At 45.8% G+C, this 50,592-nt stretch carries 47 protein-coding genes (1 of these 47 cut by a window edge); 23 read left to right on the top strand and 24 right to left on the bottom strand.

Features of this window, described 5'->3' with window-relative positions; translation table 11 throughout:
- Window positions 1–78: 78 nt before the first annotated feature.
- The 8 genes from QUA83_RS07880 (at window position 79) to QUA83_RS07845 (ending at window position 8,867) form a co-directional block, all read left to right on the top strand.
- Window positions 79–573 (top strand): polysaccharide deacetylase family protein, encoded by a 495-nt coding sequence (locus QUA83_RS07880; RefSeq protein WP_333292435.1) that lies wholly within the window; start codon window positions 79–81, stop codon window positions 571–573.
- Between the two features lie 123 nt (window positions 574–696).
- Complete coding sequence (locus QUA83_RS07875) at window positions 697–1,320, top strand: restriction endonuclease subunit R (RefSeq protein ID WP_333292434.1); 624 nt, start codon at window positions 697–699, stop codon at window positions 1,318–1,320.
- A gap of 73 nt (window positions 1,321–1,393) precedes the next feature.
- Entirely contained in the window at window positions 1,394–2,671 is a 1,278-nt protein-coding gene (locus QUA83_RS07870) for a bifunctional sterol desaturase/short chain dehydrogenase (protein WP_333292433.1), read from the top strand.
- A gap of 655 nt (window positions 2,672–3,326) precedes the next feature.
- On the top strand, window positions 3,327–4,226 hold the full coding sequence (locus tag QUA83_RS07865) for a glycoside hydrolase family protein (protein ID WP_333292432.1): 900 nt from the start codon (window positions 3,327–3,329) through the stop codon (window positions 4,224–4,226).
- Window positions 4,227–4,267: 41 nt separating this feature from the next.
- Window positions 4,268–5,170 (top strand): peptidoglycan-binding protein, encoded by a 903-nt coding sequence (locus tag QUA83_RS07860; protein WP_333292431.1) that lies wholly within the window; start codon window positions 4,268–4,270, stop codon window positions 5,168–5,170.
- Between the two features lie 148 nt (window positions 5,171–5,318).
- Entirely contained in the window at window positions 5,319–7,478 is a 2,160-nt protein-coding gene (locus QUA83_RS07855) for a caspase family protein (RefSeq protein ID WP_333292430.1), read from the top strand.
- A 42-nt stretch (window positions 7,479–7,520) separates the two neighbouring features.
- Window positions 7,521–8,156 carry a CHAT domain-containing protein gene (locus QUA83_RS07850; RefSeq protein WP_333292429.1) on the top strand — a complete coding sequence of 212 codons (636 nt, stop codon included), beginning with the start codon at window positions 7,521–7,523 and terminating at the stop codon, window positions 8,154–8,156.
- Window positions 8,157–8,195: 39 nt separating this feature from the next.
- Window positions 8,196–8,867, top strand: coding sequence for a CHAT domain-containing protein (locus QUA83_RS07845; RefSeq protein WP_333292428.1), 672 nt, complete (start codon window positions 8,196–8,198; stop codon window positions 8,865–8,867).
- A gap of 120 nt (window positions 8,868–8,987) precedes the next feature.
- On the opposite strand, the gene QUA83_RS07840 is transcribed toward QUA83_RS07845, so the two are convergent.
- The gene (locus QUA83_RS07840; RefSeq protein WP_333292427.1) at window positions 8,988–10,910 is read right to left on the bottom strand and encodes a serine protease; all 1,923 of its coding nucleotides are present in this window, start codon (window positions 10,908–10,910) and stop codon (window positions 8,988–8,990) included.
- A 48-nt stretch (window positions 10,911–10,958) separates the two neighbouring features.
- On the opposite strand from QUA83_RS07840, the gene QUA83_RS07835 reads away from it, so the two are divergent.
- Window positions 10,959–12,887, top strand: coding sequence for a pentapeptide repeat-containing protein (locus QUA83_RS07835; protein ID WP_333292426.1), 1,929 nt, complete (start codon window positions 10,959–10,961; stop codon window positions 12,885–12,887).
- A 54-nt stretch (window positions 12,888–12,941) separates the two neighbouring features.
- On the opposite strand, the gene QUA83_RS07830 is transcribed toward QUA83_RS07835, so the two are convergent.
- Both QUA83_RS07830 and QUA83_RS07825 read right to left on the bottom strand, forming a co-directional pair.
- On the bottom strand, window positions 12,942–13,421 hold the full coding sequence (locus QUA83_RS07830) for a hypothetical protein (protein WP_333292425.1): 480 nt from the start codon (window positions 13,419–13,421) through the stop codon (window positions 12,942–12,944).
- A gap of 278 nt (window positions 13,422–13,699) precedes the next feature.
- Window positions 13,700–14,299 carry a glyoxalase-like domain protein gene (locus QUA83_RS07825; RefSeq protein ID WP_333274514.1) on the bottom strand — a complete coding sequence of 200 codons (600 nt, stop codon included), beginning with the start codon at window positions 14,297–14,299 and terminating at the stop codon, window positions 13,700–13,702.
- 120 nt (window positions 14,300–14,419) lie between these two features.
- On the opposite strand from QUA83_RS07825, the gene QUA83_RS07820 reads away from it, so the two are divergent.
- Window positions 14,420–14,824: a gamma-glutamylcyclotransferase gene (locus QUA83_RS07820; protein ID WP_333292424.1), complete on the top strand. Its 405-nt coding sequence runs from the start codon at window positions 14,420–14,422 to the stop codon at window positions 14,822–14,824.
- 14 nt (window positions 14,825–14,838) lie between these two features.
- Window positions 14,839–15,114, top strand: a complete 276-nt coding sequence (locus tag QUA83_RS07815) for a hypothetical protein (protein WP_333292423.1) — start codon at window positions 14,839–14,841, stop codon at window positions 15,112–15,114.
- Between the two features lie 39 nt (window positions 15,115–15,153).
- Here QUA83_RS07815 and QUA83_RS07810 read toward each other — a convergent pair whose 3' ends face one another.
- The 3 genes from QUA83_RS07810 to QUA83_RS07800 form a co-directional block, all read right to left on the bottom strand.
- Complete coding sequence (locus QUA83_RS07810) at window positions 15,154–15,759, bottom strand: zf-HC2 domain-containing protein (RefSeq protein ID WP_333292422.1); 606 nt, start codon at window positions 15,757–15,759, stop codon at window positions 15,154–15,156.
- Window positions 15,760–15,899: 140 nt separating this feature from the next.
- Window positions 15,900–16,559, bottom strand: a complete 660-nt coding sequence (locus tag QUA83_RS07805; RefSeq protein WP_041622468.1) for a sigma-70 family RNA polymerase sigma factor — start codon at window positions 16,557–16,559, stop codon at window positions 15,900–15,902.
- 114 nt (window positions 16,560–16,673) lie between these two features.
- On the bottom strand, window positions 16,674–17,165 hold the full coding sequence (locus QUA83_RS07800) for a molybdenum cofactor biosynthesis protein MoaE (RefSeq protein ID WP_333292421.1): 492 nt from the start codon (window positions 17,163–17,165) through the stop codon (window positions 16,674–16,676).
- Between the two features lie 636 nt (window positions 17,166–17,801).
- On the opposite strand from QUA83_RS07800, the gene QUA83_RS07795 reads away from it, so the two are divergent.
- The gene (locus tag QUA83_RS07795; RefSeq protein ID WP_333292420.1) at window positions 17,802–18,206 is read left to right on the top strand and encodes an SH3 domain-containing protein; all 405 of its coding nucleotides are present in this window, start codon (window positions 17,802–17,804) and stop codon (window positions 18,204–18,206) included.
- Window positions 18,207–18,343: 137 nt separating this feature from the next.
- Here QUA83_RS07795 and QUA83_RS07790 read toward each other — a convergent pair whose 3' ends face one another.
- Complete coding sequence (locus QUA83_RS07790; protein ID WP_333292418.1) at window positions 18,344–19,324, bottom strand: aspartate carbamoyltransferase catalytic subunit; 981 nt, start codon at window positions 19,322–19,324, stop codon at window positions 18,344–18,346.
- 649 nt (window positions 19,325–19,973) lie between these two features.
- Here QUA83_RS07790 and QUA83_RS07785 point away from each other — a divergent pair.
- Window positions 19,974–20,192, top strand: a complete 219-nt coding sequence (locus tag QUA83_RS07785) for a DUF4327 family protein (protein ID WP_193973492.1) — start codon at window positions 19,974–19,976, stop codon at window positions 20,190–20,192.
- A gap of 151 nt (window positions 20,193–20,343) precedes the next feature.
- Here the strand turns inward: QUA83_RS07785 and QUA83_RS07780 are convergent, their stop codons facing one another.
- The 10 genes from QUA83_RS07780 to QUA83_RS07735 all read right to left on the bottom strand — a co-directional run bounded on the left by QUA83_RS07780 (window position 20,344) and on the right by QUA83_RS07735 (window position 33,354).
- A complete protein-coding gene (locus tag QUA83_RS07780; RefSeq protein ID WP_333292417.1) occupies window positions 20,344–21,585 on the bottom strand; it encodes a protein kinase domain-containing protein in 1,242 nt (413 codons plus the stop codon).
- An 812-nt stretch (window positions 21,586–22,397) separates the two neighbouring features.
- A complete protein-coding gene (locus tag QUA83_RS07775; protein ID WP_333292416.1) occupies window positions 22,398–24,701 on the bottom strand; it encodes a serine/threonine phosphatase in 2,304 nt (767 codons plus the stop codon).
- 349 nt (window positions 24,702–25,050) lie between these two features.
- The gene (locus QUA83_RS07770) at window positions 25,051–27,606 is read right to left on the bottom strand and encodes a DHH family phosphoesterase (RefSeq protein ID WP_333292415.1); all 2,556 of its coding nucleotides are present in this window, start codon (window positions 27,604–27,606) and stop codon (window positions 25,051–25,053) included.
- 296 nt (window positions 27,607–27,902) lie between these two features.
- Window positions 27,903–28,718 carry a PD-(D/E)XK nuclease family protein gene (locus QUA83_RS07765; protein WP_333292414.1) on the bottom strand — a complete coding sequence of 272 codons (816 nt, stop codon included), beginning with the start codon at window positions 28,716–28,718 and terminating at the stop codon, window positions 27,903–27,905.
- Between the two features lie 188 nt (window positions 28,719–28,906).
- Entirely contained in the window at window positions 28,907–29,212 is a 306-nt protein-coding gene (locus tag QUA83_RS07760; protein ID WP_172190573.1) for a type II toxin-antitoxin system RelE/ParE family toxin, read from the bottom strand.
- Window positions 29,209–29,463 (bottom strand): type II toxin-antitoxin system ParD family antitoxin, encoded by a 255-nt coding sequence (locus QUA83_RS07755; RefSeq protein WP_333292413.1) that lies wholly within the window; start codon window positions 29,461–29,463, stop codon window positions 29,209–29,211. The genes QUA83_RS07760 and QUA83_RS07755 overlap by 4 nt, the downstream gene beginning before the upstream one ends.
- Window positions 29,464–29,648: 185 nt before the next feature.
- A complete protein-coding gene (locus QUA83_RS07750; protein ID WP_333292412.1) occupies window positions 29,649–30,317 on the bottom strand; it encodes a Uma2 family endonuclease in 669 nt (222 codons plus the stop codon).
- A 130-nt stretch (window positions 30,318–30,447) separates the two neighbouring features.
- Window positions 30,448–30,708 (bottom strand): hypothetical protein, encoded by a 261-nt coding sequence (locus QUA83_RS07745; RefSeq protein WP_333292411.1) that lies wholly within the window; start codon window positions 30,706–30,708, stop codon window positions 30,448–30,450.
- 321 nt (window positions 30,709–31,029) lie between these two features.
- Window positions 31,030–31,614 (bottom strand): PAP/fibrillin family protein, encoded by a 585-nt coding sequence (locus tag QUA83_RS07740; RefSeq protein WP_333292410.1) that lies wholly within the window; start codon window positions 31,612–31,614, stop codon window positions 31,030–31,032.
- A gap of 63 nt (window positions 31,615–31,677) precedes the next feature.
- Complete coding sequence (locus QUA83_RS07735; protein WP_333292409.1) at window positions 31,678–33,354, bottom strand: glycosyltransferase family 4 protein; 1,677 nt, start codon at window positions 33,352–33,354, stop codon at window positions 31,678–31,680.
- A gap of 399 nt (window positions 33,355–33,753) precedes the next feature.
- Between QUA83_RS07735 and QUA83_RS07730 the strand changes: the two genes are divergently transcribed.
- The 8 genes from QUA83_RS07730 (at window position 33,754) to QUA83_RS07695 (ending at window position 43,318) form a co-directional block, all read left to right on the top strand.
- Complete coding sequence (locus QUA83_RS07730; protein WP_006631296.1) at window positions 33,754–33,993, top strand: DUF3134 domain-containing protein; 240 nt, start codon at window positions 33,754–33,756, stop codon at window positions 33,991–33,993.
- 129 nt (window positions 33,994–34,122) lie between these two features.
- Window positions 34,123–35,238, top strand: coding sequence for a phospho-N-acetylmuramoyl-pentapeptide-transferase (gene mraY, locus QUA83_RS07725; protein WP_333292408.1), 1,116 nt, complete (start codon window positions 34,123–34,125; stop codon window positions 35,236–35,238).
- Between the two features lie 344 nt (window positions 35,239–35,582).
- Window positions 35,583–36,524 carry a glycosyltransferase gene (locus QUA83_RS07720; protein ID WP_333292407.1) on the top strand — a complete coding sequence of 314 codons (942 nt, stop codon included), beginning with the start codon at window positions 35,583–35,585 and terminating at the stop codon, window positions 36,522–36,524.
- A 471-nt stretch (window positions 36,525–36,995) separates the two neighbouring features.
- Window positions 36,996–38,855, top strand: coding sequence for an NAD(P)H-quinone oxidoreductase subunit F (locus QUA83_RS07715; RefSeq protein WP_333292406.1), 1,860 nt, complete (start codon window positions 36,996–36,998; stop codon window positions 38,853–38,855).
- 104 nt (window positions 38,856–38,959) lie between these two features.
- Complete coding sequence (locus QUA83_RS07710) at window positions 38,960–39,679, top strand: carbonic anhydrase (protein ID WP_333292405.1); 720 nt, start codon at window positions 38,960–38,962, stop codon at window positions 39,677–39,679.
- A gap of 112 nt (window positions 39,680–39,791) precedes the next feature.
- Complete coding sequence (locus tag QUA83_RS07705; RefSeq protein WP_333292404.1) at window positions 39,792–41,345, top strand: NADH-quinone oxidoreductase subunit M; 1,554 nt, start codon at window positions 39,792–39,794, stop codon at window positions 41,343–41,345.
- 175 nt (window positions 41,346–41,520) lie between these two features.
- Complete coding sequence (locus tag QUA83_RS07700; RefSeq protein ID WP_333292403.1) at window positions 41,521–42,843, top strand: CO2 hydration protein; 1,323 nt, start codon at window positions 41,521–41,523, stop codon at window positions 42,841–42,843.
- 268 nt (window positions 42,844–43,111) lie between these two features.
- Window positions 43,112–43,318 (top strand): hypothetical protein, encoded by a 207-nt coding sequence (locus tag QUA83_RS07695; RefSeq protein WP_190739154.1) that lies wholly within the window; start codon window positions 43,112–43,114, stop codon window positions 43,316–43,318.
- Here QUA83_RS07695 and QUA83_RS07690 read toward each other — a convergent pair.
- Window positions 43,315–43,533 carry a type II toxin-antitoxin system HicB family antitoxin gene (locus QUA83_RS07690; protein WP_190739155.1) on the bottom strand — a complete coding sequence of 73 codons (219 nt, stop codon included), beginning with the start codon at window positions 43,531–43,533 and terminating at the stop codon, window positions 43,315–43,317. The genes QUA83_RS07695 and QUA83_RS07690 overlap by 4 nt on opposite strands.
- 62 nt (window positions 43,534–43,595) lie before the next feature.
- A complete protein-coding gene (locus QUA83_RS07685; RefSeq protein ID WP_333292402.1) occupies window positions 43,596–44,066 on the bottom strand; it encodes a hypothetical protein in 471 nt (156 codons plus the stop codon).
- 131 nt (window positions 44,067–44,197) lie between these two features.
- Between QUA83_RS07685 and QUA83_RS07680 the strand changes: the two genes are divergently transcribed.
- Both QUA83_RS07680 and QUA83_RS07675 read left to right on the top strand, forming a co-directional pair.
- A complete protein-coding gene (locus QUA83_RS07680) occupies window positions 44,198–44,416 on the top strand; it encodes a helix-turn-helix transcriptional regulator (RefSeq protein ID WP_333158825.1) in 219 nt (72 codons plus the stop codon).
- A 142-nt stretch (window positions 44,417–44,558) separates the two neighbouring features.
- On the top strand, window positions 44,559–44,753 hold the full coding sequence (locus tag QUA83_RS07675; RefSeq protein WP_333178469.1) for a hypothetical protein: 195 nt from the start codon (window positions 44,559–44,561) through the stop codon (window positions 44,751–44,753).
- A gap of 76 nt (window positions 44,754–44,829) precedes the next feature.
- Here QUA83_RS07675 and QUA83_RS07670 read toward each other — a convergent pair whose 3' ends face one another.
- The 5 genes from QUA83_RS07670 to psaA all read right to left on the bottom strand — a co-directional run.
- Window positions 44,830–45,366: a hypothetical protein gene (locus tag QUA83_RS07670; RefSeq protein WP_333292401.1), complete on the bottom strand. Its 537-nt coding sequence runs from the start codon at window positions 45,364–45,366 to the stop codon at window positions 44,830–44,832.
- A 1-nt stretch (window position 45,367) separates the two neighbouring features.
- Entirely contained in the window at window positions 45,368–46,726 is a 1,359-nt protein-coding gene (locus tag QUA83_RS07665) for an AAA family ATPase (protein ID WP_333292400.1), read from the bottom strand.
- A gap of 246 nt (window positions 46,727–46,972) precedes the next feature.
- Window positions 46,973–48,058, bottom strand: a complete 1,086-nt coding sequence (locus tag QUA83_RS07660) for a DMT family transporter (RefSeq protein WP_333292399.1) — start codon at window positions 48,056–48,058, stop codon at window positions 46,973–46,975.
- A gap of 86 nt (window positions 48,059–48,144) precedes the next feature.
- Entirely contained in the window at window positions 48,145–50,373 is a 2,229-nt protein-coding gene (gene psaB, locus QUA83_RS07655) for a photosystem I core protein PsaB (RefSeq protein ID WP_333292398.1), read from the bottom strand.
- 110 nt (window positions 50,374–50,483) lie between these two features.
- Window positions 50,484–50,592 carry the 3' portion of a photosystem I core protein PsaA gene (gene psaA, locus QUA83_RS07650; RefSeq protein ID WP_333057330.1) on the bottom strand. Its footprint extends 2,186 nt past the window's final position, so the window shows 109 of its 2,295 coding nt (coding positions 2,187–2,295); the start codon falls outside the window, past its right edge; the stop codon is at window positions 50,484–50,486.

Here is a 50,592-nt window from a genome sequence, read left to right as displayed (position 1 = left end):
AGAGAAATAAGTTTATTGGCTAGCGTTCTGGGACTACTTAGCTCAGATACCCCAAGCAGCGGTTATTGAGCAGTTACTTTGCGGGAGTATCCAGAAATTGCGAAAAGAGTTGTGCAAACGGGAAATGCGATCGGCAATCATACTTGGCATCACTATTCTCACAATGTTACCGAAAAAACAGCATCGGATGAAATTGATAATACTGGCGTTCATATTTATCGATCTACTGGGGCAAAAAGTTTCTTGTTTCGCCCTCCCGGCGGCCGCTTAAATAACGGTTTGGCAAATTACGCTAAAAAGAAAAATTACGTAGTGGTGATGTGGTCGATCGAGCCTAAAGACTTTCTGCAACCTCCGGTCGCTGCGATCGCCCGTAGCGTGCTATCCCAAGCTTCAACGGGGGCGATCGTATTGTTGCACGACGGCGGCGGCAATCGCCAGCAAACAGTCGAGGCGCTATCTGCAATTATTCCCAAACTCAAACAGCAGGGATATCGTTTTGTCACCGTACCGCAATTGCTGCAAATGCAAGCTGGACAAAAACAGCGAATTGCCGATCGCAAATCCCAATGAACAGACATCTGGGCCAAATTAACTTACTCAAAATTTCATCGGCGTTCATTTGCGTTCATCTGCGGTTAAAAATCTCAATCATGCTAAACTTATTAATAACCATAAAACCCTTTATTAATCATCATGCAAAAACTACAAACAAGAGATATCAACCTCCGCTATTTAATCGATAACTTCGGCTTGCAGCGAGTTCGCAACAGCGAATTTTTCCGAGAATGGCAAGAAAACTTACCAGAAGTAACAGACTCAGAAAAACAATTACTCGATCGCGTCCAAGACATATACTTCAACTTGGTAGACACCCCGCCTGTATTGGAAAATGCAGTCAAGCTAACAATCATCAGCCCCATTTTGTTTATTGCCGGTCTGTATGAGTCTCCTTTTCAAGTCAAAGCCGAAAAGTCTATCGCCATTCAAGAGGAAGACGAAGGCAGAATCATCGAAGGCAGAATAGATATCCTAATTATGAAAGCAAACTTGTGGGTGACAGTAATTGAATCCAAACAACTTTCGTTTTCAACTGACGAAGCACTTGCCCAACTCCTGACATATATGCTGGCAGATCCCAATCCTGAAACTCCTACTTTTGGGATGATTTCTACAGGTGCTAACTTCTCTTTTGTGAAGTTAGTTAGAGGCGAAAATCCCCAGTATGCCCGATCGGCAGAATTTGTTATTTCCAATCCCGGCAATGAATTGTACCGCGTTTTGCAGATTTTAAAACGCCTGAGTCAACTTCCAGACTAGCAATAAAAGCCATTTTGAGTTATCTTTCAAAACAGACAATCTCTAATATCTCAAATTTCAAACTAATGTGAGCATGGTAAATTACTGGATAGTCGGCGCTGTGGCAATAGCTTCTGTCTGCTGGGCAGAAATAATACGAGACTTTTATCACGTCGTCTCCCATTATTGGGCACCCCTGCAAAAGCTGCACACTTGGCATCACCGCGTTTTCCGCCCGAATTTGACCCCCGTCAGCGAGACAATTTACAAGCAAGCACACTGGCGTCACGATGTGCCCGAAGCTGCGGCGATGATGGTTTTGGGCTTGTTGCTGTGGGTTGTAGCTTATTTTGGGCTACCGGAATATCACTGGGGTGCAGCAGCCGGTTGTATTTATACTTTAGGCTTTTTGTTGAGCGCGATCGCCCGCGCGTGTGGCATCAAAGGTGCAGACGAATTAACCGACATCACCCACCAACCGGGAGATTTCCTTACTCCCCCTGGCAAGTGGTTAGTTAATAAACCTTATCACTGGCGGCATCACTTCGACAATCAAAATGCTTACTATTGCGGTACTTTCACCTTAATAGATAAACTTATGGGTACAGCACTTTCTCTCAAAGGCAAAACTGTAGCCGTCACCGGTGCATCGGGAACTTTAGGACGTTTGCTTCTCAAACACCTGCACAAAGCTGGTGCAAAAGTGATAGCCCTCTCATCGGGAAATCAAACAATTACTTTGAATCTAGACGGCGAAAATTTGCCTGTTAAAACCATAAATTGGCAAATAGGTCAAGAGGCAGATTTAGCAGAATTGTTAGAAAAAGTGGATATTCTCGTCATCAATCACGGGATTAACGTACAGGGATCAAGAACAGGAGAGGCGATCGCCAACTCATACGAAATTAACACTTTTTCCGCGTGGCGGCTGATGGAACTCTTTTTCTTAACAGTCCGTACTAACGAAAACATCGCTTGCAAAGAAGTCTGGATCAACACTTCCGAAGCAGAAGTAATTCCCGCTGTCAGTCCCCTGTACGAACTCAGCAAACGCGCCCTGGGAGATTTAGTCACCCTGCGGCGGCTGGACGCGCCCTGCATCGTTCGCAAACTGATTTTAGGGCCGTTTAAAAGCAACTTAAACCCGATCGGCATCATGTCTCCCGACTGGGTAGCGCAGCAAGTTGTCAAACAAGCTAAAGCTGATGCCCGCAATATCATCGTCACAATTAATCCTTTGACTTTTATCGTTTTTCCAGTCAAAGAGTTTTTTGTTTCTCTCTACTTCCAAATTTTCAGCCGGAAAGCGATTTCCGAGATAAAGGAAGCTGCGGCATCGGAAAAATCTAGCGTTGAATCTAAGATTAATTAATCAACCAAAACCGGGTTTCTGCAGGGGCGGCGGCTGTGACTGTCGCCCTCCGGCTAGATTCCACAAAACTAAAGCCTTTGTCATATCGTCACGAGTAAGCTCACGCCCCCACTCCCAGAGCCGCAAACCCACTCTTCTGACTCATTGGGTCAAAACCTTTGACGGGGAGTGGAATCGAAAGCTGTTTGGCGCCCCATTGCCAACAGGGTTATGCTTACTGATACAAATTATTGAATATTATTACTAACTACTGTCTCTCCTGATTCACTTCTATCCGCACGGGGTACTGTACGCTACCCGTTGCTGGTGCGGAATGTGGGTTTCAACTATGCTCGTTGGTTAGTTGATACGTCCAGGACTCATAAGTGTAATTTGATAGTAGTGGAATTGGGCGATCGCGATCGTTAAATAGAACAAGCAGCACACCGCTCTCGATCGCCAAAAATAAACTTTTGTAAAGGTTAGAGAAAATACCGGAAATTACTTTGGGACAGGCGTAGTCAGTGAAATCACCGATCCAACAAAGACTTTGGATAACAAGTATGAATTGATAAACTCTTTTCAGACGTTGTGAGAGGCAGGCAAAAGTTTGGCGATCGGGATCTTCAGGATGCCTCCTTCGAGTTCATCTACCTTTTCCAAAGGAAAAACTAAAATGCCAAGATCACTTGAAATCTTCGGCGATGGTCGCGTGTACGAAATAAAAGACGACCTAGCCGTTAAAGTCACGGAGACAAATGGACAAGTAAAAGCATTAATCGATGCTTTAAAGTTCAGCGTGGCTAAAACATACAACATTCATCCTCCAGACCAACAACCGCCTGATGTGGCAGAACGCAGAGGTTCAAAGCATATCAATGGAGAAGGCTTTAAGCTTCTCACTACGTTTGAAGGATGTGAGCTAACTGCTTATGATGACGGCGGTGGAGTGTGGACAATTGGTTACGGACACACTGGCGACGATGTTTTTCCAGGGCTGACGATTAGCCAAACACAGGCCGAAGAATTGCTGAGGATAGATTTAGAAAAATTTGAATCCTTTGTTGAGGATGCCGTGGAAGTTCAGCTCAATGACAGTCAGTTTTCTGCACTGGTTTGTTTCTGCTTCAACGTGGGGCCAGGAGGTTTTGGAGATTCAACTCTTCTGAGGCTTTTGAACGAGGGAAATTATCAAGGAGCAGCTAATCAGTTTCCTGTGTGGAATAAGGTAAATGGTGAACCCTGGCTAGGGCTGACACGCCGCCGATTGGCTGAACGATCGCTGTTTTTGGGAAAACCCTGGCAGTCATTCTTAACCTATGAAGGAACAGGTCAAGAAGTAACAGGTGAAACAATCGCAGAAGCACGTCGCACTTTGAAACTCACCGATCCTCTCATGCAAGGTGAGGATGTTCGTCAAGTGCAAGAAGCTTTGAAAGCCGCAGGAATCAATCTTGAACCTGATGGATTCTTTGGCAATGATACTGACAAGGCAGTGCGGCAGTTTCAGAAACAAAAAGGGCTAACGGCGGATGGTGTTGTAGGTGCCCAAACGCGAAAAGAATTGGGACTATAACATCGATTGTGTAACCAAATTCAAACCCATAGGAGAAAACCATGACTGACTCAAGCGATCTTCTCTTTAATCAACCTGTAATTGTCGAGGCCTGTGAAGAATTTGTCGAACGGGATCGGTTGGGCATTAGAGGCAGTTTTCCCGGATTGCTCAAAGATGCACCCATGTCTTCGACTGCGGTGGTCAATGGCTTATCCCAGCAGTTGATATATCAACTCCAACTGATGATGCCCGATGCTTTTGTCAGTTTTGATGACCTCAATGTAGACTTGCTGGATGCAGCCTTTCCCTATGTACAATCCTCAGCAAAACAGGCACTCCAGAAAGCCATTCAAGATCGAGGTCAAACGATGCAGGTGAACTCTGCCTACCGCACGATAGCTCAGCAAATGTTGCTGTATAACGATCGCTTCAACAACCCTAATCCTGTAGCTCCACCGGGAGCCAGCAACCATCAAACTGGGTTAGCGATCGACATTGAAGATGCAACAGGCTGGGAACCTTATTTGATGCAATATGGCTGGAATCCATTACCGGGCGACCCACCTCACTTCGACTACCAGGGCGACGGCACGATCGATCTTCGCAGTCAATCAATACTCGCATTTCAGCAGCTTTGGAATAAAAACCATCCTAATGAAATGATTAGCGAGGATGGCGGCTTTGGCCCTCAAACTGAGGGTGCACTTAATAGCTCTCCTGCTCCTGGATTTCCTAAAGCGCCGTGGGATGACAAACCCAGAACGTTGCGCTTGGCGATGCCCAGAATGGAAGGATCGGATGTACTCAAGCTTCAGGAAGGCTTGAAAAAGGCTGGCATTGTAGTTGGGGCTGATGGTGAATTTGGGCCAGCAACAGATAAAGCCGTTAAGGAATTTCAGCAGAAGAAGGGTTTGAAGCCAGACGGAATTGTCGCTGTCAAAACCCGCGAACACATGGCTTGAGGTGTTCGCGATCGAGTTAACAAAATATTGAGCTGAAGAATAGGTTGCTGAATGGGCAGAGTTTTCTGAAGAGCTATAAGTTACGGCTCTAGAACTCTGCTCTGCAACTCTCTGAATTAGACCAAGACACTGGAGCAATGAATGAAAAATGGCTGACAAACCAGAGCAAACACTAAATATTTACGCACTCTTAATCGGTATTGACTGCTATATGCCGAATTTATTGCCTGATGGTAGTCGTTACAAAAATCTTGGAGGGAGTGTACGAGATGTTAATCATGTAGAAGCTTTCTTAGTTGATGAGCGGAAAGTTCCCAAAACACAAATATTAAAACTGACAGCTTCGGTTAACCCAAATGAACCCACCAAGCCTCTAGAATCACCGGAAAAACTACCAACTCGTCAGAATATGATTGATTCCTTTAGGAAACTGGGGGAAATGGCTACGGAAAAGGCGCAGGTATATATTCATTACTCTGGACATGGTGGACGGGCTAAGACTGTTTTCCCATCTATTAAAGGTGAGGATGAAATTGATGAGGGATTAGTCCCTACAGATATTGGCACTTCAGAAGGACAGTATCTCCGCGATCTCGATCTAGCAACACTGTTGAAGGAATTGGTAGATAAACAACTAACCGTTACGGTGGTGTTGGATTGTTGTAACTCGGGAGGTGCTACGCGAGGGGATGTAGAAATTCGAGGGGGAGAAGGAATTGATGAAAAACCTCTCCAACCTGGTCAAGAACTGGTGGCACCTCTAGAAACTCTAGAAGCAACTTGGCGATCGCTCACTGAAAAAACCCCTCGCGGCCTAAAAGCTTCTGGATTGCGTGCAGCCAAAGATTATGTGCTTCTAGCAGCCTGTCGTCAGAATGAGTTGGCTTACGAGTATGCCTTTAATCGTGAAACTAGAGAGCGAAATGGAGCGCTTACCTATTGGTTGTTGGATACTCTAAGACAGCAAAACCCCGGACAAACTTATCAGGATTTATTCGATCGCATCAATGCCAAAATCCACAGTCAATTCCCGCAACAAACTCCAATCTTGATGGGCGAGAATAACCGAGTTATTTTTGGCAATGAGCTAGCTGAACGAGTACATACAGTACCTGTCTTAAAGGTTGAGAAAAACGCTGAAACAGGTGAAAAGCAAGCTGTTTTAGGGGTTGGGCAGGCAAATGGTATTGGTAAGGGAGCAGAGTTTGCCATCTATCCTCGTACAACAACGGATTTGACCAAAAAAGAGAATCGAGTTGCGATCGCCCGGATTATTCAACGAGGGGCAACAGACTCGTTGTGCAAGCTTGAACCAATTTATGGAGAAGAATTAAACGTTGAAGACGGAGATCGGGCTGTGTTGGTATCTCCGTCCGTCAATCTTGTGCGAAAAGTTTATCTCTTTCCTCAAGAGGCAGCTTCCGCAGAAGATTTAGCTAAGTCCTTATTACCCCCTAACCAGCTTTTACCCAAAATTTTTAAACAGCAGGAGAAAGCCCTAGAGGCTATCAAAAATGCTTTACCTGGAAATGGTTGGGTGGAATTGGCAGAAGAGGTGGTAGCTGCTGATGATGATGAGGGAGTTGTCTATCAAGTTGTTGTCAATAACCAGGAAGAGTATGAAATATGCGATCGCACGGGACATCCATTTCAAGGAATTCCTCCCATAAATGCAAGTGACCGTGATGCGGCTGCTACAGTGGTGAAACGTCTCGTACACCTAGCGAAATATCATGCCACAGCAGAGCTAGACAATATGGACAAAGATGCACCTTTAGCAGGCAAATTAATCGTTGAGTGGCTGGGAACATCAGATATTTTTGACCAGGGTGACAAGATTCCACCAAAATCGCAGTTAAAACCATTTTCCGATCCCAGCAAACCAACTGTAAAACTCGGCGATTACGTATTTTTGTCAATTCGGAATGACTCTTTCCAAGCTGTTAACGTGGCTGTTCTAGATCTGGCATCTGACTGGTCAATTCAACAGATTGCTCCAGGTAAACAAGAAAATTTCATTACTATTGAGGCGGGTAGGAAGGAATCGATTGCGATATCCGCAACATCCGAAGGAGAAGACATTGTTAAAATCCTTGCTACAGTTGGTCCGATCGACTACCGCTGGTTAGAACTGCCATCTCTTGACGAGGATATTCAACCTAAAGGATTGTTTCGATTGGGCAATCCTCTAGAAGAACTGCTAGTAGCGATTGAGGACGAGCAACCACCAACTAGAAGGTTGTCTGTTGCCAGATCTCCAAGCCGTGAGTGGACAACAAAACAAATCAGCCTCACCATCACAAAATAATCAAAGGATATCTCAACCCTGTTAGTTATTCCAGCAAGATTGATGAAAAAAATTCTGATTTTAGCAGCGAATCCTCAAGGTACCTCACACTTACGCCTAGACAAGGAAGTGCGGGAGATAGAAGACGGGTTGAGACGATCGCACCTTGGCGATCGCTTTCAAATAGAGCAGCGATGGGCATCCCGTCCGCGAGATGTACAGCGATCGCTACTGGATGTAGAACCGCAGATTGTACATTTTTGCGGACACGGGCAAGGGCAAATAGGATTGGTGCTGGAAGATCAGACAGGGCGGGTAAAGTTAGTCAGTACGGAAGCACTCTCAAAGCTATTTGAGCTGTTTGCTGATAAAATAGAATGTGTCTTGTTAAATGCCTGTTACAGTGAAGTGCAGGCGGATGCGATCTCTGAGCACATTAACTATGCGATCGGGATGCGTCAAGAGATTCTGGATGATTTGGCGATCGCTTTTGCCGTTGGTTTTTACAAGGGATTAGCAGAAGGTCAATTAATTGACATAGCATTTGAGTCTGGATGTCGTGCCATCCAGTTTGAGGGTGATCGCAATGCAAATACTACTCGGAAACTGGGTTCGGTAGACTGGACTAAGAAGGGTGATGATTCAGTTTTTCAGGATTACCAGATCCCGGTGCTGAAGAAAAGAGCGAATTCCATATAATGCTAAAAAGGCAGTCAGCAATGTCTGTGATTCAATTCTATGTCTGAGCCAACATCTAAAACTTTCAATATTTCAGGTAGCACAATTAATAATCTGGCTGGCGACAACATTTATTACAATGAAGCGCCTCAGATACAATCGAATCTAATATCCGAGGATGCAGTAAAGACTATCCTGTTTTTGGCAGCAAATCCTCAAGGAATGCAGCCGCGATCGCTAGAGGAAGAAGCACGGGAGATTAGTGAAGGTTTGCGGCGATCGCAGCATCGCGATCGGTTTTTGCTGAAGCAATGTTGGGCAGTCCGACACAGAGATATGCACAGAGCCTTACTGGAGTATCAGCCTCACATTGTTCACTTTGCCGGACAAGGTAGTAGCGAGGAAGGATTGTTTTTAGAAGATGATACTGGACGAAGCAAGCCTGTTAGTGCTGAGGCGATCGCCAATCTATTTAAACTTTTTCCTAAGATTGAATGTGCGCTTCTTAACGCCTGCTACTCGGCAGTTCAGGCTAAAGCAATTGCTGACTACATTCCCTATGTCATCGGTATGCAGCAGGCGATTGGGAATAAAGCGGCGATCGAATTTGCCGTCGCTTTTTATGATGCACTGGAAACCGGACAAACCATTGAATTTGCTTACAAGCTTGGCTGTGTTGCTATTCAAATGGCAGGCATTCCACAACATTCAATACCAATTCTCTTACACTGATATAGCGATCGTAAATGATTTGTAAATTTCTTACTCCCTCCCCTTAATAAGGGGAGGGTTGGGGTGGGGTAAAAAACTTTACAAATGATTTAGGACTGCTATAGTATAGATTGCTAATTGTCAACCAGCAGCCCAGAAGCCGATCGGACTAAGGACTTTAACCCAGTTCTCTAGCCCATCCCAAATCCCTTGAGCAGGGTGCAGCCGTTGTTCAAAGCGTGAAGGGTTCAGTTCAGGCATAACCCGATCGTAATTCTTATATGAAACATCTAAACTCAAGACTAAGGATGGCATATTTATGCCTCGACAGAATTGCAAATCCATTGCTTTTTCGGCTTTATCTGACTGCACAACATTAGAGAACTGAGGAAACTTACTCAAAAAGGCTTGTAAAACAATGTTTGCGTAAGCTTTATAGTCAGATTTATCATCTGCATAGTAAATAGTTACTCCCGTTTCTACCCCTAAAACATCAGGATCGAATTTTGTACGGATACGAATTTCAAGCGCCACATCACCGCTCTGATAATCTTGCTGATTGATATAGTCAATCCCAGCTTCATATTTGCCATCACATTCTTGCAAAATATCCCTCACTTCAAAACCGGGCTTTGAACATGGAAAGATATTTTCCAGTAATGTTTTAGCTATAGTGACTTCTTGCTCTAAATGTTCGGGACTGGGAGCATCTCCTCGTTGATGACCAACTAAAATATAAATCCTTCCCTTCAGTGGTTGTTCTGTTTGTTTAACCACATACCTTTTATTATCTAAGAACTCTGCAATTCCAGGTTGGCTTCTACGTGTTTCTAAATGCTTCACAATCTCGCATATCCTTGCCCCTAAATTGCCTTGAATTTCCAATTTGTGTTTATCCGACAATTTTTGTTCATTCCATTTTACTAAAGCAGCATGATGTAGACCTACAAGTTGCCATTGAGAGTTGAGGATAGGGCTACCCGAAGAGCCAAAATCAGCATCAGCTTGGTATTGCAGAAAATTTTGATAAATATTTTGTACCTGATTATTGAAAAGAACAATTCTCCTTTGTACGCCTCGCGGATGCTGAATAATAAAAGCTGGTTCGCCAGACAAATCAGCATCAGGTATCTTTTCGCTATCAATTCCTTTAATATCTTCGATCTGCTCGCGAGTAACAGGTGGGGCAATCAGTGTTGAGTCCATTAACATTGGCAACCAACCAAAATTTTCACCAGCTTCAGGAAATGCTAGTCCGATATCCTTGTAATCCTCTCGTGGTTTGACTCGAATCAGGGTATAGTCAAGCTGCTCATCGCTGACACAAAAATTATCGGGGTCTAGCTGATATTTAACAGTTTCAGCATTCTGCCCTAAAGCACTTTGCTCGTATCTGAATTGAGCCACAAAGTTTTTGATATTGTCTTTATCCTTTTCATTAAAGACATGGAAATTAGTTAATAAGTAATTTTTGCCAACTAGGAAGCCTGTAGCAAATGGAATCAGAACAGTACCTTTCCGCTGTTTCTCTTCACCAGAAGCTTCCTTCAATTCATCTCTGAGTTTACCCAGAAGTTCTTTAATTCTTTCATTTTCCAGCGCATCGGCAACTTGTTTATAATCTTTCCAAATATCCCGACTTTCACCAGGAAATTTTGCAGAAAAAAGATCGATTTTCTCCGACAAGCGCTTGAGAATCTCAGTCACATCTTTTACCAAACGGTCTTTGATTATCTCAATTATATCTTCTATCCAAAAATATCGTTCAAGCAAACATACAGCCGCACTGCATCTTAAGCCACGTTCTAAGAAAGCAGATGATAAATAATCTGGTTCATCAAAAAATATAGAATTAGATGAGCGGGCTTTATCTAATCTGTCTAAGCGTGCGTTAATAATATCAGTCAAATCGATCGGGCTTTGTTCTAAAAAGTCTCTTACCTCTGTTGCATCAGGAATATTATCAGTTATCCATTCACAAACTCTTTGGTTTTCAACAACCTTACAGATTAGGCCCGCAACACTCCCGTTTATTATTGCTGTTTGTAAACTATAAAAGCTCATTGTCAAAATCTCCTGTAATATCTAGTTAAGGATTCGATATTTAATCTCATGAATAGATACAACCGACAAGCTTATGGTCAAAAATTCTCGCAAGCATCACTAAATTTTGATTTGCAAGAAGTTACTGGTGGACAGCCTCGTTTTTTCAGATTCCTCGCTTTGTTATGCACTTTGAGCCTTGCACTTTTTGCTGGTAGCTTTGCCGGACTACTGGGCGGCTATCTCAGCAGGACACTGTTCTACTCATCTCAGCCAGTAGAGGGAGCTTGGCTGACAGCGAGTGTTGTCTTGGTTATTTGCGTATGGTCGATCGAGACAAAGCAATCTAGCATAGCTAGTGGCTTGTGGAAAGCTGGTTTAACAGTAGTTTTCACCTCTATTGCAGCAATAATGATACTGCAAGACCCTGAGTTTTTCTGGGTGACTCTTTTAGCTACATCAGCTTTTCTCGGATGCTATTGCTTAGTTTTTACAGCAAGTAGTTTTTCCCTGTGGCTTTTCCTGGTTTTACTAAAGCACAGCTTCCACAATAATGTCAAGACTTTACACAAAATCTTAATAATTATTTGCTCAACGCTTATTTCCTATATGGTTGGTAACGAGCCTCCTGTCAAATCTGCAATTGCATCGCAATATTTTGCAGAAATCAAGCTGTTAGCTGGCTTTGCGATCGGAGTCTTGACTGTCCAACTAAGTTTTGACGTTATTGATGTTAATGGAAAACCTAAGAAAAATTTTGAATTTTTCAGGAATTGGGCGATCGCTTTCAGTACCTTAAGAAGTACCTCTTTTTATAGCTTGGATCTCAGTGGTATTAATTTTACAGGTGCTAAGCTTGCCAACACTGATTTAAGAGCGCGAAAACTTTACAGAACACGGTTCAAAAATGTAGAAGGTTTGGAACGAGCCAGAGTCGATAATCGTTATCTTGACTTAGATGAGCCAAAAGTTCAAATGCTCCTCACTCGTGGAGATTCTGAAGAAAAGGATTTTAGGGGCATCAATTTGCAAGGGGCATATCTACAAGATGCTACGATGCGCGAGTATGATTTCACAAATGCTAACTTAAGTGGAGCAGATTTAAACGGAGCTGATTTAAGAGATAGTATTTTTGTGCAAACTGATGTAACTGGCGTAGACTTTACAGAAGCTACTTTGACCGGAATCTGTATTGAAAATTGGAATATCAACAGTCAGACTTGCTTCACCAACGTCAAATGTGACTATATTTTACGCAAGCTAGATAGTAAAGGAAAGCCGACCGATCGCCACCCCACCGATCGCAATTTTAACCCTAGAGAGTTTGAATCTATCTATCAGGAAGTTGGCAACATTGTGGAATTGGTCTTTAAGGAGGGAGTGAACTGGCGAGCATTTGCCTTTACCTTACAAAAACTCCAACTCGAAGATGAAGGCATGGGTTTGGAGTTGCGCGGGATTGAAAAGCGTGGCGATCTATGGATTGTGAAAGTGGCTCATAACGAGATGCTTCCTAATACTGAGGTTGAGCGAAACTTGTATGGCAGATATGAGGAGATGCAAACACTCCTAGTAACGAAAGAGCAGCAGATCAATCAGCTACTAGGGATTGTAGCCGATCAAGCAGTCGCTCTCAAAGGTTATAGTCAAAAACCTTTCGGTCAGAATTTCTTCATCTCGGGCAGTACCATAACTAACTTAGCAGGTGAGGCGATCGAATATTGCGAAGCAGCAGGTCAAGTACGGAGTATTATCGCCAGCCCCAATCTCGGAGAAATTGTCACCACCACTCAAAGCTTTCTCACGCAACTATCTGGACAAAAGGTAGCTGCTACGGCTGAAACTCAGGTAGACTTGATCCTGCAGGTAATGCTAGCGGAGGCAGAGAAAGATCCAATTTTTAAGCAATTTTTGCGGCAGCAAGGACAACAGATTTTGGCAACCATTCCAGAGGGAGCTATTGCCACAGCGCTACGAGGAGCGATCGCTCAACTCTAGTAAGCAGGCGATCGCCTCCTCACATAATTTTTATCACTAATCTTTGTATAAAGATCAGCTTGCAGGTTTTGCTAAACTTTTCTCCCAAGTCTCGCAAATTGCATTAGCACCTGTCTTTGCAATCTTTTTAATAATTAGAGTTGCCACGAGAGTAGCAACAGCAGGAGCTAACCCAACTCCACTGACTAAAACAGGAGCCAACATCCCAGCCGCTTTGGTATAGTTCTGATTTATTGTTTCATCTAAAATCTTCTGAGTCTCTGCATCGTCTCCGAGAGGTTTGCACATAAGTTCGTAAACTAACGGGTTTACCCGATCGAAAAGCTGCCGACCAGCATCTAAAAATCTTGGATCGATCGATGCTCTAGCCGCAACGTTCACATCAATAGATTCCAACGATGCTGGGTCTACCCCTCTTGCTCCACGTCCAGCAACATCATCCCCTATGGCTTGTATGCGAGACCCTAGCTGAGCTTCCAATACATCATCATCCAGCTCCCACAAACTTGCCACAATGGCTTCAACTTCTGTCATTTCTACTTATCTCCAGGCTTTAGTTAACAAGAGAGTTACTGATTATTTTTGGGATATAAAAAAATCTCCCGAAACCAATCAAGGTAGTTTAACCAAAATATAGTGATATTTCAAAAATCTCAACTATTCTTATCATTTTTTGATTGAGCGACTATCTCTCAGCAGATGAGCCGTGTTCGCGACTAAGATCATTCCGGCACAGCCGGAATGATTTTACTTAACAAAAGAAGTCTGGGATAGGGCGCGAGATCGTTTTACGTTTAATTAGAACGACCTACTTAATTACTAACCTCAGCCATTTCAATCACGCGGCCGTCATAATCCTTGACCAAAAAATTCAGCGGCTTTTCCCGGCGAATTTTATAACTAATCCCGCGAGTTTGTACCCTCATCAATAGCTGATCCAAACAATCGCGATCGAAACAAACGTGACGCGGGCGATTTTTTTCCCCTGCACCGGCCCCGCTAATAATGTGCAGTTGCGTATTTTTCATCAACTGATACCACAAACCATCGGGACTCCCCATCGTTTGAGAGCTCGTTGCCCTCCCGACATTCGGCGACAAATACAGCGGATCGATACCAGTTGTCCCCAAAGTTTGCTCGTAATTGTAGTAGTAGTGCAGCGGCACTTCTGCTACTGGCAGGTTTAGCATACCTTCATAGAACTCCCTCGCTTGTCCGAGATCCGATACCATCACTGTGTGTACCTTCGGAGCACTGGTGAGAAACATCCACATCGCCCCCGCATAGGCGGCCAGCAGCATCACCATAATCCCTTGAGTCGAAAACAAGCTGTCAAGGGGCAGGAACGGCAAAAAAGAGCTCAGGTACAAAGGCCGAAGTCCAAAAGCAATAAAACTAACTGCTAGAGTCATGAATTATAAGAAAGGGTAAACAACGAAATTTATCAAGATTGCAGTCGCGATCGCCCGCGAGACTTAAACTATTAGCTTAGCCATCTATGTTAGCAAAAACTAGCGGTTAGGCCCTACCCGATGAAAGTCTTTGTCTACGGCACTCTCAAACCGGGGGAGTGCAACTACCTCCGCTACTGCGAAGGAAAAGTTGTGGATGCTTACCCCGCGATCGCCCGCGGTCAACTTTTTGCCCTGCCGATCGGCTATCCTGCGATGATGGCCGGAGATGGCACAGTCTGCGGTTTTCTCCTCTGTTTCGCAAATTCGGCTATTTTGGACGATTTAGACCGATTGGAAGACTATCATCCGCTGCGGGAACCGACACAAAACGAATATCAGCGGCAGGAAATCAAAATCTTCGATCGACACCTCAAACCTTTAGGCACGGCTTGGGCTTACTTCATGTTACCCGATCGCGTTCGTTCCCTAGGAGGCATCTGGCTGCCCCACGGCACGTGGGAAAATAGGTTTTTCGCCAAATAAGGTGGTTAATGCCGATGAGCTTAGGAAATTGCCATTTTAGTGCGATTCGGCGGCTCGAACCTGTAAGCCTACTACTGTGCGGCAGGAAATTGAGGAGACATTGCTATTACCGATCGCAAATATCCAAAAAAACGGTAACAAGTGCGATCGCCCGGTCTAATTCCACTCGCTACCTACTCCGATATCAAGATGCGATCGCCCCACAATTCGTCATTCAAAGCCAGGAAATTGTCAAAGGATCTATCCACCTTAAAAAACTGGAAAAAACAGCAAAAAGCCCCCTTTTTTAGGGAGCTTAGCAACTTCCGTTATTGCTCAAAACAGAAATTTTACTGTGCCTTTGGCAATAACTTTTGAGGGGTTGTTACACCAACTTTGGGAATATCCATGATCGGTGCATTCACCCCAAGCATCAAATCGTTGGGATTAACCATCTCCACCAGAGGCTCGTTTAAAGCCATAATCAAACCGTCAGATTCAGCAGGAACGGGCGATCGAGCAAACTGAGGAGCAAACAATTGGCGATCGCTACCGACACCGGACACCACCGCAACCAACAAAGCTGCGATCGCACCTCCACCCAAAATCCAAGTTTTTTTCGGCTTGCGTTCCACCCGCTGCAAAACCTTCGTCGCCAACTCCTCGGCAGATTGTTGTGCCGCAGGCACCGGCATTGCCTGAAAACTCTGCTGCATCATCAGCAGTCGCGAGTACAAACGCTTCGTAGTAGGGTCATTTGTCAGCCACTCCTCAACTTGCCGGCGTTCTGTCGCCGTCACTTCACCGTCGAGGTAGGCACTTAGCAATTCAAAGCGATCGCGCATCATAGTAGTTACATTGCCCTGGGCATAATTGTTGTTAACTTGAGTTTCAGCGAGTGAATCCCCGACACCTTGCTGATTCTGATTTTTATCGGATTCAAAGTTTCCATTCATAATTTCCGACTTTCTCTAATTGGGGAATCACGCACTCGCTATTAGAAGGATTTACTGCTTATTTATATTTTAAAAGAGAAGTTTTGATGTCACAGCAAACATCACCAAATCTTCTTAACCCGCCTCTGAAATTACTCTTGCTAATTACCATCAAGATACTTTTGCAATTCCAACTGCAATCTTTGGCGAGCTCTAGCAATTCTCGACTTGACAGTTCCCAGAGAAACTCCGGTCATTTCGGCTATTTCCTCATAGGCTAAACCTTCTATTTCTCTCAAAACAATCGTCGTGCGGAATACTTCCGGCAAATCTGCGATCGCCACCCGCAACTGGTCGTAAAATTCTCTAGTCGTCAAATCTTCATCAGGCCCCGGACTGTCTGCCGGAATTTCCCAATCAACCTCGCCATCTTCCAGAGTACGGGGTACGTCCAGCGACAACGGAGTTCGCACCCGTTTGCGCTTACGCAACTCATCGTAAAACAAATTAGTGGCGATGCGGCTCAGCCAGCCCCGAAATTTAACAGGCTCTTGCAAACGGTTAATATTGCGGTAGACCCGAATCCACACTTCCTGAGCCAAGTCTGCTCGGTCTTGCCAGTCAGGGGCCAAGTGATAGAGAACCCTGTCTACGTGGGACTGATACCGCTTCAACAGTTCTGAAAAGGCCGTGGTCTCAGGTCGATTTCCTTCCTGACACCGCAACACCAAGTCATAATTAGAGAGTTTTTCGGCTGGCAATTGCACTCTTTGAACGGTCGCCACAACCGCAGACCAGGACACGGAAATAAAGTCGCTCATCGGTGGAATTGGCTCATCGAACATTCCACAATTTTTGACGTTAGGAGATTGTAACAAGTTCCCCTCTGAAATCTCAAATCTCAAATCTCAAATCTCAAATCTCCCATCGATTGACTAATGCCCGACAACCTCGCACGCTCCAATACTAACCCAACTGCTAGAACCGTCAGCCCAATGTTCCTTTTTCCAAATCGGTACATTGTGTTTGAGCGTATCTATGGCGTACTGGCAAGCTGCAAAGGCTGAGTCCCGGTGGGGACAGCCAACAGCCACCAGTACGCTGATTTCGCCCACCTGCAAGTGTCCGACGCGGTGGTGAATGGCGACCCGATTGACATCGGCCCACTGGCGGCGGATTTCAGTAGCAATTTGCTGGAATACTCGCACGGCCATCGGTTCGTAGGCTTGATATTCTAGGGAAACTACAGCTTGACCGTCAGTTTGGTTGCGGACTGTACCGCTCATCATTACCACGGCTCCGTTCGCGGGGTCATCTGCCAAAGCGTATATTTCCTCTACAGACAACCGCGCTAAGGTAATGGCGAAGCTGTCGGATTCATGGCGTTGAGGAATTGTGCCGATCGAAAGTGCAGCGAAGGAGTTCATTGCGAAAGAAGTGGTGCTGGAGAACTTGATCGATCTTGACACAAATCAAGTCGCGATGGATTTGTCTTGGATTCTTGTGGGGGACATAGGGCGACTAATCTTGAGACCCATCTTGTAGCACGGGCGAGGGCCCGACGCCATCGCCCCGAACTTCTGCACCAGTGCGATCGGCTACACTATGACTGACCAGAAGCAAATTAAGATCGTGCTTGAAGACGATCCGGATGCTTGTTCGATCGAATTAACTGCCGATATTGCTGTAGCAATTCAATAAATCCGCACCCAAATAAGTAGTGTCATTCGCAACTCAGTACAAGCAATTTCCCACCCCAATCGATAACTTCGTTCCCTTTTGAATGACACAGTTAAGTTTAATTCTGCCGGGAGTTCTGATCCGCGTCGGCAAAATTTTGAGCAGTCGATGTAAACTTTATTTATTTTTTTGTTCCGGAAAGCTACATCAATGACATGATATACCTGTGCAGGGTTCAGGAAAATTAGCCAATACTCGGCAACAGCAAGACCTTAACGCCCTTTTGTGGCTTTTATGAAACATAAGTTAATAATTTGGGCTGTTAATTGAGGTTTTGACCTGAGTCTGCACCAAGAAAGGTTAACAACAATCACGAGGAAACTATGGAAGCACTAGCATTGAGCCACTCTTTTGTTGCTTATGAATCTCCAGAGTCCGAACTCCAAGTCAAGTCGTTAGACCAACTGGGCTTGAAAATTCCTAATTCTGCATGGATAGGCGTTGCAGGTATGGCAGTAGCCCTATCTGTTCTGAGTGTCGGTGGCGAAGCCCAGGCAGCCGGTTGCTACCGCAAACACTGTGGCCATCGCGCTCATCACAGCCATCACAGCTACGCCAAAGTTGTCACGAATGGCAGCCGACTGAATATCCGCCACCGCCCCAGTAGCTGTTCTGGTGTAATCGGCAAGTTATATTATGGAGACCACGTAAAATTGACCGGTCGTTACAAACACGGCTGGGCCCAACTCAAAGGTGGTGGCTGGGTGTCTGCGTCCTGGCTCTCCTAACTCTTAACTAGAACACTTGACATTTCTAGAAAGAGTTTTAATCGTTACTCGGTCTGACCGGGTAACGATTATTGTAAAGAGGCGATCGCTCCTGAAAATAATCGAATATCCGAAATTCATGACTAACAACTAACAGCCTAAGCTTTACCCCCGCCGATTAGATAAAGTAATGCCATCCGCACCGCCACGCCGCTGGTAACTTGCTGAGAAATCAGGCTAAACTGGGCATCGTCCATCAAATCCGAACTAATTTCCACGCCGCGGTTAACCGGGCCAGGGTGCAACACCTTCACCTCCGACTTGCAGAGTTTGAGCCGATCGCGCGTAATCCCGTACAAAGAATGGTACTCTCGTAAACTCGGCAGCAAATGGTCGCTCATCCGTTCCTTTTGCAGCCGCAAAGTCATCACAAAATCAGCATCGGCCAAAGCAGGTTCCAGATGCCAGTGCAAAAATAACTTGCCTTCCCTACCATCGCCACACTCAGCAAACAACAGCGGTAGCAAAGTCGGCGGCCCGGCCAAATGAACCTCTGCCCCAGAAGCCGTTAGACTCCAAATATTAGACCTAGCCACCCGCGAATGTAAGATATCCCCCACCACAGCAATTTTTTTACCCGCTAAAAGTTCCAGCCGCGGATTTTCGTTATCTAACAGAACACAAATAGTAAATAAGTCTAGCAAACCTTGCGATGGGTGTTCGTGCTGGCCGTCTCCAGCATTGAGAACGCTGACTCTTGACCCCAAGCGATCCATTTCCGAAGCAATCGTGCTGGGAACTCCAGCTTGTTCGTGCCGGATTACCATCAAATCCGTTCCCATCGCCAGATAAGTCTTAGCCGTATCCAGAATAGTCTCCCCCTTCGTTAGAGAAGAACTTCCAGGGGTAAAATTTAGCGTATCCGCTGACAGCCGCTTCGCCGCCAACTCAAAACTATTGCGAGTCCGGGTAGAAGGTTCAAAAAACAAATTCGCGACTACTTGACCCTGCAGGGCCGGCACTTTCTTCGTGCGGCGGCCGAGCACCTCCCGAAAACTGGCTGCTGTTTGCAGCACCGTATCGTATTCCTCCGAGGTAAAATCAGCCAGAGTGAGAATGTGTCGCCTTGTCCAAGTCATACAATTTTAGATTTTAGATTTGAGATTTTAGATTGACTCAATCAGGACGGACGATGGGTTTGGAACTTGCTTGTACGCCCGCCCTGCTGTCGCCTTTGAATGTTCGATCGACATTTAGGGGTGGCGATCAACAGTATCCAACAATTTTTGATCGCTTTTGCGGTCAGTAGAGTTATAATCAGTTTATGTAGCTCAGACCCCACTCTCACAGCGAACCCAGCGTCGAAGGTGAAACAGGTGTGGTTTACCCGCAGGAAAGCGGAAATTACGCTGTAGCAGCCAAAGCGCAGTAGTTGCAGTTTCTCCTACGCAAACTCAGCCTTGTCAAGAACAAGCCGAACGCAGCCCTTGCATCTACCACTATGTGGAAACTATGTGGAAACAATCGAGGCGGCAAACCTCCCACTGTCGATCGACAGCATATAGCGGGACATTTCAAAGATGATTAATTCTTTGAAGTCGGTCTTGACTCTTCAGTCCTGCTTATAGGGCCTTGTCAAAACGAACTCTGTTAAGATACAAGTTGAATATGTAGCTTCCCGACAAAAATCTACACGTATCTTGGCGAGACTGTTCTTGGCGAAACTGCGGTAAAAAGTGAGAGCTCGGAAGTGATAATTCACAAAATTTAAACAATTCAAGAGGTATTATGAGCCAGAAGGTTATACAGCCGATGGTTAAGTTCCAGCGTCAGGTGCATTCTCTCGTCACGTCTGACATTATCAAGCCGACAGACAGTATTTGGAAAATTGCTCTTCTTTACGGCGACGAATGGCCGTACTGGAAACAGCAATTGCTAGAGTTTGATTTTTCTATGCAAGACCCCGTGAGCGAGTTGATAGCTGTAGAAGCTTGGGACGAAGAATAACAGAGGAGACGGAGGACTGGGGTGTCGGAGAGAAATTTCGAGGCGATCGGGAAAATTTTCTTTCATAAATTTCCGTTGCTAAATTCTTCCCTCTTCCCTCTTCCTAATAAATTCTGACTTTTGGCTTTTGAGTTTTGAGTTTTGACTTCTATTAAAGGGAAGCTGCTAAAGCTCGAGCTAATTGTTGAGCAGTTTGAAAGCGATCCCCAGGCTTAGCTGCCGTGGTTCGCAAAATGGTGTCCCGCAGCTTGGGGGCGATCGTCGGAATATTTTCGAGCTTAAACCCGTAACCTCCAGCTATTTTCCCGTAAAAGTTTTGAGGGCTTTGGGCCGTCAGCAAAAAAATTAAAGTAGGCCCAATAGCATATAAATCCGACTGAGGGAGAGGCTGTCCCCGGTCTTGTTCTGGTGCGGTGTAGCCTTCAACGCCGATGCGAGTCCCTGGAGGAGTGCCGATTTCTTTAACGGCGCCAAAATCCAGCACTGTAATGCAATTGTCGCGGTGGCGCACCAGCAAATTAGCAGGTTTAATATCCCGGTGGACGATCGGGGGTTTTTGAGAGTGAATGTAGTCCAAAACCTCACAGGTTTGGATCATCCACTCTATTGCTTGTTGGGGAGCAACAGGCCCGCGGTTGTAGATGCGTTTTTCTAAATCCTCACCGTGGAGCATTTCCATCACCAAGTATTTTTTGCCCCCTTCCACAAAAAAGTCAAAAAACTGAGGAATTCCCGGATGGTGGAGGGCCTTGAGAGTTTTAGCTTCACGTTCAAAGAGTTCTTGAGCTTTGACTATTTGAGCCATATCAGCATTCATTTCCTTGAGGACTACCAGAGAAGCTGCGGGGGAACTTCCGGGTTGTTGAGCTTTCGCTTTATCTCGATCCCAGGCTAAAGTCGTTGTCCCCATACCGCCTTGGCCCAAAGTTCGCAGCACTTGGTAGTGTCGCACCGTGCGATCGACTTTAATCGGTTCGCCGCAGTGGATGCAGAATAAATTCCCCTGCGGGTTTCCCGCGTGGGTACACCTCGGTGTCACGAGATTGACGTTGGGGTTCGCCTTAATTTTGCCGCCGAGTTCAATAGTAATTACTTGGAAATGCAGAATTGGGCCGCCCCGCGCCAACTGGATCAGAGCACCGTCAGATATCCAACCCTGAGACATGAGAATACCGTTAACCAAAGTGCCATTTGTCCCCGAATTGACTAAGTACCACTGGCTGGATCTCCCGCTATTAACTCTTTGCAATTCCAGATGCTGCCGTGACACTAGAGCATTGGGGATCACAACGTGATTGTCTGGAGAGCGGCCGATGCGAATAATGGATTCGCTCTCGAAACTCCACTGTTGCAGAGGGGTCTGTGTTTCTGGATCTAAAAGAGTCAGCAGCATTTTCGATTGATGTGGTTGAACTCCCTGATGTGGCAGTGAGAGTTGGCAGGAATTTACAGATTAGAGACGTAGGGCTTTGAAAAATTAGAAATTAAAAATTAATTATGAGCTTCACAGGTGAGTTTCACTAAAACTTTATAATATCCTGATTGTGATTAAAGATTCCATAAACCATTAAATTATAAATAGTTTTTTTGGAACAATTATCCGTCAAAATTTATAGGTCGCTCGCTCCTTAAAACACAGTTTATCAATTTAACAATTGCAACAACAAAAATTAGGTAAACAATCGCTAAACTTTTACGTAAATTTGATGTAGCCGCAGATTGTGATGTCAGCCCCACATATATATGTGTAGGGCGGACACTTCCCACCTATGCCCACCTTGCCCTGATAGCGATCGAGTATAAAACTGATTTCGCATCAGCCCGCCTGCAGACTCACTTCATTTTAGTTGATTTTTTTCATTAGACTAACTATTTTTGTAAGTGAAAGCTCTTTCAAGTATGATGAATCCACTTACTATCAAGGAACTTTTTCCGGTAGATTCCCTGAACAGAGTCTCAAAATTAAAGCTACGGATAAATGGTCGGTACTCTACAGCTTTTCTGCAATTGTATGGGTCTGTAATCAGTTTTTTAGCACTCAAACCCAAGCTGTTTCAACACCGGATACCTAAGAACAGAGCCAGCAGTAAAGCCTTGCCAGGAAACGGCAGAAGCTGTTTTTTTGCTCTGCAACAATTGCAGGTTTAACCCAGGCAGTCACGGGGGAAAGGCGCCACCTTTGAAAAAGTTGGCAGCATCCAAATTCTAAAATCGAAATGCGCCTACCTGCGCCCGAATGATAATTGCCGTGATATTGTCATGACCGTTGCGTTTGTTGCCGAGTTCAATCAACTGGGCAACTCCCTGGTCGAGATCAGCTTGGGGATTGAACAGGGGTTCGAGAGTGTTTTGCCAGTGAGTTTCCAACAAATCATTATCTGTCAGGCCGTCGGAAGCCAAAATCAACAAAGTATCTTCGCACAAGTCTAAAAACTGCACGTCAGGCTTGAGAAAATTACTGTCTCGCGGGCCGATGGCTTGAGTTAGTTGATAGGCGTCGGGACGGGCATAAGCAGTTTCCGGGTCAATCCCGCGCTTAATTTCGCGCTGCCCTACTTCGTGGTCTGAGGTGATTTTTTCTAGGGTTTGTCCCTTTCTCAGTCGGTAGAGGCGGCTGTCACCGACGTGGGCAACGGCGAATTGGGTGTCTTGAACTAAGACTGCGACTAGAGTTGTACCCATGCGGGCGCTGCCGGAGCGTCCGTCCTTTTGATTGATTTCAAAGATGGCTTTGTTGGCTAGCAGCACTCCCTCGCGGATGGTGTCTGCCGGAGGTAGTTGATTTTCCCAACGGGTTTGAAAGAATTCTCTGAGGGTTTCAGCCGCTAGTTGACTGGCTACTTCTCCGCTGTCGTGTCCGCCCATGCCGTCGCAGAGAATGTAAAGCCCTTTGGTTTGAAAGATGCGACCGAAGGAGCTTTCGAGTTTGTTGAGCTGAGTCCAGATGCTGAAGAAGTCTTCGTTGTGGTCGCGCGTGCGGCCAACATCGGTGAGGCCTGCGTCTTCTAAGCTGTAAATCTGGAGTGGCATTGGCTGGGTTAAGACCTCGCCAACGTCGGGGGGCGACTCGTCGGTGCTGCGGTAATTCCTGCGTGTCGGGGTTGAGCTTGGTGAAGGTGCGGGTTGGAGTTCGAGGGGAACTGTTTCTAGGCGCGATCGCAATTCTTCGATTGTGTTAATCTCGCCTCTGTACATTTGTTGCAGCAGTTCGAGCAAGGCGCCAAACTGAGTACGATGCTCGGACTGGCTAAATATCACCTGCCACAATTGCCCCAAATCTACCAGTTGCAGGTTGGAGCCGGCGGGTTCGGGATAGAGGTATTGCAGTCGCAAAGAAGCCAAGGAAAAGGAAGAGTCGGGGTTGACTCGCAAATTTGTCAGTTCCAACAAGCTTTGCCGACAGCGCCAGGGTTCTAGGGCAGCCCACAGTTCTGTCATTTCGTGCAGCCAGTATAAAATTTGCTGGGTGGAAGTTTCGGGTTGATTCCACCGTTCTACCAGCAGCGGCCATTGGGAGCAGTCTTCTAGCAGCAGCACTGCCTGTTCGTTGTCTGACCAGCTATCGTGAATGACTGGCAGGTTTTGAGAGAATTGCCACCGCAGTGCCAGATAAGGTTCAGCTATGCCTTGGCAAAGCTCTGCTAAGGCGGAATTGGTTGAATTTTCTCCGCCTTTGATTGCTGCGGTATAGGGGGATGTTCGTCGGGCGACGCTGGCAGAGTTGGCTGCTAGCATGGCTTTGAGGGGTGACATTTCCAGCGGCTGACAGTCCAATACTGTTACTGCTACTGTGTCTGAGCGTTTTCTCGGCGGCACGGTTTCTAGGAGTTGGTAGCGCTGCTGAGTGTCTAAATAAGCTCCGGCTGGCTGGGAAGGGATTAAATATTCTGAATTGGGGATGGGGAATTCTGGAGATGGAGGGGAGGTGTCAGCTATGTTTGGGCTGTCGGGGTTCTCGGTTGCTTCCTGGATTTGTTGAGGCTGTGGTGCGGTTGTAAAATTGCGTTCAGATGGGGTTATTTCGCGCTCTGGTGCTGTAGTAGAGCTTTTTTCTGTTGTTTGAAAGGATGCTGGTGCGATCGCCCCCACGGCTACCACAGGGTCAATTTGTGTGCTGCTGAATTCGCCGTCGCTTGGCTGTGGAGAAGTTGGTTCGACGGCTATTGGGGGTTCGGCTGGGGTGGTTATTTCTGTTTTAATGGCGTCTGTGATTGGTTCAGCAGAGTTTTGGCGCGATGCGGTTTCTGGAACCATCTCTGGTGTTTGGGGAAACTCGGCTGGGGGTAGGGTGGACTCGTCTGGTTCGACTGCTGGAAAATTCGATCGACCGCAGATAATGGCCCGCCACACTTGACCTGTTGCGACGCCGCAATTCTGACATTCTTTGGCGCTAAAAGCGACTTGGGCACCGCATTCGTGGCAAGGTTTGTAAATTAGGGAATTTCCGCACTGTTGACAAAACTTGTTTGGATTGGGATTTTCAAATTGGCAGCGGGGACAGAGAAGCATAGGGGTTTTAAATTGGAGATGGGCGATCGAGTTTGGCGGTGGGGAGTTTTGGGTTTTGGCCTGTGAGTTAGGAGTTATGAGTTCTGGGCCTGACTCGCAACGGATAACTCTCATTGTCCTATGCCTTATTTTATCGGGAGGAATTCAGAAGTAAGATATTTCTTAGAACTGAGATGTTGCATCCGTGTCAGGAATAGGCCTCTTAAGCCAGATCCACAAAAACCTCTCTCGCTTCACAGGCGAGAAAGCCAGCTCCACCGGCGCGAGCGAGCGCGGGCCCCACAAGAAAAGTTATCTCATGAGTGGAACTCTCATCCTGCCTATGCTTAACAATGGTGGCAGATATCAGTTAGAAAAGATTTGCTGTAGAATCTTCTTGGAAAACGGTCTCTCGGGCGATCGATTGAATTGTTGAGAGGGGTACTTCACAGAAATATTTCCGCCGGAATTGTTCTTCGGAGACTGCTGCTAGGAATTGCGCTGCAAAACGTGCGGCGATCGGGGAATTTGGCACTGAGGATTGGATGGATTGGCTATGTAATAACTGTTGGGGGATTTGATCTGGCGCGTCTTCCTGCTGTGCGGTTTCGGGTTGTCTCGTGATGTGGAAAGCTCGATCGCGATAATTGATTTTGAAACCGAGATAGGTTAGGGTTTTGAACCCCAGTTGCAGGGAGGTGTCGCTGATGCCGAGTTTTTGGCGGAGTTGCTGTCTGGTGACGGGTTTTTTGGTGCGGCTGAGGTATTTGGCGATGCCGATTAGCTGTTGGCAGATTTGCTGTGGGGGTACGAGTGGGGGTAATGTGTAGGCGATCGCGAGTTTTTTCTGAGTGTGCTGTGCTTGCCGAAACCAGATCCGCAGTTCGTCCCAGCTTGCGGGGCATTCTTTGAGGACGATCGAGTTTTCGCGATCGACCTTTTCGGAATTGTCAACTAGATTGTCGATCGGCATGGGAGATTCTAAGTTTGTGCTGGCTGCTAACAACTCTTCATCATTATTTCTATTGCGCCAGTCTACGATCCAATCTATTTTAGTCGGGGAATTGATTTGGTTGTCTTCCGTGCGTTCCCGGACTGCTACGAGGCGCACTTCATACCGCGATTTGTAAGTATTAAAATCGAGTTCTACCGTAACATCGCAGCGGCCTTGGGGAACTTCGTTTTGATTATGCCCCCACCAAATGCCGGGAAATCCCATATCGCTAGATTCATCCCGGATTGTAAATTCTGTTTTGATATATTCTACTTTTTGCCCTTTCAAATCCTTAATTTTTTGATTCCACAGATTGTCAAACCAGCAGTTTTCAATCAGCAATTTGGGTGCGGGGTTTCCCATCCCGCACGGTTCGAGCAATTTTAGTTCTTGAAATAAGTCTTTGCCTAATTCGGAGACAGTAATTTTTAGGTCGGCTTGAACGGGGACGGCTGTTAAACTATCTGTGCTGTATTGTTGCCGCAGTTGCTGATTTACCGCATCGGTAAATAGGGGGATATTTTCAACCGGGAGACTTAATCCGGCGGCGAAGGGATGACCACCAAATCTGTGCAATAAATGCGCTTGGTCTTTGACTAATTGGTAAAGGTCAATTTGATTGGCGGAACGCGCCGAACCCCTGGCAATTTTGGATGGGGAAAGTGTTGGCGATTCTGAATCTAAGAAAGAGGTAAATTGGATTTCCGGGGAATTTTCATTAATTTCTTCGCTTCCTTCTGTGCTGAATAAAATCACGGGGCGGCCGTATTCTTGGGCGATTTGTCCCGCTACTAATCCTAATACTCCTACGGGCCATTGGGGGTCGCTGAGGACGATGACGCTAGTAGTTGAGAGGTCGAGTTTGGCTAATTTGGCGGCGGCATCTTTGGCAACATCTTTTTGTAAAGATTTGCGCCGGGAGTTGGCAATTTCGGTTAAATTTGCTAGTTCTTCGCAGCGTTTTTTGTCGCGGCTGGTGAGGAGTTCTACGCAGAAGCTGGCGTCACCTTGAATGCGGCTGACGGCGTTGATTCGGGGGCCGATCCCGAAGGAAATGTCGGTTGGGCGATCGCCCGATCTTTTGCACAGTTCGAGCAATTTTGCAACTCCGGGGCGGGTGGGATTTGTGAGTTGTTTTTGCAGTTGTTCGATTCCGAGTTGTGCTAGGTAGCGGCAGTCTCCTGTGAGTTGGACTAAATCGGCAATTAAGCCGATCGCTACTAATTCTAATAAATCTGCGAGCGGGCGCTGCGGAATATCTGGTAATGTGTGATATAATGCTTCAATTAATTTGTAAGCCACTCCCACTCCTGAAAGGTTAAATAGTTGGTGGTTTGGGGGAAAGTAGCGGGGATTGATAATGGCTGTAGCTGGGGGGCGATCGTCCGGTAATGTATGATGGTCGGTGACAATTGTATCGATGTTTAAGCTGGTGGCGTATTCGATTTCGGCGATATTTGTACTGCCGGTATCGCAGGTAATAATTAAGCTGATTCCCGCTTTTGCTAAGGCATCTATTCCTGGAATATTGAGTCCGTGAGATTCGGTTAAGCGGTTGGGAATGTAATAAGTTAATTGGTCGTTTTGAGCAAAAAATTCTCCCAGTCCATCCCAAAGTACCGAGGTTGAGGTAATGCCGTCGGCGTCAAAATCTCCCCAAATTGCGACTTTTTCGCCGTTGTTTCGTGCTTGCTGGATTCTTTCTATCGCCCAGTTCATTTCTAGCCCGAACTCAAAGGGACTTGCGGGTTGATAAAGTTGGGGATTTAAGAAACCGGGTATTTGTTCGGGGTTGTGAATTCCTCTATACCAGAGAAGTGCGGCGGCATAGTTTCCGGGGAGTTCTGGTGCATGGTTTCTGACAGCTTGGATCAGCCAATCTGGGGGTTGGGATAGGGGTTGAGTTGGCAAATTTTGAAGTAGTTCTGTCATTCGATTTTAGATTTTAGATTTTAGATTTTAGATTTTAGATTTTAGATTGTGACCACAGATGAAGCCAGTAACTGGTTCCCCGGCTCTGCCTGGGAACCCATTTCACTCTTGCTCTGCCTCGCTTACGAGCCGGAATAAAACTTAAGCGAGTCACTGGTTCCCCGGCTCTGCCTGGGAACCCATTTCACTCTTGCTCTGCCTCGCTTACGAGCCGGAAAATTGGAGGCAGAGCCTCCGTATCTGCGTTACCAGGCAGAGCCTAGTAACGAGTAAAATTTGGGGGGTTTGTTTATATATTAAATAAATATTTCATCGATTATAGCAAGATTTGGCAGCCAATCTGTGGGAGTTTCTGCGAGAATATCTGGTGAGGGAGTTTTTGTGTCTTGTGTGCGGTTGCAGCGAGTGGCAAATTGACAGGAATCGCAAAGATTGGAACTAATTTCTACTTGGGGTAAGAATTCGCCGCCTTCGGTATAGCGTTGTCGCCAGTCGGTTAGCTGCTGCAATAGGTTGGTTAAATCTTGTTTTGTGCGATCGTGTTCTGTTTGGTTGTAATAAAATGTGAGTTTTTGCGGCGGTTCTTCTCCTTGCAATTGTACGAACCAGTATGTCATGGAAACTTGTTCGGGGGAATAGTCGCTGGTTTCTACTAAGACGTATAAATAGAGGCGAGTTTGCCAACTTTCGGCTATCCATTTTGATTTTTGAGGGCGGGGATAGGTTTTCCAGTCGAGAATTTGGGCGGCGTTTGGTTCTGCTATTAGCAAGTCATAGATAACGGTGAATAGGTAGTCTTGGAAAATTAAGGTGCGGGGGTGTTCGGCTTGGCGGAAAATTCGCTCGCTATTTTCTGAATTGGCGAAAAGTTCGGGTGCGGTATTGATAAATGCTGCCACGCAGCGCCCCAATTCGGGGTCTTGTTGGATGATAAATTCAATGGGAAGTCCGAGTTCTCGCTGCTGCATTAATAGGTGAAAGTGGCTTCCCCATGTGAGTTTTTCTTTGTGTTCTGGGGAGGCGGTGGTGGCTAGGAGTTCTAGGTAGCTATGTTGGAATTTGCGCGGGCATTCTTCGAGGATTTTGAGTTGGGTTTGGGATAGTCGGAGCATTTTTTTAGGATTTTAGATTTTATATTTTTTATGATTGTAAGGGGTATAGCTCTTTTTTTAACCGCAGATGTCGGCAGATGGACCGAGATAAACGCAGATAAATTAGGGAGATCCCATTTTTGGAGGAGAGTGCGATCGCCCTTTGCTTTCCCAAGTGCGATCGCCCGTTCAGATCGATCCAACGCTAATTAATCTTCCCCTAACTCTGAAAACAATAATTCCAAGTCTCGATCGCCCCGCAGCACGCGAGCAATATCAATCCCGTCCGATCTGGGGTAATAAAAAATTAAATAATCCCTAACAATAAATCCGCGCAAGTTGGGGGATAACCTCTCATAGCGTTTGCCCATATTGGGAAATTCGGCGACAAGTTTACATTTTTGACGAATTGCATCAAAAAGCTCGCTGGCTGCCCTGGAACTATTGCCAGCAATGTACTCACAAATCTCATTCAAGTCTCGGACGGCTTCATCTGAAAATGTATAACTGTTCATGCCCCTGACTGTTCTCTTAGATCGATCTTTTCTTGAATTTTGGCAAACACAAGTTCTCCATCTGTCACTTGTCCCTTAGCAATTTGTGCAGTTCCCACTGCTATTTTCTGGCGGAGTTCTTCGATGCGTTGTTTTCGTTCTCTTAAAAGTGCGATCGCTTCTCCAATTAGTTCTTCAGCGCTGCCATATTTTCCGCTTTGAATTTGCGCTTGAATAAACTCTTCGTATTCCGGCTTTAAGACAATATTCATTGACTTGCTCCTTTAAATCATAGAAAGGTTACTGCATGATCGTGACATCTTTTGTAGATTAGCTTAGCACAAATATCAACATTCTCAGAGATTGTGGCAGCCCTAGAGTCGAGCTTGAAAAATTTATTGTGAATCGCGTGCGATCCTCTTCAAGGGCTTCGCTAACGCACTTTTAGCCAACCTCTCTACAACTTCCCAATTTGTTGAGCAAACCACATCGCCGCCGTCCCATTTCCCTCACCTAAAAGTTTCAAAGTCTGGGACAGCAAAGCAATCGGCAATCCCTCAAGCGCACCGGAAATTTCGCATTCCTGATATTTCCCGTTTTCCTGCAAGCGAAATGCCAAAACTCTCTCGCCCTTAATATCTACTACCCAATACTCAGGAATTCCCAAAGCAGCATACAACCGCTTTTTTTGATCTAAATCGATAGCCAAAGTCGTATCGGAAGTTTCTATCACTAAATCGGGAATTCGCGATTTATTTAGATTAAGTCGGCGCGGTTCCCCTTTTTGCCATTGGATGAATTCTCCGCCGACATATAAAATGCGATCGGGCGCACCTCCTCCCACTTTTGGCTTCTCAATTACACATCCACCCAAATCATCGAAAGCTTGTCCTCCTTTGCTGACAAACCAAAATCCAAACACCAGAGTCAAGAGGTTGTTAAATCTGGCGTGCTGAGGCCCTTCATTACCCATGTCTATCCAAAGATATCCTTCATAAAAAAATATTCTGGCTTCCTCCAAAGATGGATCTTCGCAGGCTGCTACATAATCTTCCCATGTGGCGGCTTGCCATTGGGGAATTTCTCCCACTTGAGATACGATGAATTTTGCAGTTGTAGAAGTCATGATTTAAAAGCAAATTGAGGATATTTTTATCCTAACTTAGGTTGATATTTATCTGCTGCGGTAATTGGTATTTAGTAATTTGTCAATTTTTATAGCCCCCCTTTTTTAAGGGGAGCTCAGATTCTTGTGCTTATTGAATTGCTGTCGGCGCAGCAATTGGTACTTCTAAGTCTGGTTGCAAGTCAAAGACTACGAGAAGCGTTGCTTGAGGCATGAGTTGACGCAGACACAGCAAGTGTCCGTCAGCATCCGATCGACTGCGAAATCGCCCCACAATCGCCCGCTGCATACTGGGCATGAGTTTGGCGATCGCCCAAGGGTAAAGGCGTTTTTGGTACGCGATCGCCCCAGGATTCGCTGTGAATCCCTGTTGATAACCGTTTTGTGGCATAATCGTGTTGTATTCGTAAGGAGTACACAAAAGGCGTTAGTAAGTTTCTTGGCGGGAATGTACTAACGCCTTTTCCATTAAAATTCAAGCACATATCACAAGAATTGTCAATTGTCAATTCTTAACGCTAAGTTTTAACGGTTATCCTATCTGAAGCTTTTATCGGCTATGGATTTGAGGGTTTTAGTAAGTGTTGAATTGTTTGCAAAAGTGATATATTTTTGATTTTTAACCGCAAATGAACGCGGATAAACGCGGATGAAGGAAAGATAAATTTAGTATGAGTTAAGGGGCGATCGCACTTAATCACACCTCACAAAATCACTCTTTTGTCAAGACAAAAACACTTTCTTTATTCCCCCGTCCAATCCGCAAATCTTTATCCAAATAAGTGACATCCAGCCATCCCTGCTGTTCGCGAGTATCCAGCCCGAAATCTACAGCAGCGAACTTTTTCCCCGACTCAATCTCATCGATAAACTTCCCCGGAAATTCATAGCCAATCAACCTGCTTAAACCGAAAATTGACCGCTCAAACTTCACCTGCACTCGCCGTTCGGAAGTTGGCTCAAATCTTGCTGCTACACTGACAATTCCTTCCAAATAAGGCAAGCCGTAAAGTTCGCCAATGTTGTAAATTTTAGATTCTTTGACGCGGATAGATTGATAAATTTGACCCAATTTCACCAAGGGAAAACTGTCAAGATTCAGCAGTTCGCGGCTGGTGGTGTACAATAACCGCCAATCACCATTTAAAAGCTCTGCGGCTTCGACAGGGCGTGGTGTGGGGTTGTAATCTTCCAATTGGGCGATCGCGCTTAAAATCGCTTGTTTGTCGCTAGCCGTAGCCAGCAAACCTCGATTCTTACCAGCAATTATCTCTAAAAGTGCAGATTTTCTAAGCATAGTTTTGTTGGTTGACTGTTGACTGTTGACTGTTGACTGCTACAAATAACAAATAACCAATAACTAATCAGTAATCACTAAAATATCAAATTTCACCAAATAAAGCAGAGTCCGATACAGGTAGGCTAATTCTTGCTCGTTTTTAACGTAGCGTCGGATAAGTTCCCCCACGCCGATCGCACCTTCCTGCTTAATTGTCTCCAATATCTCCATCTGAATGTTAACAGATCTTCTCCTATCCTCACCAAAACTGGTAAACCTAATTGTCTGTACCTGCTTGAAAAGTTCTGGTGTGGCGATCGCACCGAGACTCAGCATCATCTCATTGCTTAAACTTCTAGTTGCATAATTACCCAATACTCGAAACGGATCGTCGCCTAGGGGATAAGGCGGCTTCCCGGGTTTTAAAGGTGCTGACTCCGGTGCCGCAAAGCGAATTTCTGCTAATTCCCGCCACAATTGTTCGTAAGCAGCAATTACTACTTTCCAATCATAAATTTCCCTCGCCCTTTGTCTGGCATTTTCCCCCATCCGCTTTCTCAATTCTGGGTTTTCAATTAATTGGCACAACGCCAGGGTGCAAGCATCAATGTCAACTGCTGTGGCGAGGGAAGTGTGACCCATGTAAGTCGGCCAATTTAAGCTGCCGTCGAGATAATTTAGGGCTAAATCTAAACAAGATTCCGGGGGCGGGATGAGTGTGGGAATGCGGAAGCCGTCTATTTCGTGGCGTACAGATTCTTTGTATCCGTTCCAATCCGAGACTATGGCCGGCAGTCCGTTCGCCATGGCTTCTATTGGTGTCAGTCCGAAGGATTCTTGAATGTTGTCGGAAAGCGAAATGAAAATGTCGGCCGCCGACCAAATATTTATTCTAATTTCCGGCTGTCTCCCATCTAAAAAAACAGCATTCACCGAGGGACAAAATATTTGCGCGCTATTTTTAAAGTCGGGTTCTTCTCTCGGATCTTCTATCCAACCGGCTTGAATTAAGTGGATTTTGGCTTTTGTCTGTTGTGCGGCCCGTTCTAGGGCGATGTACATGGGTACCGGATGAGCTTTTGCAGAAAAAGTCAATCGACCGACAAATAACACAACAATATCTTCGGGAGAAATGCCGAGTTTTTGTCGCAGTTGGCGGCGACTATTAACTGCTTCCACACCCTGCGGAAACGCGCTGCAATCGACTCCGAGGGGAATAACGGGGAATTTGACCAAAATTTCCGGTTTACCGCCGTTGCGCTGGGCTAAATATTCAGACCACTCAGTCATAACTCCTTCTACTGCTGTTTTCACGGCGGCAGAGGTGCAGATCAGGGCGTCCCAAGGCTGCATGGGTGCGGTGATCAAATCGCCGATCGCCTCCATGATGTATTTTGTACCGATCGTGTGAGTAACGCCGCAAACGCTGTAGGCCCGCTGATCGACAAATCTGCGCGCCCACACCATCTGCGACAGAACCGGATCGGGTCGGTAAATTGTGCCCGGTTGAGATAGCAAATCCGGTCGTTCCATCGGAATCCAGCGGACTTTCCGAGGTGTTTGCAGCCAAGGTTGGATGTGGGAACAAAACTCCTTAAAGGTTGTTTCGCTATCGGCGCAACAGTAGAGAGAGTCGGCGGTTCCGTGTTGGACTAAGCTTTTGAGAAACCCTTCTCCGGCTGAATGACGCCCCAGAAGTTTTTTGCCTCCGGTGTGGTAGCCCTCTTTGTTGTATAAAACCGCTGCCGTTGTATCCATTCTGAGATTTATTGCTTAAGAGTTCACTGAAGAAGCCAAAGGGCATTCGGGCTCAGGCTTTGATGAAAGTTGTGAATCAACCCCTTGCCGTTAGGGAGGCTTGCAGAACAGGATCGCCCCGTGTCCCGCGATATCTTAAAGACGATCGTCTTAGAGTACAATGCTTACGGCTAAAGAAGGATTGGCAAGAGCGGATTTTAGTGCTATCCTCATGCCCATGCTTGGGGGCGATCGCCTTTTGGGTCTCCCATCTTATCCGATCCGGAACCAAACAGTGCCTGTGGTATAATGCTTTAGCCTTGCTAAATGCCCGATTTGCAAGTGCTTGATCAAATCAGCAGTTCGTCGGCAAAACGTTACCTCACTCGATCGCGTCTTTGTCTTTAAAAACCGATAATCATGTACAACCCATCTCTGCGTCAAATTCCTCGCCACTTACCTGCGGATGTAATTCCATTAAAACAGCAATCTTCTCTTTTAGACTGGTTGGAATCTAACAATCGCCTGTTAGCAAGGGATGTCCAAGAACCCGACTATCTGCACGAAGAAGAAATTTCTGAACTTATGGCAGTTGACGACAGTCCTTACGATGATTTAGAAGAGGAAGTAGAAGAGGATGTGAGTGTAGGCGAAGAATAACGGGTAGAAGGGTGAAGAAATCAACCGGAAACAGGGAAGAAAAACTCAGAGATTTCTCAATCTCCTGTATCGCACCCTATTCCCCATTGTCAATTGCTTATTCTCAAATAGTGTGTGGTGAGGAGTGTTATGGATAACTTTTTGGATGAGAAAATCCCTTTTAGTCTGCCTTTCAAACTTACAGGAAAGAATTTATTCCTACTGCTGGGTTTGGGACTCGGCACTGTAGCGATCGGTTTAGATGTAGCAGCGGGTAGATTTTTGAATTTACCTGCATCGCTATTTATGCCGCTAGTTGTTTGTGCTTTAGTTGCGTCGGGGTTGGGCTATGCAGTTGTGCCCGTACTCCAGCAACTAAAAGCAGGACAAATAATTCGCGAAGACGGCCCCCAAGCCCATTTGAAAAAAGCGGGAACGCCGACAATGGGAGGCATCTTTTTTATACCTGCTGGGGTAGCAGTAGCTTTACTTTGGTCTAAGTTTAACTCAGATGTTGTTGCCGTATCGGCTTTAACTTTAGCTTACGGTTTCATTGGCTGGATTGATGACTGGCAAATTCTGCGACGTAAGTCGAACAAAGGTATTTCACCTCGGATGAAATTGGCTTTGCAAATAAGTTTTGCTGCTCTATTTTGTCTGTGGCTGATGTTTCATCAACCTGCAATTTCTACGAATGTTGCTTTGCCTTTCGGTTGGGTATTGCCATTAGGTTTGCTGTTCTGGCCGCTGGCTGGTTTTGTGCTAGTTGCCGAAAGCAATGCTACTAATCTTACCGATGGTGTTGACGGGTTGATGGGAGGTTTGGGGGCGATCGCACTTTTGGGATTAGGCGCATCTGTAGCCTCAACTTCGCCAGAATTAATGATATTTTGCGCTTGCATCAGTGGCAGTTGTTTCGGTTTCTTAGCGCACAACCGCAATCCAGCCAAGGTGTTTATGGGCGATACAGGTGCTTTAGCTTTGGGCGGTGCGTTGGGTGCGGTAGCTTTATTAACAAATAGCCTTTGGATATTATTAATTATCAGCGGGATTTTCTTTGTAGAAACGCTGTCAGTAATTGCTCAAGTAGGTTATTACAAAGCTACAAAAGGGCCTGATGGAATCGGCAAGCGTCTGTTAAGAATGGCTCCACTGCACCATCATTTAGAGTTGTGCGGCTGGTTGGAAACTCAGGTTGTTGGCATTTTTTATATAACTAACGGGGTGTTAGTGTTAATGATTTTGATGTTAACTAACAACATTTGAGAAGGGATTGCGTGACGGATTGCACAGGGGATGTAAGAGATATTTTCTACTATTTCAAAGAAACAGGCAAGATGCCTGTTCCACAACTGGATTCAGTTATTGTGGAACAGGCATCTTGCCTGTTTAAGGGTCCGAAGTTATAATTTTGACAATTTATATCCCCGTTAATGCAATGGAACTTAATAACATAACGCTTTTTAATTATTTGAAGAACCGCGAAGACGCTTATAGGACAAAGGAAGAACTACATTTGCTTATTTGTCTTCCTTAGCGTCCTTAGCGCCTTCGCGGTTCGTTTAATCTTACTCAATATTAGTTATGCTATCGTTTACGGTTGTTTGTGAATGACTAAAACGTTTTTCCCGCAAGTTTCGGTGGTAGTGCCAGTTTACAACGGCGAGAGGGATTTGCCGGAGTTGATCGAGTGCCTGCGATCGCAAACTTATCCGCCACAAAGTGTAGAATATCTCTTGGTAGACAACAACAGTCGCGATCGCACTTCAACCATCCTTCAAACAGCAGCTAAGTTCGATAAAATAACCATTCGCCACCTCACCGAAAATCAGATTCAAAGTTCCTACGCCGCCCGCAATCAAGGAATTCGCGCATCAACAGGCGAAATCATTGCATTTACCGATGCAGACTGTCGCCCGCAATCTGACTGGCTGGAAAATGTAGTTAAGCCATTTGTTGACTTAGAAGTAGGAATTAGCGCTGGGGAAATACTCGCATTGCCCGGTAAAACTATCTTAGAACAACACGCCGATCGCCAAAATACTTTATCTCAAAAACATACTCTCGCTCACCCTTTTTGTCCCTACGGTCAAACCGCCAACTTAGCTGTACCGAGGCTAGTTTTACAACAAATAGGATTATTTCGCCCTTACCTCACCAGTGGCGGCGATGCTGACTTGTGCTGGCGGATTTTGGGGGAAACATCCTATAAAATGTATTTTGCCGAAAATGCGATCGTCCGACACCGCCACCGTTCTACAATAAAACAGTTGCAAAGTCAATGGTATCGGTACGGCGAATCTAATAAATATTTGCACGAACTCCACGGTGTCGATTTGATGCGAGAGTTCACCACAGGGGAATATTTTTACCGGCTGGCTAGGTGGCTGTTAAAGGAATTTCCGGTGGCGGCTGCCAAAAGTGCGATGGCCCAAGCCGATATGGTAGATTTGTTTAATACGCCGATCGGTCTTTTGAATGTTAGGGCAAGGTCGATGGGACAGCGCGAAGCCAAACTTCCCGCATCAGCTTGGGACATTGAGCGATTTTAATATTTTAGATCATAAGCCTTTCACGGGCAGGCAGGATGCCCAACCCCTACTCCCCACAAAAAAATTGAACTATGAGTGGAACAGGTCCGAAAGCCTGTTCCTCCAAATGGTGTACCCCACAAAAAATTGAGCTGTTGTGGAACAGGCCGGAAAGCCTGTTCCTCCAAATGGTGCAAGATGTGCGATCGAATCAATGATTCTTTTGTATACAATCCCCGCCTCTAAATACCTATAAGTCCAGTTTATTGGTGCATATAGATATGCTGAATCAGAAATATGAAAATTTAACGTAATCCTTAATATAAAATTAATAAGTCAATTATGATGCGCTAGGTTTGACGACGGCAAGGAAATCAGAGGCAAACCCCAAAATTTTCTTTACTTCTGCCTTCGGGCTGTCCACTGCTGTAGTCAGCGCATCGGAATTATTCTCAGAATTTTAAATTTTTGTAACCTTTACAGGTAATGCCAATGGCTCAAATCCTACTCCAGACCGTTTGGTTTATACCTTGCTATCCACTCATCGGCGGAGTTCTGTCGATGCTGTGGTTTCCAGCAGTTACCCGTCGCACGGGGCCCAGACCATCCGGTTACGTGAACGCCATATTAACCTTGTTCGCTTTCTTACACGGCGTCATAGCCCTGACAGCTATCTGGAACCAACCAGCACAACACCAGTTAATTCCCTGGCTGAATGTAGCAGGTTTAGACTTAACCATTCCCGTAGAAATCTCTGCTGTCACCGTCGGCGCGACAGTTTTGATTACCGGACTGAACTTGCTGGCGCAGATTTATGCTTTCGGTTACATGGAAATGGACTGGGGCTGGGCTCGATTCTTTTCCCTGATGGGGCTGTTTGAAGCGGGGATGTGCGGCTTGGTACTGTGCAATTCCCTCTTCTTCAGCTACATGATTTTAGAAGTTCTGACTTTGGGTACTTACCTGCTAGTCGGGCTGTGGTTCAATCAGTCTTTGGTGGTGACAGGAGCCCGCGACGCTTTCTTAACAAAGCGGGTGGGAGATTTATTCCTGCTAATGGGAGTAGTCGCCATTCTGCCACTGGCTGGAACTTGGAATTTTGACGAGTTGGCTGTTTGGGCCCAGACTGCAAAGCTTGACCCCACTGTAGCGACGCTGCTGACTTTAGCTTTGATTGCCGGCCCGATGGGTAAGTGCGCTCAGTTTCCCTTGCACCTGTGGCTGGATGAGGCGATGGAAGGCCCGCTACCGGCAACGATTTTGCGGAACACCGTAGTTGTCGAAACTGGTGCTTGGATATTGATTAAGTTGCAACCGGTGATTGCTTTGTCGCCGATCGGACTGAAGACAACTATTATTGTAGGCGCTGCGACGGCGGTTGGTGCTTCATTAATTGCGATCGCCCAAATTGACATCAAGCGCACGCTTTCCTATATAGTCAGCGCTTACATGGGCTTAGTATTTATCGCCGTCGGCACCGGACAAGCCCAGACAGCCCTGACATTAATATTTGCCTACACCTTAGCAATGGGTTTGCTGGTGATGAGCATCGGTTCGGTAGTTTGGAACAGCGTCACTCAGGATGTCCGAGCTCTCGGCGGTTTGTGGGGAAAGCGGCCAATATCGGCCATATCGTTTATTGTCGGTAGCGCGGGATTGGTGGGACTGCCGCCCTTCGGCTGTTTCTGGGCTTTAGAAGACTTCACCTCCGGGCTTTGGCAAACTCACCCTTTCTTGTTAGGAATAGTGCTGTTTGTAAACGGCGTCACTGCTTTTGGCTTAGTGCGCGTCTTTGGTTTAGTTTTTGGCGGCAAACCAAAGCAAATGACCGAACGTTCCCCAGAAGTTCACTGGCCTTTCATCTTGCCGATGACTGTTTTAATGGGCTTTACTTTGCACGTTCCGCACGTGCTGGCGACGTGGCAGTTATTGCCGGGGGCGAGTTTTAATTATACCGCCACTGCACTGCTAGTTTTGTCAACGGCGATCGGCATCGGTGCCGGAGCATTTGTTTACCTAAACGAGAAATGGGAAAAACCCGTGCGAATTGGTTCTCAAGCTTTGCAAGACTTTTTTGCTTACGACTTTTACACTGCCCAACTTTACCGGGTGACAGTGATATTTGCAGTGGGTTTAGTTGCTCAAATCATCTCCTGGTTCGATCGCAATATTGTTGACGGATTCGCGAACTTAATCGGTTTTGCAACGGTTTTGGGTGGCCAAAGCCTCAAGTACAACGTTAACGGCCAAGCTCAGTTTTACGCCTTGACAATTCTGTTCGGCGTGGCAGTTTTGGGACTGCTGATAAGCTGGCCTTTGCTAGTTCGCCTGTCGCTGATTGTGGGCGGCTAAAGAAATATAATCTTGAAGATTTTAGGTGACCGTTTTAATCTAAAATCTTAAAAACATGAAGTCTTGAACAAAGATTTCCAACTCGTTCAAATAAGGCAGCATAGATGAACTCAAACAACAGACAATTCAATCTTTCCCGACGCAATTCCCTCAAATTTGTCGCAGGTGCTATTGGTACAGGAATACTCGCAGCAGGAGCAGGCGCTGATTTGGCTGCACCCGAACCGGCAATTGCTCAAAATGACTCGACTCCCGATGCAGCTCTGAAACAGTTAATGGACGGAAACCAGCGGTTTGTTGACAAAAAACGCCAAAGTCCTAACCAAGACTTAGTTCGGCTCACCGAAGTTGCCAAATCTCAAAAACCCTTTGCTGCTATTCTCGGCTGTGCAGATTCCCGCTTTCCTTCCGAGATTATCTTCGATCAGGGATTGGGAGATTTATTTGTCTGTCGCGTGGCCGGAAATGTTGCTACTCCAGAAGAAATTGGCAGCCTGGAATTTGGCACGCTGGTACTGGGAGCAAAAGTGCTTGTGGTAGTCGGGCATAAAAGGTGTGGTGCGGTAGAGGCAACCATCAAAGGAGCTCAAGTTCCCGGTCAAATTGGCAGTTTGCTCGACGCCATTAAGCCGGCTGTAGAAAGCTCGAAAAGCCAAACGGGCGATAGTCTAGAAAATGCCTCAAAAGCCAATGTTGTGCTGCAAGCTAACAAGTTGAAAGCCTCTCCAGTTATCTCTAAGTTAATTGCGGAGAATAAACTGAAAGTTGTTGGTGGGTATTACGATTTAGACACGGGCAGAGTCACTATTCTTTCTGAGTCGTGATGAAATTTGGGATTGATAATTGGGAAAAAGTTTAACATCTAAACTCTAAAATTATCAAAGACAAGAGGCTGCAAAATTGATTGTTCACTCTTCACTCTTCACTTCACACATTATGCTTAGTGCCTTGCTCTGGTTGCCCGCGTTGGGCGCTGCGGTAGTCGGGTTCCTGCCCGGAAATATCAATGGGATGCGTCTGCGTTCAATAGCCTCGGCTTTTGCGGCAGCTATTTTCCTGTTGAATATCTGGCTGTTGACTCAATTCGACCCAGCCAATTCAGGACTGCAATTTCAAGAATATTTGCCTTGGATTCCACAATTAGGTTTGAGCTACAACTTGGGCATTGACGGCTTGTCCTTGCCGCTGCTGGTTTTAAGTGCTTTGCTGACGCTATTAGTCATTTACGGCACGGGCGAAAAGATGGAGCGCCCCCAGCTTTACTATGCTTTGATTTTGCTGATCAATGCTGGTATTGCCGGAGCTTTGATGTCTCAAAATTTGCTGCTGTTTGTACTGTTTTACGAAGTAGAATTAATTCCTTTTTACCTGTTGATTGCGATTTGGGGCGGAAAGCAGCGGGAATACGCTGCCATGAAGTTTTTGATTTACACGGCAGTTTCGGGACTTTTAGTGCTGGCAGCATTTTTGGGTGTGGCTTGGCTGAGCGGTTCTTTAAATTTCGATTACAGTGCGATTACCACTCAAGAATTGCCGAGAAATTTGCAGTTAATCCTGCTAACAATTTTGCTAATTGGGTTGGGAATTAAAATTCCCTTGGTGCCGCTGCACACTTGGCTACCGGATGCTTACGTGGAAGCTTCGCCAGCAACAGCAATTTTGCTGGGAGGGATTCTGGCGAAGTTGGGAACTTACGGTTTAGTGCGGTTTGGCTTGCAGATGTTTCCCGAAACTTGGTCGATTATAGCTCCCGGTTTAGCGATTATCGGGACTGTGAGCGTGATGTACGGTGCTTTGAGCGCGATCGCCCAAAAAGACATCAAGCGCATGGTAGCCTATAGTTCGATCGGGCATATGGGCTACATCCTCGTTGCTTGCGCCGCGGGTACCAAGCTGGCATTAATCGGCGCTGTGGGGCAAATGGTAAGTCACGGCTTAATTTTAGCTTTGCTGTTTTATTTGGTAGGCATCATCGAAACCAAAGTTGGCACGCGGGATTTGGACGTGCTCAATGGTTTGATGAACCCGATGCGGGGTTTACCCACTGCCAGTTCGCTGTTAGTTTTGGGCGGCATGGCAAGCGCCGGAATTCCTGGTTTGGTGGGTTTTATTGCCGAATTTTTAGTGTTTCAAGGCAGTTTCTCAATCTTTCCCATTCCAACTTTACTCTGCATTTTAGCTTCGGGTTTAACAGCAGTTTACTTTGTGATTCTGCTCAACCGCACCTGTTTTGGGAAGTTGGACAATGCCACGGCTTACTACCCTCCAGTTACGTTTGCTGAAAATATGCCGGCGCTGGTTTTGGCCGGCATCATTTTCGTGTTGGGAATTCAACCTGCTTGGCTGCTCAAGTGGAGCGAATCGACTACAAATGCGATGGTTGCTACTCTGCCGACTGACAGAAATGCCCAAGTAGCTATTAGCTATCCCCTAGAACATTCGGAGCTTGAAATCGAGTCTACACAAACGAAGTCCGCCTCCGTAGACTAAGAATCTACTCGTTTCCAGGCAGAGCCTGGAAACGCCGACCCGGAGGCTCTGCCTCCAATTTTCCGGCTCTTGCCTGGATATCGGTTCCCAAGCAGAGCCGGAAAACCCGTTAAAGAACCGCAGCTTTTTGCAATAATTCAAAATATTTAGATTCACTCAATCAAAGGAAGAAACAATGGTACAAACTCCTAATAAACCAGCAACTAAACTACCTCCTTCCAAGCACGAATTTGCCGAAATAATTCACAGGCTGGAAGCTGGCGGCGCGATGATTCCAGATACGCCGGAAAATCTGATGCAAATCATAGCTATCTGGAAAGCTTACGCAGTACCGATGGATTTCTACTGGCGGGATTTGCTTTACATCGCCGAACGGGTATTTTTACACCCGCTTCCTTTCTTTAAATACTTTTTACCCCAAGAGTATTTAGACTTGCAAAATCACTATGCAGGCGACGGTGCAGATTTGCGGATTTGGCGCGGGACTGGAAGTGTTCACCCGGAACTTTTGGAGTTCATGGAGAACGGTGAAACTGGGAAAAAGCCGCGGCTGTTTCACCATTTGTGGCACGATCGCATTAACATGGAATTTGCCGAAGAGTGCATGAGGTCAATGCTTTGGCACCGGGGCTTGTACGTCCCAACCAATCAATTCGATCCTTATTTGGACAGTGACGAATATAAGGCTAATGCCGATCGGGCAATTAAAGCTTACTTCAAAAAAGACCCGTTCATGCTGGCACTTCACAAAGCATTTCCAGAAATGTTTTTAGAACAGTGCCGCCAAATGTCTTATTACAGCAATCTCGGTTTATTCTGGGAAGTAATGGCACCGGTGTTTTTTGAAGTTTCCGACTTGTACGACGAAGGGAAAGTTACCACAGTCCCGCAGGCGATGGATTTCCTAGTAAATGGCATATTTGCGATCGCCGGTCGTCCGATTTACCACCACGTTCAAATAGACGGTGAAACCTACGAAATCATCCCCAAATCTAAAGGTTTCACTTGGCTTTATGAAGCAGCGTTACCTTACGTGGAAGCTGTATTTTATCGCACTTCGCCATTCCGAGGAACCAAATCGTATAACGCTCAAGCTAAGGAAGTTCCTGACGACCAAAAAGACTTCCACTTCGGAGTATTGTATGCAGACAAATTCCCGGTAGGTACGGCGGGGATTCCGCCGACTTTGCTAGCACAAGATATGCTGCATTTCCTGCCGCCTTATTTGATGGATTTCTACAAACAGCGCTGTCGCGGCGAAGATGATATTCTGAATCAAATTGGGGTGACATTCCAGCGATCGATGTACTGTGTTACTTCGGCGGTGATTCAAGCTTTGCGGACTGCTCTTTTGTATCCTTTAGATGACCCGAATCCCAAGCATTTGAAGGCAAATCGGGCTTTCTTTGAGTCTCAGCTCGATCGCTTCTGTCGCCCGGAATACGGCATGAAATATGCGGCGAAGCTCAAGAATATTCAGACTTCGGATTATAGGTAAAAGATGTTTGCGGGAGACATCTTAGCTTCCAAGTCCGCCAGTCCGTTAGTCCGCCAGGGGTTGAAACCCCTGGCTCAAAGTTAAAGTCGGTTGAAACCGACTGGGAAAAATGAGAGCATTTTAATCAGTTTCAAAAGTGGTATAATATTAGATTAGTTGGTATAAGAATTATTCATCTCTCTCTCTCTCTTCTTTTCCTCTGATTTCTCTGCGTTCTCTGCGTTCTCTGCGGTTTAATGATTCCGAATCTAAAAAATAACCAATAACTATGGACAGCAAAGATTTAGCCAAATATATCGAAGCAAAGGACGGGATTTCCAAACCTTGGCTGTTGGTGCAACTGCGGCTGAAAAAATTGCAAGAAAGGCGATCGGAGATTTCTGCTGAAGAGTATATGACAGAACTTACGGACATTCACAAAGATTTAATGAATCTGGGGGAATGGTGGCTGGGAATCGAAGATGAGGTTTTCTAGGCGATTTGAAGAATGCTAGGTGCGGGGATGGGTTCACCTTCTTCCTGCCAAGCTTCTAGATACATTTCGAGCACTTCTTCGCCATGTCGGATGGCTTCTTCGCGGGTTTTGCCGTGGGTACAGGGCATGACAACGCGCTCGGCAAACTCTGGAATCGTCACGAGGAAAAGTTGATCCTCGTCAGACCATTGGACGATCATACTGTATCGATTCATCGCCATTTATTTTAATTTTTCCTTGGCCCATTCTGGCATTTGGTTGCCGGGGCGATCGCACTTTAAAATTTCTCCATCAAATCTTTTTCTTGGGCATAGACATCTCGTAGCTGTTGCAGCGCCGCCCCAGAAATGACCGATTTAACAGTAGCTACCAATTGGCCCCACTCCAGCAAGCTGTCAACGGAAACAGCTTTTTTGAACTTGTACGTGTAGAATTTAGTCCAAAATGCTGGTGCTTGCTTGCTTTTCCAGCGTTTGTACCATCTGCCAAAATCTTGAAGTGCGATCGGCTTTACTTCTAAAATCGGGGGAAAATCGGCGTAGCTGACAAAACGGCTGATGCCTTTGGCGTGCACGTACACCATGTAGCGACAGCATTCGATGCGGTAAATCTCGTCTGCTGCGATATTGAACAGGAGTGCAACTGTTTCTTCGGTAACGAATCTCGCCAGCGGATGCAGGATTGGCGATTTGTGAAGAATTTTTGAGCAGGTGAGGGTGCTTGATTTTAGCTGGGATGATGCTATCATGGCTGGTAGACAGCTAGTAACTGTCTATTTAATTTTTGAAGGCGATCGCCCTTAGTTGTCCAGACGTGAGGCGATCGCTTTTTCAGATATCTAATATTAAACGACAGCAGATTGTCATTTGTCAAGTAAGTATGAGCAAAGGCTTGGTGAGGTTGCGGATTCGGGAGTTTGCAGACCAGAACGGCTGGACACTTAAGGAAGTTTCAGATCGATCGGGTGTTGGTTACAGCACCATTAGAAACTACGCCCAATGTCAAGGCATGACAACCGTTAATTTTGCCTACTTGCACAGGCTGGCTCGCATTTTCGATATTATGATTGAGGATTTGGTGGAGATTTTAGAGGAATAGGTTGATCGGCCTTTCCACTTTTCCACTATAAATCCTTGTGTTTCGTCTTGTCAAGACGCGCTTAAGCATTTAGCATCGCAGATAAAAGCTCAGCTTAAAGGTGCTAAGATTTAGTCAAAGTTGTTAATCTCCCGTTACCTTTGTGACTAGAGCCAGTACCGCCATCGGGGTGAGCCCCATCATCAAGGAAATTGTGCAGAAAAAGGCGCTAGCAACCCGACTAACGCTGAAGGAAATCATCTATGTCGGGATGCTGGCGATCGATGAGTTGGACGAAAAGCGCTTACAAGAGTTGGCTGATAAGGTGCATCAGATGCAGGTGAAGGGCGAGATTTGAGGGGTTGAGGGCGATCGGGCTTTTGGTGAAGTGAAAAGGGCGATCGCACTTCTCAAAACTTCAAGAACTGGCGAGCTTAGCTTTTTGATTGCTTGTATGCTCTTAGCCAATTTAAGCCCCGCTTAGCACCTAGTTTTTTCTGCATATCTTCCAGAGAACTGTAAACACGCTTATCGCGGATCAGCTTTGCGTATCCATCTTTAACTCCAGGGATTGAGGTAAGGTCAGATTTTGGATTGTTAATAAAATCCAAGAAATCTGTAACGTCTTGAGGCTCAACAACTCTTTCGTTCAGCTTTGACTGCAAAACAGCTTGTTCAATAGCCTTTTCTGCTTCTGGTTGTTTGGCTGCAATCACAAACACCCACAGCCTGACTAGATTAGCTGCCTTAGCTGCTTCATAGATGGGTAAACCAGTTAACAAATGGTAGTGATCTTCTTCATCGGTGAGACAAACAATCGGCAGAGACAGGTTAAAGTTCCAATCTGTTAAAGATTGCGAAATTTTTTTGATAATTGAGGTTGAAGTGCCTGAATTTTCTCTAGCAATTTCTATCTGATTTAAGACTACAAAAGAAGGTTGGCTCTCAAGTTTTTTGTAAAAGTTGACCATGTTACTTACTGCTATTCCTTTCTAAGTGATCTATTTGCTTGACGATTTGTTTTGTCAAATTTGAAAATTGTGTTGCTACACTACTCGCTCCTCTATTCTGCTCAGCAAATAAAGAAAGAGGTTTGCGCTCATGAGAAGCTTGACCAACAGCGGTAGCTCGCTTTATCTCTGGAAGAAGAGGGATATCTTTAAATACCTTAGAAACTAAAGATTTTATAGTAGTGTGTAGATTGACATTTTCAACCATCATAGGAATTATTCCTAAGATATTTCCTCTCCTACCGTCGGTATCGTCGTGAATCTCTTCTGCATTTTTTATGGGTCTCCTAATTGCATATACTGAGAAATACTCCATTTGCGAAGGTATAATGATATACTGAGCAGCAAGGAGACCGTTCTGACTAACAGCAGTCAAGCTAGGTGGCGTATCAATAATTACATAATCATATTCTTTTGATAAACCCGTTTTTCTCAGGGCATTATCGAGCTTTTTATTGCAATATAAACCCAAGCTTAAGATGCTACTATCGGTTGTTTGGTAGCTGCTTGGGAGAACATCTATTTTACCGTTGGCCTGATTATGGAGGCTTAATATTTTATTCAAAGCTGAAGGTTGAATATATTCATTAGGTTTAAATCCAGGTTGATCGTATTCTTTGAGAAAATTTATCAATTCTTTTCGTTCCTTCAAAGAATCTAAGATTTGCACGAACTCTTTCAAAGTTGTAGCCTTATCTAACTCATCAGCTTTATTAACTCCCAAAGATAGACTAGCATTGGCTTGCTCATCCAAGTCAACAACTAAAACTCTATTACCTATTTTGGCTAATTCATAAGCGATGTTAACAACTAACGTGGTTTTGCCAACTCCACCCTTAGCTGTGTAAATTGCAATTGTACGCATTTTAACTGTATCCAAAAAATTTCTAACGAAATTTGCTACTGGTTGAACTTGTTCTGGGTTTTCTATATTGTGCTTACACTTTAGAGTTGCGAGTCCTTGTGTATATTCGTAAATCTCCACTAAAAACGGATCGATCAGTATCCCAAATCTTGTATTAGAGTATTTGAGATACGTTTGTAACTGAATGCGAGCTGCCGCATCAAGTCTAGTTTTAGCCGTCTTAATTTCAACCAGAAAGTTAATATACCGACTCAAGTCTTCTACTAAGAAATCAACCTCTTTTTGAGTCCAAACTATCTGACTATGGGCAGTCAGTTTAGGTACTTTAACCTTAAACTCTGGAATCCAGTGAGAATAACTACTCTTGCGAGGCAAACCCGCCATCTCCAGCATTGTCTGAACCAGATGCAGAGACACATAAGCCTCATTATTCCAGTCAGAAGACAGTTGAACCATGTTGAAGACTCAGGGTTTTCTCTATTATTACCCAAAATGAGGTTTAGATCACAGGGCGATCGCACTTTTATTTCTGCTTCACAGACTCAGCCAACCGCTTCACATTCTCCCGCCGACGAACAATAATCGGACTGTTGCGAATATCAACTTCTAGGGTTACTTATTGTAACTAAGAATCTGTAGTATGTTCCAATCCCTTTTAAGTTTTGACTCGATCGCCCCTTAACTAAAGCTGGGTATTAACCCTTAAATCCCTTTGAATCCCACTTCCATATCCATCTCTTTTGCCGGACTTACAGGAGGTTGAGGCGCGGATTGGGTTTGCTTGCGAAAAACGCCAATTTGATTGAGAACGATCCCGATTAAAATGATGCTGCCGCCGATGTATTGAGCTGTTGTTGGCGTTTCCGATAAAATCAAATAGGCGGCTAAAATCCCCGCGATCGGACTAAACGAACTGGCGAGGGATACATCTGCAGCGCCCGTCGTTTTTAGTCCGGTAAACCAGCACAGTTGTCCGCCAACAACAATAATCGCACCATAGACGAGCATCCACTGCCAGAGGAAGGGCGCAAAAACATCGATAAAGTGGGTGGGAGTATATAAGATTAAAACGACAATAAAGAAAACAACTGTTCCCAGTGTTGTTCTGATAATAGAGAACAATCCTAACGGAATTTGTTTGAGCGTGACTTTACTAATAATCGTCGAAATGGCTAACGCGATCGCCCCTCCTGCTGCCATGAATTCGCCTCTGCCAATCGTCAATCCGCCCATGTCCATCATATCGGTAGTCGGTGCTTGCAATAAAATAGTCAGTGCAACACCCACAAACGAAACCATCGCCCCCGCAATCACCCAAAGATTGACGCGATCGCCCAAAATTAGAATCGACAGCGCTAAAATCAGAGGTGGCTCGATGCGTCCAATCAGTACCACATTATTGACAGCGGTTAAATCCAACGCCATAAAAGTTAAGGCTGGAGCCAATGCCCCAGATAGCAAAGAAATTCCGATCAACCCCCACCATGTTTTACTGGGAATCGATCGGAAATTTTGCACTGTACATTGCTGGCGATAAACCAGGAATAAAACTGCTAACGCGCAGAGATTCCCTACAAATAAAACATTACAAAGTGAAATCAAATTTCTGCCGTCTATCGGGTTCTGCGCTCCTAAATCGGTTAGTTTGCGAATGACAGAGTTAGAGGCAGCAAAAATGAGGATTGCTAGTAATAAATAGGTTCGTCCAGGGATGCGGTTGAATAATTGAGACACGATAATATCAACATGAATATATAATGCCATATCTTCTTTATACCACTGTTGCATAGGCGGTAATTGACACAAATATAAAAAAAATCCCCCGCCAGAAGGCAGGGGATTTCATTTAATTACCTAGAAACCAGAGTTCAGAGTTACCCGAATTTCCCGGCTGTCGAGGCAATTACAAAGGCCGCGTAAGTGAGGACGTTGCCCACAGTAAAGTGAACTAAGCCAACCAAACGACCTTGGACGATCGACAAAGCAACAGGCTTGTCTTTCCAGCGAACCAAGTTAGCCAAAGGAGTGCGCTCGTGAGCCCAAACCAAAGTCTCGATCAACTCTTGCCAGTAACCTCTCCAAGAGATCAGGAACATGAAACCAGTTGCCCAAACAAGGTGTCCGAATAAGAACATCCAAGCCCAGACTGACAAGTTGTTAGTACCATACGGGTTGTAACCGTTGATCAACTGAGAAGAATACAGCCAGAGGTAATCGCGGAACCAGCCCATCAAGTAGGTAGAAGACTCATTGAACTGAGCCACATTACCTTGCCAGATGCCCAGGTGCTTCCAGTGCCAGTAGAACGTTACCCAAGCTAGGGTGTTCAACATCCAGAATACAGACAGGTACATCGCGTCCCAAGCAGAGATGTCGCAAGTACCGCCACGGCCGGGGCCGTCGCAAGGGAAAGCATAACCGAAGTCTTTTTTGTCCGGCATCAGCTTAGAACCGCGTGCATCCAGAGCGCCCTTGACCAAGATCAAGGTGGTGGTGTGCAAGCCTAGTGCGATCGCGTGGTGAACCAAGAAATCGCCAGGTCCGATCGCCAAGAACAGAGAATTAGTACCGCTGTTAATCGCATCCAACCAGCCTGGGAGCCATACGTTGCCGTAGTTTGGCCAAGCGGTAGAAGCAATGCTGTCGGGGTTAGACAACAGCACATCCATGCCGTAGAGTGCTTTTCCGTGAGCAGCTTGGATGAACTGTGCGAACACTGGTTCAATCAAGATTTGCTTTTCAGGAGTTCCGAAAGCAACTACAACGTCATTGTGAACGTACAAGCCGAGAGTGTGGAAGCCCAAGAACAGCGACACCCAGCTCAAGTGAGAGATAATCGCTTCTTTGTGCTGCAACACGCGATCGAGCACGTTGCCTTTGTTTGCTTCAGGATCGTAGTCCCGCACCAAGAAGATAGCTCCGTGGGCGAAAGCGCCGACCATGATGAATCCAGCAATATACTGGTGGTGGGTGTAAAGCGCAGCCTGAGTCGTGAAGTCCTTACCTATAAAAGCGTAGGGAGGCATCGCGTACATATGCTGTGCTACCAAGGAGGTAATTACGCCCAAAGCAGCGAGGTGAAATGCCAGTTGGAAGTGCAGCGAGTTGTTGTAGGTTTCATACAAGCCTTGGTGAGGCAAGTTGAACTGTCCTTCACTCTTGCCACCGACCAAACCAGCCTTAGAATCCAACATCTCTTTGATGCTGTGACCGATACCGAAGTTAGTCCGGTACATATGACCGGCAACGATAAACAGAACTGCGATCGCCAAGTGGTGGTGAGCGATGTCTGTAAGCCACAGGGATTCTGTTTGAGGGTGGAAGCCACCCAAGAAAGTCAGAATTGCGGTTCCCGCGCCTTCGGAAGTACCGAAGACATGGTTTGCTGCATCTGGATTCTCGGCGTATACGCCCCAGTTACCACTGAAGAACGGACCCAAACCAGCCGGGTGAGGCGGGGTTGACAGGAAGTTGTCCCAACCTACGTGCTGTCCGCGAGATTCGGGGATAGCAACGTGAACCATGTGACCAGTCCAAGCCAAAGAGCTGACACCGAACAAACCAGCCAAGTGGTGGTTGAGGCGAGATTCAGCATTTTTGAACCAAGACAAGCTGGGGCGGTACTTGGGTTGGAGGTGCAACCAACCTGCGAACAGGAAGACAGCGGCCAGAAGTAACAAGAAGATAGCTCCTTGATACAGGTCAGCGTTTGTCCGAATCCCTTGGGTGAACCACCAATGGTAGACACCGGAGTAAGAGATGTCTACTGGGTTAGAAGCGCCCCCTTGAGTGAAAGCTTCTACTGCTGGAGCGCCGAATTGCGGGTCCCAAATCGCGTGAGCGATCGGGCGGACGTTTAGAGGGTCTTTAATCCACTGTTCAAAGTTACCTTGCCATGCTACGTGGAACAGGCTGCCCGAAGTCCACAAGAAAATGATTGCTAGGTGGCCGAAGTGAGAAGCAAAAATCTTTTGGTAAAGATTTTCTTCGGTCATGCCATCGTGGCTTTCAAAGTCGTGTGCTGTGGCAATCCCGTACCAGATCCGCCGTGTGGTCGGGTCTTGGGCAAGGTCTTGGCTAAATTTTGGAAATTTCGTTGCCATAAGCCTTGATTAATCCTGAATCCTGAACAAAATTGAAGGGATTCGGTTCGGAGTTTGGATTCTCGATTTGAGATTCCTCCCAAATCGAGAATCCAAAACCTAGGGGTAGTTTACCCTACCGAAATGATTCGCGCTAGGAAAAATGCCCACGTAGTGACAATTCCTCCTAGGAGGTAGTGAGCTACACCCACAGCCCGACCCTGAATAATGCTCAGAGCG

The organism is Microcoleus sp. K1-B1 (assembly GCF_036704705.1).
Taxonomy (GTDB): Bacteria; Cyanobacteriota; Cyanobacteriia; order Cyanobacteriales; family Microcoleaceae; genus Microcoleus.
Note: the sequence above shows the minus strand (reverse complement) of the source record. Positions and strands in the feature narration are given on the sequence as shown.

What these genes read in the sequence shown, in the direction of transcription:
- QUA83_RS07740 (WP_333292410.1), bottom strand. Translation starts at nt 31,614, where the DNA reads ATGCTTAGAAAATCTGCACTTTTAGAGATAATTGCTGGTAAGAATCGA.
- QUA83_RS07835 (WP_333292426.1), top strand. Translation starts at nt 10,959, where the DNA reads ATGAATAGATACAACCGACAAGCTTATGGTCAAAAATTCTCGCAAGCA.
- QUA83_RS07850 (WP_333292429.1), top strand. Translation starts at nt 7,521, where the DNA reads ATGAAAAAAATTCTGATTTTAGCAGCGAATCCTCAAGGTACCTCACAC.
- QUA83_RS07820 (WP_333292424.1), top strand. Translation starts at nt 14,420, where the DNA reads ATGAAAGTCTTTGTCTACGGCACTCTCAAACCGGGGGAGTGCAACTAC.
- QUA83_RS07765 (WP_333292414.1), bottom strand. Translation starts at nt 28,718, where the DNA reads ATGCTCCGACTATCCCAAACCCAACTCAAAATCCTCGAAGAATGCCCG.
- QUA83_RS07810 (WP_333292422.1), bottom strand. Translation starts at nt 15,759, where the DNA reads ATGAATGGAAACTTTGAATCCGATAAAAATCAGAATCAGCAAGGTGTC.
- QUA83_RS07750 (WP_333292412.1), bottom strand. Translation starts at nt 30,317, where the DNA reads ATGACTTCTACAACTGCAAAATTCATCGTATCTCAAGTGGGAGAAATT.
- QUA83_RS07695 (WP_190739154.1), top strand. Translation starts at nt 43,112, where the DNA reads ATGGACAGCAAAGATTTAGCCAAATATATCGAAGCAAAGGACGGGATT.
- QUA83_RS07790 (WP_333292418.1), bottom strand. Translation starts at nt 19,324, where the DNA reads ATGACTTGGACAAGGCGACACATTCTCACTCTGGCTGATTTTACCTCG.
- QUA83_RS07875 (WP_333292434.1), top strand. Translation starts at nt 697, where the DNA reads ATGCAAAAACTACAAACAAGAGATATCAACCTCCGCTATTTAATCGAT.
- QUA83_RS07775 (WP_333292416.1), bottom strand. Translation starts at nt 24,701, where the DNA reads ATGCTTCTCTGTCCCCGCTGCCAATTTGAAAATCCCAATCCAAACAAG.
- QUA83_RS07840 (WP_333292427.1), bottom strand. Translation starts at nt 10,910, where the DNA reads ATGAGCTTTTATAGTTTACAAACAGCAATAATAAACGGGAGTGTTGCG.
- QUA83_RS07700 (WP_333292403.1), top strand. Translation starts at nt 41,521, where the DNA reads ATGGTACAAACTCCTAATAAACCAGCAACTAAACTACCTCCTTCCAAG.
- QUA83_RS07685 (WP_333292402.1), bottom strand. Translation starts at nt 44,066, where the DNA reads ATGATAGCATCATCCCAGCTAAAATCAAGCACCCTCACCTGCTCAAAA.
- QUA83_RS07690 (WP_190739155.1), bottom strand. Translation starts at nt 43,533, where the DNA reads ATGAATCGATACAGTATGATCGTCCAATGGTCTGACGAGGATCAACTT.
- QUA83_RS07730 (WP_006631296.1), top strand. Translation starts at nt 33,754, where the DNA reads ATGTACAACCCATCTCTGCGTCAAATTCCTCGCCACTTACCTGCGGAT.
- QUA83_RS07770 (WP_333292415.1), bottom strand. Translation starts at nt 27,606, where the DNA reads ATGACAGAACTACTTCAAAATTTGCCAACTCAACCCCTATCCCAACCC.
- QUA83_RS07735 (WP_333292409.1), bottom strand. Translation starts at nt 33,354, where the DNA reads ATGGATACAACGGCAGCGGTTTTATACAACAAAGAGGGCTACCACACC.
- QUA83_RS07665 (WP_333292400.1), bottom strand. Translation starts at nt 46,726, where the DNA reads ATGGTTCAACTGTCTTCTGACTGGAATAATGAGGCTTATGTGTCTCTG.
- QUA83_RS07755 (WP_333292413.1), bottom strand. Translation starts at nt 29,463, where the DNA reads ATGAATATTGTCTTAAAGCCGGAATACGAAGAGTTTATTCAAGCGCAA.
- QUA83_RS07715 (WP_333292406.1), top strand. Translation starts at nt 36,996, where the DNA reads ATGGCTCAAATCCTACTCCAGACCGTTTGGTTTATACCTTGCTATCCA.
- QUA83_RS07795 (WP_333292420.1), top strand. Translation starts at nt 17,802, where the DNA reads ATGGAAGCACTAGCATTGAGCCACTCTTTTGTTGCTTATGAATCTCCA.
- QUA83_RS07830 (WP_333292425.1), bottom strand. Translation starts at nt 13,421, where the DNA reads ATGACAGAAGTTGAAGCCATTGTGGCAAGTTTGTGGGAGCTGGATGAT.
- psaB (WP_333292398.1), bottom strand. Translation starts at nt 50,373, where the DNA reads ATGGCAACGAAATTTCCAAAATTTAGCCAAGACCTTGCCCAAGACCCG.
- QUA83_RS07780 (WP_333292417.1), bottom strand. Translation starts at nt 21,585, where the DNA reads ATGCTGCTGACTCTTTTAGATCCAGAAACACAGACCCCTCTGCAACAG.
- QUA83_RS07855 (WP_333292430.1), top strand. Translation starts at nt 5,319, where the DNA reads ATGGCTGACAAACCAGAGCAAACACTAAATATTTACGCACTCTTAATC.
- QUA83_RS07815 (WP_333292423.1), top strand. Translation starts at nt 14,839, where the DNA reads ATGAGCTTAGGAAATTGCCATTTTAGTGCGATTCGGCGGCTCGAACCT.
- QUA83_RS07710 (WP_333292405.1), top strand. Translation starts at nt 38,960, where the DNA reads ATGAACTCAAACAACAGACAATTCAATCTTTCCCGACGCAATTCCCTC.
- QUA83_RS07720 (WP_333292407.1), top strand. Translation starts at nt 35,583, where the DNA reads ATGACTAAAACGTTTTTCCCGCAAGTTTCGGTGGTAGTGCCAGTTTAC.
- QUA83_RS07805 (WP_041622468.1), bottom strand. Translation starts at nt 16,559, where the DNA reads ATGAGCGACTTTATTTCCGTGTCCTGGTCTGCGGTTGTGGCGACCGTT.
- QUA83_RS07785 (WP_193973492.1), top strand. Translation starts at nt 19,974, where the DNA reads ATGAGCCAGAAGGTTATACAGCCGATGGTTAAGTTCCAGCGTCAGGTG.
- QUA83_RS07680 (WP_333158825.1), top strand. Translation starts at nt 44,198, where the DNA reads ATGAGCAAAGGCTTGGTGAGGTTGCGGATTCGGGAGTTTGCAGACCAG.
- QUA83_RS07705 (WP_333292404.1), top strand. Translation starts at nt 39,792, where the DNA reads ATGCTTAGTGCCTTGCTCTGGTTGCCCGCGTTGGGCGCTGCGGTAGTC.
- QUA83_RS07825 (WP_333274514.1), bottom strand. Translation starts at nt 14,299, where the DNA reads ATGACTCTAGCAGTTAGTTTTATTGCTTTTGGACTTCGGCCTTTGTAC.
- QUA83_RS07760 (WP_172190573.1), bottom strand. Translation starts at nt 29,212, where the DNA reads ATGAACAGTTATACATTTTCAGATGAAGCCGTCCGAGACTTGAATGAG.
- QUA83_RS07870 (WP_333292433.1), top strand. Translation starts at nt 1,394, where the DNA reads ATGGTAAATTACTGGATAGTCGGCGCTGTGGCAATAGCTTCTGTCTGC.
- QUA83_RS07865 (WP_333292432.1), top strand. Translation starts at nt 3,327, where the DNA reads ATGCCAAGATCACTTGAAATCTTCGGCGATGGTCGCGTGTACGAAATA.
- QUA83_RS07745 (WP_333292411.1), bottom strand. Translation starts at nt 30,708, where the DNA reads ATGCCACAAAACGGTTATCAACAGGGATTCACAGCGAATCCTGGGGCG.
- QUA83_RS07660 (WP_333292399.1), bottom strand. Translation starts at nt 48,058, where the DNA reads ATGCAACAGTGGTATAAAGAAGATATGGCATTATATATTCATGTTGAT.
- QUA83_RS07860 (WP_333292431.1), top strand. Translation starts at nt 4,268, where the DNA reads ATGACTGACTCAAGCGATCTTCTCTTTAATCAACCTGTAATTGTCGAG.
- QUA83_RS07845 (WP_333292428.1), top strand. Translation starts at nt 8,196, where the DNA reads ATGTCTGAGCCAACATCTAAAACTTTCAATATTTCAGGTAGCACAATT.
- mraY (WP_333292408.1), top strand. Translation starts at nt 34,123, where the DNA reads ATGGATAACTTTTTGGATGAGAAAATCCCTTTTAGTCTGCCTTTCAAA.
- QUA83_RS07800 (WP_333292421.1), bottom strand. Translation starts at nt 17,165, where the DNA reads ATGAACTCCTTCGCTGCACTTTCGATCGGCACAATTCCTCAACGCCAT.
- QUA83_RS07670 (WP_333292401.1), bottom strand. Translation starts at nt 45,366, where the DNA reads ATGGTCAACTTTTACAAAAAACTTGAGAGCCAACCTTCTTTTGTAGTC.